This window comes from Pseudomonas sp. SAS7 (assembly GCF_052112345.1).
Lineage (GTDB): Bacteria > Pseudomonadota > Gammaproteobacteria > Pseudomonadales > Pseudomonadaceae > Aquipseudomonas > Aquipseudomonas putida_Q.
The window spans coordinates 114,076-171,481 of sequence record NZ_JBEGGO010000003.1 but is presented as its reverse complement, the minus strand read 5'-3'; the positions used below and the strand labels follow the sequence as shown (position 1 = coordinate 171,481).

General features: G+C 65.0%; 50 protein-coding genes and 1 riboswitch (2 of these 51 running past the window's edge). Of the genes, 40 read left to right on the top strand and 10 right to left on the bottom strand.

The genetic code is table 11. The features are described 5' to 3' along the window. The 3 genes from ABI582_RS06585 to ABI582_RS06575 all read right to left on the bottom strand — a co-directional run. Positions 1-638: the 5' portion of a branched-chain amino acid aminotransferase gene (locus ABI582_RS06585; RefSeq protein WP_016487380.1), read on the bottom strand. The gene continues 382 nt to the left of window position 1, outside the view; only the first 638 of its 1,020 coding nucleotides appear in the window; the start codon lies at positions 636-638; the stop codon falls past the left edge of the window. A 233-nt stretch (positions 639-871) separates the two neighbouring features. Next, a complete protein-coding gene (locus ABI582_RS06580; RefSeq protein WP_442118720.1) occupies positions 872-2,449 on the bottom strand; it encodes an ATP-binding cassette domain-containing protein in 1,578 nt (525 codons plus the stop codon). Between the two features lie 282 nt (positions 2,450-2,731). After that, positions 2,732-3,109: a glyoxalase superfamily protein gene (locus ABI582_RS06575; RefSeq protein WP_028613829.1), complete on the bottom strand. Its 378-nt coding sequence runs from the start codon at positions 3,107-3,109 to the stop codon at positions 2,732-2,734. Between the two features lie 101 nt (positions 3,110-3,210). Beyond that, a riboswitch (cobalamin riboswitch) is annotated at positions 3,211-3,427 on the top strand. 100 nt (positions 3,428-3,527) lie between these two features. Here ABI582_RS06575 and cobW point away from each other — a divergent pair. From cobW to ABI582_RS06555, 4 genes are all read left to right on the top strand, one after another. Further along, on the top strand, positions 3,528-4,595 hold the full coding sequence (gene cobW, locus ABI582_RS06570) for a cobalamin biosynthesis protein CobW (protein WP_442118719.1): 1,068 nt from the start codon (positions 3,528-3,530) through the stop codon (positions 4,593-4,595). A 3-nt stretch (positions 4,596-4,598) separates the two neighbouring features. Continuing rightward, positions 4,599-8,360 carry a cobaltochelatase subunit CobN gene (cobN, locus tag ABI582_RS06565; protein ID WP_442118718.1) on the top strand — a complete coding sequence of 1,254 codons (3,762 nt, stop codon included), beginning with the start codon at positions 4,599-4,601 and terminating at the stop codon, positions 8,358-8,360. A gap of 1 nt (position 8,361) precedes the next feature. Then, the gene (locus ABI582_RS06560) at positions 8,362-9,384 is read left to right on the top strand and encodes an ATP-binding protein (RefSeq protein ID WP_442118717.1); all 1,023 of its coding nucleotides are present in this window, start codon (positions 8,362-8,364) and stop codon (positions 9,382-9,384) included. A gap of 101 nt (positions 9,385-9,485) precedes the next feature. Then, positions 9,486-10,052 (top strand): vWA domain-containing protein, encoded by a 567-nt coding sequence (locus ABI582_RS06555; protein WP_442118716.1) that lies wholly within the window; start codon positions 9,486-9,488, stop codon positions 10,050-10,052. A 106-nt stretch (positions 10,053-10,158) separates the two neighbouring features. Here ABI582_RS06555 and ABI582_RS06550 read toward each other — a convergent pair whose 3' ends face one another. Next, positions 10,159-10,425 (bottom strand): hypothetical protein, encoded by a 267-nt coding sequence (locus tag ABI582_RS06550; RefSeq protein WP_016499413.1) that lies wholly within the window; start codon positions 10,423-10,425, stop codon positions 10,159-10,161. A 341-nt stretch (positions 10,426-10,766) separates the two neighbouring features. Here ABI582_RS06550 and ABI582_RS06545 point away from each other — a divergent pair, with 341 nt between their 5' ends. After that, a complete protein-coding gene (locus ABI582_RS06545) occupies positions 10,767-12,092 on the top strand; it encodes a sigma 54-interacting transcriptional regulator (protein WP_442118715.1) in 1,326 nt (441 codons plus the stop codon). Between the two features lie 16 nt (positions 12,093-12,108). On the opposite strand, the gene ABI582_RS06540 is transcribed toward ABI582_RS06545, so the two are convergent. Both ABI582_RS06540 and ABI582_RS06535 read right to left on the bottom strand, forming a co-directional pair. Beyond that, positions 12,109-14,109, bottom strand: a complete 2,001-nt coding sequence (locus ABI582_RS06540) for a peptidase U32 family protein (protein WP_132840502.1) — start codon at positions 14,107-14,109, stop codon at positions 12,109-12,111. A 251-nt stretch (positions 14,110-14,360) separates the two neighbouring features. Continuing rightward, complete coding sequence (locus tag ABI582_RS06535; protein ID WP_016499416.1) at positions 14,361-14,741, bottom strand: RidA family protein; 381 nt, start codon at positions 14,739-14,741, stop codon at positions 14,361-14,363. A gap of 137 nt (positions 14,742-14,878) precedes the next feature. Between ABI582_RS06535 and ABI582_RS06530 the strand changes: the two genes are divergently transcribed. Beyond that, complete coding sequence (locus ABI582_RS06530; protein ID WP_442118714.1) at positions 14,879-15,571, top strand: tRNA (adenine(22)-N(1))-methyltransferase; 693 nt, start codon at positions 14,879-14,881, stop codon at positions 15,569-15,571. 1 nt (position 15,572) lies between these two features. Here ABI582_RS06530 and ABI582_RS06525 read toward each other — a convergent pair whose 3' ends face one another. Next, positions 15,573-15,833, bottom strand: coding sequence for a DUF2790 domain-containing protein (locus ABI582_RS06525; RefSeq protein WP_016499435.1), 261 nt, complete (start codon positions 15,831-15,833; stop codon positions 15,573-15,575). A 126-nt stretch (positions 15,834-15,959) separates the two neighbouring features. Here ABI582_RS06525 and ABI582_RS06520 point away from each other — a divergent pair, with 126 nt between their 5' ends. After that, the gene (locus ABI582_RS06520) at positions 15,960-16,892 is read left to right on the top strand and encodes a LysR family transcriptional regulator (protein ID WP_442118713.1); all 933 of its coding nucleotides are present in this window, start codon (positions 15,960-15,962) and stop codon (positions 16,890-16,892) included. Between the two features lie 152 nt (positions 16,893-17,044). On the opposite strand, the gene ABI582_RS06515 is transcribed toward ABI582_RS06520, so the two are convergent. Together ABI582_RS06515 and ABI582_RS06510 are read right to left on the bottom strand one after the other, a co-directional pair. Further along, on the bottom strand, positions 17,045-18,196 hold the full coding sequence (locus tag ABI582_RS06515) for an acyl-CoA dehydrogenase family protein (RefSeq protein WP_028613838.1): 1,152 nt from the start codon (positions 18,194-18,196) through the stop codon (positions 17,045-17,047). 16 nt (positions 18,197-18,212) lie between these two features. Then, positions 18,213-19,283 (bottom strand): enoyl-CoA hydratase/isomerase family protein, encoded by a 1,071-nt coding sequence (locus ABI582_RS06510; RefSeq protein ID WP_442118712.1) that lies wholly within the window; start codon positions 19,281-19,283, stop codon positions 18,213-18,215. Positions 19,284-19,538: 255 nt separating this feature from the next. On the opposite strand from ABI582_RS06510, the gene mdcA reads away from it, so the two are divergent. From mdcA to qhpG, 33 genes are all read left to right on the top strand, one after another. Beyond that, complete coding sequence (gene mdcA / locus ABI582_RS06505) at positions 19,539-21,200, top strand: malonate decarboxylase subunit alpha (RefSeq protein WP_442118711.1); 1,662 nt, start codon at positions 19,539-19,541, stop codon at positions 21,198-21,200. Beyond that, on the top strand, positions 21,200-22,156 hold the full coding sequence (locus tag ABI582_RS06500; protein WP_442118710.1) for a triphosphoribosyl-dephospho-CoA synthase: 957 nt from the start codon (positions 21,200-21,202) through the stop codon (positions 22,154-22,156). Before mdcA ends, ABI582_RS06500 begins: the two co-directional genes overlap by 1 nt. Before the next feature lies 1 nt (position 22,157). After that, positions 22,158-22,457 (top strand): malonate decarboxylase subunit delta, encoded by a 300-nt coding sequence (locus ABI582_RS06495; RefSeq protein ID WP_338744153.1) that lies wholly within the window; start codon positions 22,158-22,160, stop codon positions 22,455-22,457. After that, the gene (locus tag ABI582_RS06490; protein ID WP_049275015.1) at positions 22,450-23,298 is read left to right on the top strand and encodes a biotin-independent malonate decarboxylase subunit beta; all 849 of its coding nucleotides are present in this window, start codon (positions 22,450-22,452) and stop codon (positions 23,296-23,298) included. Before ABI582_RS06495 ends, ABI582_RS06490 begins: the two co-directional genes overlap by 8 nt. After that, complete coding sequence (mdcE, locus tag ABI582_RS06485) at positions 23,295-24,086, top strand: biotin-independent malonate decarboxylase subunit gamma (RefSeq protein ID WP_442118709.1); 792 nt, start codon at positions 23,295-23,297, stop codon at positions 24,084-24,086. The genes ABI582_RS06490 and mdcE overlap by 4 nt, the downstream gene beginning before the upstream one ends. Before the next feature lies 1 nt (position 24,087). After that, positions 24,088-24,702, top strand: coding sequence for a malonate decarboxylase holo-ACP synthase (locus ABI582_RS06480; protein ID WP_442118708.1), 615 nt, complete (start codon positions 24,088-24,090; stop codon positions 24,700-24,702). Beyond that, positions 24,699-25,619, top strand: a complete 921-nt coding sequence (gene mdcH / locus ABI582_RS06475) for a malonate decarboxylase subunit epsilon (protein ID WP_442118707.1) — start codon at positions 24,699-24,701, stop codon at positions 25,617-25,619. Before ABI582_RS06480 ends, mdcH begins: the two co-directional genes overlap by 4 nt. Before the next feature lie 216 nt (positions 25,620-25,835). Next, positions 25,836-26,258 (top strand): malonate transporter subunit MadL, encoded by a 423-nt coding sequence (gene madL, locus ABI582_RS06470; protein WP_016499446.1) that lies wholly within the window; start codon positions 25,836-25,838, stop codon positions 26,256-26,258. 2 nt (positions 26,259-26,260) lie between these two features. Beyond that, positions 26,261-27,025 carry a malonate transporter subunit MadM gene (gene madM / locus ABI582_RS06465; protein WP_016499447.1) on the top strand — a complete coding sequence of 255 codons (765 nt, stop codon included), beginning with the start codon at positions 26,261-26,263 and terminating at the stop codon, positions 27,023-27,025. A 448-nt stretch (positions 27,026-27,473) separates the two neighbouring features. Beyond that, positions 27,474-33,335 carry a manganese-oxidizing multicopper oxidase MnxG gene (mnxG, locus tag ABI582_RS06460; RefSeq protein ID WP_442118706.1) on the top strand — a complete coding sequence of 1,954 codons (5,862 nt, stop codon included), beginning with the start codon at positions 27,474-27,476 and terminating at the stop codon, positions 33,333-33,335. A gap of 18 nt (positions 33,336-33,353) precedes the next feature. Then, positions 33,354-35,330 carry a cytochrome D1 domain-containing protein gene (locus ABI582_RS06455; protein ID WP_442118705.1) on the top strand — a complete coding sequence of 659 codons (1,977 nt, stop codon included), beginning with the start codon at positions 33,354-33,356 and terminating at the stop codon, positions 35,328-35,330. Continuing rightward, on the top strand, positions 35,327-35,983 hold the full coding sequence (locus ABI582_RS06450; RefSeq protein WP_063423795.1) for an SCO family protein: 657 nt from the start codon (positions 35,327-35,329) through the stop codon (positions 35,981-35,983). Before ABI582_RS06455 ends, ABI582_RS06450 begins: the two co-directional genes overlap by 4 nt. Further along, positions 35,980-36,645, top strand: coding sequence for an SCO family protein (locus tag ABI582_RS06445; RefSeq protein ID WP_442118704.1), 666 nt, complete (start codon positions 35,980-35,982; stop codon positions 36,643-36,645). The genes ABI582_RS06450 and ABI582_RS06445 overlap by 4 nt, the downstream gene beginning before the upstream one ends. Before the next feature lie 233 nt (positions 36,646-36,878). Beyond that, positions 36,879-38,363 (top strand): cytochrome c/ABC transporter substrate-binding protein, encoded by a 1,485-nt coding sequence (locus ABI582_RS06440; RefSeq protein ID WP_442118703.1) that lies wholly within the window; start codon positions 36,879-36,881, stop codon positions 38,361-38,363. Between the two features lie 12 nt (positions 38,364-38,375). Next, the gene (locus ABI582_RS06435; protein WP_442118702.1) at positions 38,376-39,017 is read left to right on the top strand and encodes a SurA N-terminal domain-containing protein; all 642 of its coding nucleotides are present in this window, start codon (positions 38,376-38,378) and stop codon (positions 39,015-39,017) included. 249 nt (positions 39,018-39,266) lie between these two features. Further along, positions 39,267-39,800, top strand: a complete 534-nt coding sequence (locus ABI582_RS06430) for a response regulator (RefSeq protein WP_442118701.1) — start codon at positions 39,267-39,269, stop codon at positions 39,798-39,800. Positions 39,801-39,861: 61 nt separating this feature from the next. Then, positions 39,862-41,535, top strand: coding sequence for a GspE/PulE family protein (locus ABI582_RS06425; RefSeq protein WP_442118700.1), 1,674 nt, complete (start codon positions 39,862-39,864; stop codon positions 41,533-41,535). After that, the gene (locus tag ABI582_RS06420) at positions 41,519-42,298 is read left to right on the top strand and encodes a hypothetical protein (protein ID WP_442118699.1); all 780 of its coding nucleotides are present in this window, start codon (positions 41,519-41,521) and stop codon (positions 42,296-42,298) included. Before ABI582_RS06425 ends, ABI582_RS06420 begins: the two co-directional genes overlap by 17 nt. Before the next feature lies 1 nt (position 42,299). Further along, a complete protein-coding gene (locus ABI582_RS06415) occupies positions 42,300-42,842 on the top strand; it encodes a pilus assembly protein (RefSeq protein ID WP_442118698.1) in 543 nt (180 codons plus the stop codon). Then, complete coding sequence (gene pilO, locus ABI582_RS06410) at positions 42,829-43,392, top strand: type 4a pilus biogenesis protein PilO (protein WP_442118697.1); 564 nt, start codon at positions 42,829-42,831, stop codon at positions 43,390-43,392. Before ABI582_RS06415 ends, pilO begins: the two co-directional genes overlap by 14 nt. Beyond that, positions 43,392-43,916: a hypothetical protein gene (locus ABI582_RS06405; RefSeq protein ID WP_442118696.1), complete on the top strand. Its 525-nt coding sequence runs from the start codon at positions 43,392-43,394 to the stop codon at positions 43,914-43,916. The genes pilO and ABI582_RS06405 overlap by 1 nt, the downstream gene beginning before the upstream one ends. Beyond that, positions 43,913-45,778: a secretin N-terminal domain-containing protein gene (locus ABI582_RS06400; protein ID WP_442118695.1), complete on the top strand. Its 1,866-nt coding sequence runs from the start codon at positions 43,913-43,915 to the stop codon at positions 45,776-45,778. Before ABI582_RS06405 ends, ABI582_RS06400 begins: the two co-directional genes overlap by 4 nt. Continuing rightward, positions 45,775-46,254, top strand: a complete 480-nt coding sequence (locus ABI582_RS06395; RefSeq protein ID WP_442118694.1) for a type II secretion system protein — start codon at positions 45,775-45,777, stop codon at positions 46,252-46,254. The genes ABI582_RS06400 and ABI582_RS06395 overlap by 4 nt, the downstream gene beginning before the upstream one ends. Before the next feature lie 5 nt (positions 46,255-46,259). Continuing rightward, complete coding sequence (locus ABI582_RS06390; protein WP_012272103.1) at positions 46,260-46,634, top strand: type II secretion system protein; 375 nt, start codon at positions 46,260-46,262, stop codon at positions 46,632-46,634. Then, positions 46,609-47,136: a type II secretion system protein gene (locus tag ABI582_RS06385; protein WP_442118693.1), complete on the top strand. Its 528-nt coding sequence runs from the start codon at positions 46,609-46,611 to the stop codon at positions 47,134-47,136. Before ABI582_RS06390 ends, ABI582_RS06385 begins: the two co-directional genes overlap by 26 nt. After that, the gene (gene csgE / locus ABI582_RS06380) at positions 47,133-47,534 is read left to right on the top strand and encodes a curli production assembly/transport protein CsgE (protein WP_442118692.1); all 402 of its coding nucleotides are present in this window, start codon (positions 47,133-47,135) and stop codon (positions 47,532-47,534) included. Before ABI582_RS06385 ends, csgE begins: the two co-directional genes overlap by 4 nt. Beyond that, entirely contained in the window at positions 47,531-47,944 is a 414-nt protein-coding gene (locus ABI582_RS06375) for a curli assembly protein CsgF (protein WP_016487339.1), read from the top strand. Before csgE ends, ABI582_RS06375 begins: the two co-directional genes overlap by 4 nt. 34 nt (positions 47,945-47,978) lie before the next feature. Then, positions 47,979-48,830, top strand: a complete 852-nt coding sequence (locus tag ABI582_RS06370) for a CsgG/HfaB family protein (protein ID WP_016499464.1) — start codon at positions 47,979-47,981, stop codon at positions 48,828-48,830. A 210-nt stretch (positions 48,831-49,040) separates the two neighbouring features. Next, positions 49,041-50,420, top strand: a complete 1,380-nt coding sequence (locus tag ABI582_RS06365; protein WP_442118691.1) for a hypothetical protein — start codon at positions 49,041-49,043, stop codon at positions 50,418-50,420. A 315-nt stretch (positions 50,421-50,735) separates the two neighbouring features. Then, positions 50,736-52,646, top strand: a complete 1,911-nt coding sequence (locus tag ABI582_RS06360) for a sigma-54-dependent Fis family transcriptional regulator (RefSeq protein ID WP_442118690.1) — start codon at positions 50,736-50,738, stop codon at positions 52,644-52,646. 2 nt (positions 52,647-52,648) lie between these two features. Then, the gene (locus tag ABI582_RS06355) at positions 52,649-54,382 is read left to right on the top strand and encodes an ABC transporter ATP-binding protein (protein ID WP_442118689.1); all 1,734 of its coding nucleotides are present in this window, start codon (positions 52,649-52,651) and stop codon (positions 54,380-54,382) included. Next, on the top strand, positions 54,372-55,049 hold the full coding sequence (gene qhpE / locus ABI582_RS06350) for a subtilisin-like serine protease QhpE (protein WP_442118688.1): 678 nt from the start codon (positions 54,372-54,374) through the stop codon (positions 55,047-55,049). Before ABI582_RS06355 ends, qhpE begins: the two co-directional genes overlap by 11 nt. Further along, positions 55,042-56,334 carry a flavin-dependent monooxygenase QhpG gene (gene qhpG / locus ABI582_RS06345; protein ID WP_442118687.1) on the top strand — a complete coding sequence of 431 codons (1,293 nt, stop codon included), beginning with the start codon at positions 55,042-55,044 and terminating at the stop codon, positions 56,332-56,334. Before qhpE ends, qhpG begins: the two co-directional genes overlap by 8 nt. Positions 56,335-56,443: 109 nt before the next feature. Here the strand turns inward: qhpG and ABI582_RS06340 are convergent, their stop codons facing one another. Beyond that, a protein-coding gene (locus tag ABI582_RS06340; protein ID WP_442118686.1) for a hypothetical protein crosses the window boundary here: on the bottom strand, positions 56,444-57,406 show its 3' portion. 351 nt of this gene lie beyond the right edge of the window; only the last 963 of its 1,314 coding nucleotides appear in the window; the start codon falls outside the window, past its right edge — the gene reads right to left on this strand; it ends in the stop codon at positions 56,444-56,446.

Here is a 57,406-nt window from a genome sequence, read left to right as displayed (position 1 = left end):
GTCAGCGGATCGAGGTAGATGGCGTCGGCGAAGTTGGCCTTCTTGGCTTCAGCGCCTGGCTGCAGGCTGGCAGCGTAGTTGCCACCGACCTTGGCTGCGCCGGTGCCTTGTGGGGCGGCGCGGTCGAAGCTGGAGATCTGGAAGTTGTGCGGCTTCATGCCGCCCTTGAAGTACGAGCCAACCGGGATGGCGAAGACCGAGAAGATGAACTCGGGGGCGGTGCGCACGCCAATGTTGTCACCGGTGCCGATCACGAACGGGCGCAGGTACAGGGCGCCTTTGCCGTGCGGTGGCACGAACTTTTCGTTGGCCTTGACCACTTGTTTGCACGCTTCGATGAACACATCGGTCGGCACATGCGGCATCAGCAGGCGCGCGCAGCTGCGCTGCATGCGGGCGGCGTTCTGGTCCGGGCGGAACAGGTTGATCGAGCCGTCCTTGCAACGGTAGGCCTTGAGGCCTTCGAAGCATTGCTGGCCGTAGTGCAGGGCCGTGGAGCCTTCACTGATGTGCAGCACGTTGTCGTCGGTCAGGGTGCCCTTGTCCCACTCGCCATTGCGCCATACGGACAGGTAGCGTTTGTCGGTTTTGATGTAGTCGAAACCCAGCTTGTCCCAGTTAATGCTTTCGTTGCTCATGACACCCTCATTGTCTTGCAAGTGCCCGATCGCTCGGGCTGCTGTTATATGCGCACCACGCCACCATAATACATCCGTCGCGGATCGGGAACGGCCAGTCACGAATTGATAGCCTGCGATGCATTATTCTCGGTCCGCGGTCGTTGTAGGAGCAGCCTTGTGCTGCGAAGAGGCCGGTCCATTGGATGCAATTGCGTCGCCAGTACCGGCCCTTTCGCAGCACAAGGCTGCTCCTACAAGTGCAGGTAGCCATGCAGGGCCAGGTTTTCCAGCAATACCGAATCATGGGACGCCACCATCAGCGCCCCGCGAAACTGCCCGAGCATGCGCTCCAGGGCTGCCAGTGACGGCAGGTCCAGGTGGTTGCCGGGCTCATCCAGCAGCAACAGGTCGAGGGGGCGCTCGCGGTACAGCACGGCGGCCAGCGCTGCCTTCATCCGCTCGCCGCCGCTGAGCAGGCTGCTGGGTAGCTCGATACGGGCCGCATCCAGGCCCACTTGTGCCAGGCGGCTGCGCAACTCGCCCTGGGCCAGCACCGGGTTGGCTTGGCGCAGGTGTTCAAGCACGCTGTTGTGGCCTGCCAGCGTGCTGCAGTGCTGGTCGAGCAGGGCGGTTTCGCCACTGCGGCGCAACGTGTCGGGCAACGCCGGTAATTCCCCGTTCAGCAGCCTTAGCAGCGTGGACTTGCCACTGCCATTGGCGCCGACCAGGCCCAGCCGCTGGCCAAGGCACAAGCGCAGGTCAAGCGGTTTGCGGGTGCCATGGGGCAAGCGAAGTGCCTGCAGGGCCAACACTTCGCGGCCGGCATGACGCTGGGGCGTGGGGGCATGCAAGGTAATCGCAGTGGCTTGCTCGACCTCGCGGGCGGCGTCATGCACTTTGCCCAGCAGTGCTTGCCGGGCATCGCGATGATCACGCCGCTGCTTGCCCGCCGTGGCCTGGCTGCGTTGCTGCTGGCGGTCGACCAGGATCTTGGCCTGGTTGGCATGCCTGGCTTGACGCCCGGCCCGGGCCTGATGGCGTTCCAGGTCTTCGCGCTGGCGCTGCAGTTCACGGGCCTGGCGTTGTTGCTCCTGCTTCAGCCGGGCGAGTTGCTGCTGGGCCTGCGCCACCTGGCTGGCTTTTTGTGCTGCATAGAAGCTGTAGTTGCCGCCATAGGCCTGCAACCCCAGGCTGGACAGTTCGACAATGCGCGCCATGTGCGCCAGCAGGCTGCGATCGTGGCTGATTACCAGCAAACCTCGGTCCCAGCCCTCGATCATGCTCAGCAGCTGGGCACGGGCGTCGCTGTCCAGGTGGTTGCTGGGTTCGTCGAGGATCAAGTAGTCGGCACCGCTGAGCCATGCGCCTGCCAGCGCCACGCGCATGGCCTGGCCGCCGCTCAGGCTGCGTGCGGGCTGGCGGCAGTCCAGGTGACCCAGGCCGTTGCGCTGCAGGTGCGACTGCAATTGCTCGCGGATATCCCAGCGCTCGCCGACGGTGTCGAAATCCTGGGGGTTGATGCTGCCTTGCTCGATGCGCTCGAGCGCCGCAACCACCGCCCCCACCTGCGCCAGGTCGGCAAGCGTGGTGCTGCGCTCGATTACCTGCTGGTTCAGCAGATGGACAGCCCCATGGCGCCTGCAATGGCCGCTGCTCGGTGCACGCTGGCCGGCAAGAACCTGCCCTAGCAGGCTCTTGCCCACGCCATTGCGCCCGACCAGGCCGGTACGCCGTTGGTCGAAGGTTTCGTTAAGGTCGGTAAACAGTAGCCGGCCATCAGGCAAGGCCAAGGAGACGCTGTCCAGCGTCAGGATCGACGTGTTCGTCATGCACAACTCCACAAATGCCGCGACATCTCCGGAGCAAACCGGAGGCTGAAGACTGGCCGTCGAATGGACGGCGGCATCAATGGCGCATTGGACGAACACCTCGTAATGGGGGAGTGCGTAGCCTAACGGAGCGTCGGGGGCGGGTAAAGTACCGCCCGCCGTGTGCGAGGCGTGGGATGTGGGTTCAAGGTGTTCGCCGCAGCGGTTTCAGTGCCTGTGAGATCGAGCGCCGCGCGGGCGGCGCTCGATCTCACAGGCGCAGCCAATCTTACGTCTTACGCTTCACAGGCTGGCCTCGTCATCGATCTGCTGGCAGAAGCGCAGGCGGTTGCCGAACGGGTCGCACACCTGCATCTGCAGGCCCCAGTCCAGGCGCTCGGCCTCGGGCCGGGCGTAACCGTACTGTTTGCCTTGCAGTTCATGCTCCAGCGCACGCAGGTCGTCGAGCCGGGCGAATACTGTAGAGCCGGGGCAGGCATCACCATGGTGTTCGGTAAGGTGCAGGATCAAGCCATCGCGATGAATCTGCATGTACAACGGCAGGTCCGGGCTGAAGCGGTGCTCCCAGTCCAGGCTGAAACCGAGGAAATCCATGTAGAACTCCCTGGCCTTGTCGACCGAGAAGATGCGCAGTACCGGGATGGCGGGGGCGAGGGGCATGGGGCGTCCTTGACAGTGGGCAAAGTCGCCACTGTACCGCAGTGCTGCCAAGAGTTGTCGGCAAGCCCCGCAGCAATGGTTGACCACCCGCCAGCCACTGCGTAGCCTTGCCACTTCGAGGTTCTTCGGCCAGGCCGAAGCTAAGACGGGAACGCGGTACAAGCCGCGGCTGCCCCCGCAACTGTAAGCACCGACAACGGATCGACACAGCCACTGCGCCAACGCGCGGGAAGGCGTCATCCCGCCAGCCCGCCGTTCAACTGAACAGCGAACTGGAACGGTGCAAGCCAGGAGACCTGCCTCGCAACGTTTTCGACTTTCAACCGGGCGGGGTGATCCGGTGGCGAACAAGCCCGGCCGGCCTGGCCCGCGGCTGTCGTCCTGCATGCCCGCGCCACTCTGCCAAGGGCAATGCGACATGAAAACACTGGCCAAGCTCCCCGTTACCATCGTCACCGGCTTCCTCGGCTCGGGCAAGACCACCTTGCTGCGCCACATGCTCGACAACGCCCAGGGCCGCCGCATTGCGGTCATCGTCAACGAATTCGGCGAACTGGGCATCGACGGTGAAATCCTCAAGCAGTGCAGCATCGGTTGCACCGAAGAAGAAGCCAGCGGCCGCGTCTATGAACTGGCCAACGGCTGCCTGTGCTGCACCGTGCAGGAAGAGTTCTTCCCGGTCATGCGCGAGCTGGTGGCACGCCGTGGCGACCTGGACCACATCCTGATCGAAACCAGCGGCCTGGCCCTGCCCAAACCGCTGGTGCAAGCCTTCCAGTGGCCAGAAATCCGCAACGCCTGCACCGTCGACGCGGTCATCACCGTGGTCGATAGCCCGGCCGTGGCGGCAGGCACCTTCGCCGCCTACCCCGACCAGGTGGATGCCCAGCGCAAGCTCGACCCTAACCTGGACCACGAATCGCCGCTGCACGAACTGTTCGCCGATCAGCTGGCCAGCGCCGACCTGGTGGTACTGAACAAGGCCGACCTGATCGACGCCGAAGGCTTGGCCAAGGTCCGCGCCGAAGTGGCCGAAGAACTGCCGCCGGCAGTCAAGGTGGTCGAGGCCAGCAGCGGCAAGCTGCCACTGGAGGTGCTGCTGGGCGTGGGCGCCGAGGCCGAGGCACACATCGATGGCCGCCGCACCCACCACGATTCGCACCACGACGGCGATGATCATGACGACCATGATCACGACGCCTTCGACTCCATTTCCATCGACCTGCCAGAGGCTGACGAAAGCCTGCTGCTCGACGCCCTGACCCAGCTGGTGGTGGAGTTCGGCATCCTGCGCGCCAAAGGCTTCGCTGCCATCCCGGGCAAGCCGATGCGCCTGCTGGTACAAGGCGTGGGTACGCGTTTCGACAAGCACTTCGACCGCGCCTGGCGTGCCGACGAGCCGCGCATCACCCGCCTGGTGCTGATCGGCCAGGACCTCGACGCTGCCCAGCTGGAAGCGCGCCTGCGCCAGGCCTTGGGCGCCTGACCCGTGCACCTGCTGCGGACCCAGCCCGGCGGCTTCGTGCCGGATGACAGTATTGCCGACCTCGGCCAGACACCCGCCGAGCTGGTGATTCTCTGCAGCGGCGATTCGCACCTGGCGTTGCTCGCCGATACCGCCGAGCAATTGCCTGAAGGCTTCCCCAGCCTGCGCCTGGCCAACCCGATGCAGGTGCAGAACCACGCTTCGGTCGACCTGTATGTCGACCAGGTGCTGCGCCATGCCAAGGTCATCCTTGTGTCGCTGCACGGCGGCGTCGGCTACTGGCGCTATGGTGTCGAGCAACTGGTCGAGCTGGCCGCCCGTGGCGTGCAGCTGATTCTGGTGCCGGGCGATGACCGCCTGGACCCGGAACTGACCCGCCTGGGCACCGTCACGGGCGACCAGGCCGAGCGCCTCTGGCACTACTTGCGCCAAGGCGGCAAGGCCAATGCCATCAACCTGTACAACTGCCTGGCCAACCAGTGGCTGGGCCGCGATTATGCCTGGGACGAGCCGCAACCCTTGCCGCGCACCGCTGTGTATCACCCGGCCAAGGGCAGTGTGGCACTGGACGACTGGTACCCGCACTGGCACCCGGATTACCCGGTCGCGCCGCTGCTGTTCTACCGCTCCCACTTGCAGGCGGCCAACACCGCGTTCATCGACGTGTTCTGCCAGCGCCTGCAGGCCGCTGGCCTGAACCCGTTGCCGATCGCCGTGGCCAGCCTCAAGGAAAGCGCCTGCCTGGAGCAGGTCGAAGCCTGGCTGGACGAGGTCGGTGCCGAAGTGCTGATCAATACCACCGGGTTTGCCCTGTCCAGTCCCGAACGGCCTAACCTGCGTCCGTTCCGCCGTGACATTCCGGTGCTGCAGGCCATCTGCGCGCAGGACAACCAGCCCGGCTGGGAGGCCAGCGAACAGGGGCTGGGTGCGCGCGACCTGGCCATGCACATCGCCTTGCCCGAACTGGACGGGCGCATTATTACCCGCCCGGTCAGTTTCAAGGACATGGCCTGGCGCAGCGAGCGCAGCCAGTCCGACGTGGTGTGCTACCGCGCCCACCCCGAGCGCATGGACTTTGTCGCCGAGCTGGCCCGCCGCTGGGTCGAACTGGCGCGCCTGCCCAACGCCCAGAAACGCGTGGCCCTGGTGCTGGCCAACTACCCAACCCGCGATGGCCGCATTGGCAACGGCGTCGGCCTGGACACGCCCGCTGCCGCATTGAACGTTCTCAAGGCGCTGCAGACCGAAGGCTATCCGCTGGCCGATTTGCCGGGCAGCGGCACGCAATTGATTCACCAACTGCTCGGCGGCGTGACCAACGACCTTGACCACCTCGACCAGCGCCCTTGCGCCCAGAGCCTGAGCCTGGCCGACTACCAGGCCGCCTTCGAGCGCTTGCCCGAGGCCAATCGCCAGGCAGTGCTGGAGCGCTGGGGGCCGCCCGAGCAGGACCCTATGTACCGCAGCGGCCGGCTGATGGTGGCCGGCTTGCGCTTTGGCCTGACCTTCGTCGGCATCCAGCCAGCCCGGGGCTACCAGGTAGACCCCAGCGCGGTGTATCACGACCCCGACCTGGTGCCGCCGCACGGCTACCTGGCGTTTCACTTCTGGCTGCGCCACGCATTCGCGGCCGATGCGGTGATCCATGTCGGCAAGCACGGCAACCTCGAATGGCTGCCCGGCAAGGGCGTCGGCTTGTCGGCGCAGTGCTGGCCGGACGCGTTGCTTGGCCCGCTGCCGAACATCTACCCGTTCATTGTCAACGACCCGGGCGAGGGTGCCCAGGCCAAGCGCCGCACCCAGGCGGTTATCATCGACCACCTGATGCCGCCGCTGACCCGTGCCGAAACCTACGGCCCGTTGCGCCACCTGGAGCAACTGGCCGACGAGTTCTACGAAGCGCAGCTACTCGACCCGCGGCGTGCCCGCGAGTTGCAGCGCGACATCCTCGAGCTGGTCAAGGCCAACCACATCGACCGTGAGCTGCAACTGGAAGGGCAGCTGGACGATGCCGCCGTCTGGCTGCCGCGCCTGGACACCTACCTGTGCGACCTGAAGGAATCGCAGATTCGCGATGGCCTGCACGTGTTTGGCCAATCGCCAGAAGGGCGGCTGCGCCTGGACACGCTGCTGGCGCTGTTGCGGGTCGAGCGTGGCGACGGTCGTGGCGGTAATGCCAGCCTGCTGCGGGCCTTGGCCAAGGCACTGGTGCCGGGCTTTGATCCGCTCGATTGCGAGCTTGGGCTGCCCTGGCAGGGCGCACGCCCCGTGCAGCTGCAGGCCATCAGCATTGAACCCTGGCGCACCTGCGGGGATACCCGCGAGCGCCTGGAGCTATTGGCGCAGCAGGTGATCGAGCAAGCGCTGGGCGGCACCCTGCAGCTGCCTGAATCGAGCGAATGGCAGCCGGTGCGTGACGTGGTGCAGGCCTTGCGCGAAGCGGTGGCGCCCAGCCTGGATGCCTGCGGGGCTGCTGAAATGAATGGCCTGCTGGCGGCGCTGGCCGGGCGATTCGTGCCTGCCGGCCCCAGCGGTGCGCCCAGCCGTGGCCGCCTCGACGTGCTGCCCACCGGCCGCAACTTCTATACCGTGGACGTGCGCAACCTGCCCACCACCACGGCTTGGCGCCTGGGCTTCGCCTCGGCCAGCCTGATCCTCGAGCGCCACCTGCAGGACCATGGCGACCACCTGCGCCAGCTTGGCTTGTCGGTGTGGGGCACGGCGACCATGCGTACTGGCGGCGACGACATCGCCCAGGCCATGGCGCTGATGGGCGTGCGGCCGGTGTGGGCAACCGGCAGCCAGCGCGTTGACGACTTTGAAATACTGCCGCTGAGCCTGCTAGACCGCCCGCGGGTGGATGTGACCTTGCGCGTTTCGGGCTTTTTCCGCGATGCCTTCGGCAACCTAATCCGCCTGTTCGATGCGGCCGTGCAGGCGGTGGCCGCGCTGGACGAGCCCGACGATCTCAACCCTTTGGCCGCCCGTGTACGCAGCGAGCGTGCCACGCTGCAAGCGCAAGGCGTAGACGCCGAGCAGGCCGCGCGCCAGGCAGGCTGGCGGGTGTTCGGCGCCAAACCCGGTGCGTATGGCGCCGGGGTGCAGAACGCTATCGACGGGCGCCTGTGGCACAGCCGCGACGATCTGGCCGAGGTCTACCTCAACCACGGCGGCTACGCCTACGGCGCCAGCGACGACGGCACCCCGGCCCGCGCCCAGTTCGCGCAGCGCCTGGCCAAGGTGCAGGCGGTGCTGCAGAACCAGGACAACCACGAACACGACCTGCTCGATTCGAACGATTACTACCAGTTCCAGGGTGGCATGCTGGCGGCGTCAGAAACCTTGTCCGGGGCGCCGGTGGCCAGCTACCACGGCGACCACAGCCAGGCAGACCGACCCCGCATCCGTACCCTCAAGGAAGAGCTGAACCGGGTGATCCGCGCCCGCGCGCTCAACCCCAAGTGGATCGACGGGGTCAAGCGCCACGGCTACAAGGGCGCCTTCGAGATGGCGGCGACGGTCGACAACCTGTTCGCCTTCGATGCCACCACGCACCTGATCGACGACCATCATTACCAGGGGCTGGCCGATGCCTACGTGCTCGACCCGGCTACCCGCGATTTCATGCGCGAGCACAACCCCGAGGCCCTGCGTGACCTTACCGAGCGCCTGCTGGAGGCCCAGCAGCGCGGGCTGTGGCAGGCACCGGGCGACTACCGCGAAGCCCTTGAGGAACAACTGCTCGACGGCGAGGAACAGGCTTGAAATGAGTGAACCCGTGCAATTTCCGCTGGCCGCTGTGGTCGGTGCCGACGACCTGAAGCTGGCACTGTGCCTGACCGCCATCGACCCGAAAATCGGCGGCGTGCTGATCGAAGGGCCGCGTGGCATGGCCAAGAGCACCCTGGCCCGTGGCCTGGCGGACCTGCTTGGCGAAGGCCCGTTTGTCACCCTGCCACTGGGCGCCAGTGAAGAACGGCTGGTCGGCACCCTCGACCTGGATGCCGCGCTGGGTCAGGGCAAGGCGCAGTTTTCTCCGGGCGTGCTGGCCCAGGCTGACGGTGGCGTACTGTATGTCGATGAGGTCAACCTGCTGCCCGACACGCTTGTCGACCTGTTGCTCGACGTGGCTGCCAGTGGCACCAACCGCATCGAGCGCGACGGCATCTCGCACCGGCACAGCGCCCGCTTCGTGCTGATTGGCACCATGAACCCGGAAGAGGGCGAGCTGCGCCCGCAGTTGCTCGACCGTTTTGGCCTGAACGTGGCCCTTGAGGGGCTGCCTGAGCCTGAGGCCCGTCAGCAGATCATTCGCCGGCGCCTGGCCTTCGACAGTGACCCGCAGGCTTTCTGCACGCAATGGGCTGCGGCCCAGGCGCAGTTGCGCGAGCGCTGCCAGGCAGCGCGGCATGCCCTGGCCGGTATTGCCCTGGATGACCAGGCGCTGGCCTGGATTACCGAGCGTTGCTACGCCGCCGGCGTCGACGGGTTGCGCGCCGACCTGGTGTGGTTGCGTGCGGCACGCGCCCACTGCGCCTGGCGTGGCGGTGCGGCCATCGAAGAAGTGGATGTCGAAGCGGTGGCCGAGTTCGCCTTGCGCCATCGCCGCCGCGTTGCGCCCCAGGCCAACCCGCCGTCGGCGCCGCAGCCGCCTGACCAGCAGCCCGGCCAGCAAAGCGCAGGCAACGCGGGTGAACAGGGCGGGCAGGGCGACTGGGGGGCATTGCCGGCGCAACCCGTGGCCAGCGGCGCACGCCGCGAGGTACCGAACTGGGCAAAAAAGCCCTGAGCATCCCCCAGTCACCTGCAAAAGGGGCGGATGCCAAAGCGGGCGCAGGCAAGCAGATCGGTGCCAGCCGTGGTCGCGCGCGCAGTGCGGCAAGCGGCCGCGTGGCCTGGCTGCCGACCTTGCTAAAAGGGCGGCCACGGCTACGCCAGGACCTGTGCTGGCAACAACGCCAGGCCCAACCGGCAGAGTTGTGGCTGGTGATCGTCGATGCGTCGGCTTCGACCCGGCGCCATCAGGCGCTGACCCAAACCAAAGGGCTGCTGGCGGCACTGTTCGACCAGGCCTACCGCCAGCGCGCCCGCCTGGCCTTGCTGACCGCCAGCGGGCGCACACCGCAGTGGCAGCGCCATGGCCTGAAGGCTTCGGCGGCCTTGCAGCCGTGGCTGCAGGCGTTGGGCGCCGGTGGCGGTACGCCGCTGATCGCGGCACTGGAACAGGCGCGGAATTGGCTACAGGCGCGCCAGCGCGCCCATCCGGATGAAGCGGTACGCTGCCTGGTGTTTACCGATGGTCGCCTTCAGCACTGGAACGCCTTACAACCCATGCCCTGTACAACATTGGTGGTGGATATGGAGTTGGCGCCGGTGCGTATTGGGCGCGCGCAACGCCTGGCCGAACAACTGAAGGCCGATTACCAGCACTTGCAGCAGTTCAAAGCGGTGGACTGAACAGCGTGGATGCGACACTGTGTCGCTATAGTGGAAGTTGCCAGAACAGCAACTTTGCATTTGAACAAGTGCGTGGCATTGCACGCACTTGGTTTGCAAGGCGATATTACTTTGGCATCGACCACGGTTGCAGGTCGTAACCTTTTTCGCACAGTTCGGCGCGCACTTCTTCGATCAGGCTGGCCCACTGGGCAGGGTCGGAGTAGGTGCTCGAAGACACTCGCTTGCTGCCGATGCGGGTGTTGGTCCGGTCGATCACTGCCAGGCTCAGCTCACCAGTACCGTTGGGTGCATCCCAGGCTACGCACTGGAAAGGTTCGAAGGCGTGGTCGGCAATCAGCAGTGCTTCGTTGACACGGAGCGGGGCATTCATGGTTCGGTCTCTCTATGGTCCCAAACATCGAAGTGATTCCGCGTTGCTTTAAAGTCGCCTCAATGGTCGCGAAGTGCAGCGCGGGGTTATGTGTACTGATGCTCGTTGTCCGTCGGCAAGTCACACATTAGGTGTAAAATTTTTTGTCAGGCTTGAATCCGTTCTTCCCTGCGCCGCCATGTGATGTCGATAAAGTGCGAAAATTCCCGTGGCACTTTGTAAAAAAATGCGTCAGCAGACAGACGGTAGTGGGCACCGTCAACTTCGTTGCTACTGTTAAACGGGCGCCACAACTTGCTGTTTTACTTCACAAAACCAAAAACTGGCGCCAAGGAACGGTCATGCTGCAGCCTGCCGCCCAACGTCGTTTGCTCATCGTCGACCCCTGCGACGACTGCCACCAATTGTTGCCAGGCCTGAGTAGCGCAGGCTGGGATGTGGACAGCTGCGTGCTCGGTGCCGCGCTCGATCACCCTTGTGATGTCGGCTTGTTGCGCTTGCAGGCTTCGCACCTCAGGCACCCGGACGCGGTCAAGGACATGATCAAGCGCAGTAACACCGAATGGATCGCGGTATTAAGCGCCGAACAGTTGCGCATGCCGGCCGTCGGCGATTTTGTCTGCGAATGGTTCTTCGACTTCCACACCCTGCCATTCGATGTCTCCCGCGTGCAGGTCACCCTTGGCCGGGCGTTCGGCATGGCTCGCCTGCGTGGCAAAGGGGCCGCCAAGGTGGATGAAGCGACCCACGAACTGCTCGGCGAAAGCCGGCCGATCCGCGAGTTGCGCAAGTTGCTGGGCAAGTTGGCGCCCACCGAGTCGCCGGTGCTGATCCGTGGTGAAAGCGGCACGGGCAAGGAGCTGGTGGCCCGCACCCTGCATCGGCAGTCGCAACGCAGCGACCAGCCGTTCGTCGCCATCAACTGCGGGGCAATCCCCGAGCACTTGATCCAGTCCGAACTGTTCGGCCATGAGAAGGGCGCTTTCACCGGTGCCCATCAGCGCAAGACCGGGCGCATTGAAGCCGCCCATGGTGGCACGTTGTTCCTGGATGAAATTGGTGACTTGCCGCTGGAATTGCAGGCCAATCTGCTGCGTTTTCTACAAGAAAAGCACATCGAGCGGGTGGGCGGCAGCCAGCCGATTCCGGTGGATGCGCGGGTTTTGGCCGCCACCCACGTGGACCTGGAAAGAGCCATCGAGCAGGGGCGTTTCCGTGAAGACCTGTATTACCGCTTGAACGTGTTGCAGGTGGTGACCGCGCCACTGCGCGACCGACATGGTGACTTGTCGATGCTGGCCAGCCATTTTGCCCATTTCTACAGCCTGGAAACCGGTCGCCGGCCGCGCTCGTTCAGCGACCATGCCCTGGCGGCCATGGGCCGGCATGACTGGCCGGGGAATGTACGCGAGCTGGCCAACCGGGTGCGCCGCGGCCTGGTACTGGCCGAAGGCCGGCAGATCGAGGCGCAGGACCTGGGCCTGCAGACGTTGGATCAAGGGCAGCCGCCGCTGGGCACGCTAGAGGAATACAAGCAGCGCGCCGAGCGCCAGGCCTTGTGCGATGTGCTTAACCGGCACAGCGATAACATGAGCGTAGCGGCGAAGGTGCTGGGGATCTCCCGGCCCACCTTCTACCGCTTGCTGCACAAGCATCAGATACGCTGACTGATCTGTCCGAGGGTCAGTGTGGCGCGCGCACGATGGTCTTCAGCAGGTCTTCCGGGCTGATGTGTCCCACCACCTGGGCCACCGCGCTGCCTGGGGTTGGCAGGTCGATGATGTGGCTTTTCATCTTGCCGACCACATGCATTTCGCACGGTTTGCAGTCGAACTTAAGGGTCAGCACTTCATCACCCTGAATCAGCTGCATCGGTGCCACCTTGGTGCGCACGCCGGTCACGCCCTTGGCCTGCTTGGGACACAGGTTGAAGGAGAAGCGCAGGCAGTGCTTGGTGATCATCACCGGCACTTCACCGTGTTCTTCATGGGCCTCGTAGGCCGCGTCTATCAGCTGCACGCCGTGGCGGTGGTAGAAGTCGCGGGCCTTCTGGTTGTACACGTTGGCCAGGAAGGAAAGGTGCGACTCGGGGTACACCGGCGGCGGCGTGGTTTCGGCCTTGCGCCCGCCACGCGGGTGCGCCTTGATACGCGCCTCGGTCAGCGCCTCGATGGCTTCACGGCGCAGGGCCTTGAGCTGCGAGTTGGGGATGAAGTACGCCTGCGGCGCGTCCAGCTCGATGCTGCTGGCGTGGTACATCGTGGTACCCAGCTGGCCGAGCAGGTCATGCAACTGGTCCAGGGCCTGCTGCGGCTTGTTGGCCTCGCCGAACGGGCCGTCCAGGGCCACCTGCACGCTGACGCCTTCCTCACTGCTGAGGGTAAGCATCAAGCGCTGCTCACGCAGCACAGCATGCCATTCCACACCAACCCGGCGCTCGGAAGAGGTGCGTTGCAGGGCCTGCTGCCAGTTATGGTCGAGGTTGCGCGACAGCGGGTGGTTGGGCCGCAGCTTGTGCAGGCCTTCGGGCATTTCGTTGGGCTCGACGCGGTAGCGGTAGCGCTTCTGGCCGTCTTCCTCGAACTCGCCACGTGGTTCGGCGATGTTGGCGCGGAAACCCACCACTTCACGTTTGACCAGCACATTCAGGCCGTCGCCGTTGGTCAGTGGCACCTCGGTCACCACCTGCATGTCACGCTTGCCGACCTTTTCCACCACACCCACCGGCAGGCCGGTGAAGGTTGGCGAGTCGAAGGCACCGATGTCGACCTTGCGGTCGGTCACGAAATAGTCGGTGCTGCCGCGGTGGAAGGTCTTGTCCGGGTCGGGCAAGAAGAAGTGCTCGGTGCGGCCGCTGGACGCACGGGCATATTCCGGGCGGCCTTCGAGGATGGCGTCGAGCTCTTTGCGGTAGTGGGCGGTGATGTTCTTCACATAGCCCATGTCCTTGTAGCGGCCCTCGATCTTGAACGAGCGCACGCCAGCATCGACCAGGTCGGCCAGGTTGGCGGTCTGGTTGTTGTCCTTCATCGACAGCAGGTGCTTCTCGAACGCTACCACGCGACCCTGGTCATCTTTCAGGGTGTAGGGCAGGCGGCAGGCTTGCGAACAGTCGCCACGGTTGGCGCTTCGGCCAGTCTGCGCGTGGGAGATGTTGCACTGGCCGGAGAAGGCCACGCACAGCGCACCGTGGATGAAGAACTCGATGGCGGCGTCGGTTTCGGCGGCGATGGCGCGGATTTGCTGCAGGTTCAGCTCACGGGCCAGTACCAGCTGGGAGAAACCGGCCTGGTCGAGGAACTTGGCCCGTTCCAGGGTGCGGATGTCGGTCTGGGTGCTGGCGTGCAGCTCGATCGGCGGGATGTCCAGCTCCATCACCCCCAGGTCTTGCACGATCAGCGCGTCGACACCGGCATCGTACAGCTGATGGATCAGCTTGCGTGCCGGTTCCAGCTCGTTGTCGTGGAGGATGGTGTTGATGGTGGTGAACACGCGCGCATGGTAGCGGCGGGCGAACTCGACCAGTTCGGCGATCTCGCTGACCTCGTTGCAGGCGTTATGGCGTGCGCCAAAGCTTGGGCCGCCGATGTAGATGGCGTCAGCGCCGTGCAGGATCGCTTCGCGAGCGATGGCCACGTCACGGGCAGGGCTGAGCAGTTCCAGGTGATTCTTTGGAAGGGACATGTCGTTATATTTTCGGGCTGCCACGGTTTAGGCGGGCATTGTAGCGGCGAAACGGGCTGGCGGCACCATCGGGGTGCCGGGAGGTGCGGGACTGGCTGCCAGGTCCCGCTTATTGTAGGAGCGGCCTTGTGTCGCGATGGGCCGCAAAGCGGCCCCAGGGATATCTGCGGCGAAGCTGAGAATCTGGGGGTGCTGCGCACCCCTTTCGCGACACAAGGCCGCTCCTACAGGGATCGTGTATTGCGCGAAGATCAGCGCTTGGCAGCCATCGCCGTGACTTCTACGCGCATGCCTTCAAATGCCAGCGAAGCCACACCCACCGCCGCACGTACCGGCCATGGCTTGCTGAAGAAACGCTGGTACACCTCGTTGAACGCCGCGCGGTCGGCCATGTCGGTCAGGTAGATGGTCAGGTGCAGCACGCGGTCCATGCCGCTGCCGGCCTTTTCCAGCGCCACTTTCAGCGCCTGCAGGGTGCATTCGCTTTGCTCGACGATGCCGCCCAGCTCCAGGCTGCCATCGGCGTGGGTCGGAATCTGGGTGGTGACCAGCACGCCGTTGAACTCGGCGACGTCGGACGAAATCGACTCGGCGTCCGGGTCCGGGGTGTAGATGATGTCTGCATGTGCCATGGTGTGTTTTGCCTTGCTACGGAAGGAAAGCGGCAAGCCTACGCGAGCAGGCGGGCCCGGTCGAGGGCGCCCAGGTGTTTGAAATGCGCGGCGTTCGCCGTCAGAATCGCGGCCCATTGCAAAGCCAGGGGCACATTTTGAACGAACAGACTTTGTCCAGGCGCCTGGAGCGCGTGGCTGCACATGTGCCGCAGGGCGCCCGCTTGGCCGACATCGGCTCGGACCATGGTTATCTGCCTGTAGCGTTGATGCTGCGGGGTGTGATCGAGGCGGGGGTGGCGGGCGAGGTGGCGCAGACGCCGTTTGCCTCGGCCCAGCGCAACGTGCGCAGAAACGGCCTGCAAGACCGGTTAACCGTGCGCTTGGCCGATGGCCTGGCAGCGGTGGAGCCGCAAGACCGCATCTCGGTGGTCAGCATCTGCGGAATGGGCGGCGACACCATGTGCGAGATCCTCGAGGCCGGCAAGCAGTGCCTTGGCGGCGTCACGCGTTTGGTACTGCAGCCCAATGGCGGTGAGCGCGAGCTGCGCCAATGGCTGGCGGGCAATGGGTACCAGATCGTCAGCGAAGAGCTGCTGCGGGAAAACCGCTTCGACTACGAAATCATCGTCGCCGAGCCGGGCAGCGTGGTGTATAGCGCTGAACAGCTGTACTTCGGCCCGGTGTTGATGCAGGAGAAAAGCGAGGCATTTCTGGTCAAGTGGCGGCGCATGCTGCGCCAGAAGCAGCAGACTCTGGCCAATTTCCAACGGGCCCGCGATGCGGTGCCTCAGGCGAAAATCGACGATTTCAATCAGCAGGTGGGCTGGATCACCCAGGTACTGGCCTGACTCACTGCTGCGAGCAGTTGCCCATTTCGCGGTAGTCTATTTCGCGTTTCTGGCCCTGGTGATCGACGTACACCATGTGCGCAGTGCCAACCTGGCAGTCGGCAGCGTTGCTGGCCGGGGTGATGGAGATCACTTTGGCCACGTCCAGCGGCATGCCGTATTCATAATTGCTACTGGTTGGCTGCGTACTGCCCGCATCGGCAAAGGCACCGAACGAGGCGAGGGTGGCGGCAACAGCAAGGACAGCGATCGAACGTTTCATGACAGGCTCCTTTTCTTGAATGTATGACTAATGATGTATTCATTGGTCATACACAATAAATGGGCCAGTCCGTGATAGATTCCTGCCTGTAACGCAAGAATAAGACTGAACAAGGAGCACACCCTCATGGACATGCTGCATGCCATGCGTACCTTCGCCCGTGTGGTGGAATGTGGCAGCTTCGCTGCGGCCGCCAATGCGTTGGATATTTCCGCGGCCCAGGTTTCGCGCATCGTTGCCGAGCTAGAGAACCAGCTGCAGACCCGCCTGCTACACCGCACCACTCGCCGCCTGCGCATGAGCGAGGCGGGTGAGCGGTTTCTGGAGCGGGCGCGGCAGATCATGCTGCTGACCGAAGAAGCGGTGGGTGAAGCCCGCGGTGCGCACCTCACGCCTCGCGGCCATCTGCGCTTGCATTGCCCGCACGGCCTGGGCCTGTTGCTGATGCCGCTGGTGGCCGGCTACAACGCGCTGTGCCCGGAAGTGGTGATCGAGTTGACGCTGTCCCAGCGCAATCCTGACCCGCTGGCCGAAGGGCACGACGTGGTGATCACCGTGGACGGTGCGCTGCCGGACTCCCAGCTGATTGCCGTCCCGCTTGGCAATATCTTCAGTATCCCCTGCGCAGCGCCCAGCTATCTGGAGCGGCATGGCGTGCCTGAGCGCCCCGAGGACCTGCATGGGCACCGCTGCCTGCGCATGGCGTATCCCATGTATGAAGGCGACTGGGTATTCCCCCAGGGGGTGGACCAGTGCGTGATCGCACCCAGTGACAACTTCTCCACCAACGTTGCCGACGCCATGCTGGTGGCCAGTGAATTGGGCATGGGCATCGGCCTGCTACCGTTCTATACGGCCAGCCAGTCGATCGAGCAAGGGCGTTTGTGCAGGCTGCTGGCGCCGTACCGGCTGCGCGAAAGTGCGCTGTATGCGATGTACCCGTCGCGGCATTACCTGGATGCCAAGGTGCGTACCTGGATCGATTACCTCAAGGAGCAGTTGCCAGCGGTGTTCGAGGGGCATGCGCAGGTGGTGGATGATTCGCGGTACTGGCGATAGATGGGTTAACGCTGGCCCCTGTAGGAGCGGCCTTGTGTCGCGAAAGGGCTGCATAGCAGCCCCCGGATTGCAGGGCCAATGCAAGAATTGCTGGGGCCGCTTTGCGGCCCTTTCGCGACACAAGGCCGCTCCTACAGGTATTGCACGACGCTTTAAAGGGGGTAGTGCTTCAGCTCGCGTGCAATCAGCATGCGCTGGATTTCGCTCGACCCTTCATAGATCTGGGTAATCCGCGCATCGCGGTAATAGCGCTCCACCGGGTAATCTTCCAGGTAGCCATACCCGCCATGCACCTGGATCGCCATCGAGCACACCCGCTCGGCCATTTCCGAAGCGAATAATTTGGCCTGCGAGGCCTCCGACAGGCACGGCTTGCCGGCACTGCGCAGGCGGGCGGCATGCAGGATCAGCAAACGTGCGGCGTTTACCTGTACCTGCATGTCGGCCAGCAGGTTGGCGATGCTCTGGTGCTCGTTGATCGGCTTGCCGAACTGCACCCTGTCGCGCGAGTAGACCAGCGCCGCCTCGAACGCTGCGCGGGCAATGCCCAACGCCTGGGCGGCAATACCGATACGGCCGCCTTCAAGGTTGGACAGGGCGATGGCCAGGCCCTTGCCACGCTCGCCAAGGATGTTGGCAGCGGGGATGCGGCAATTGTCGAAGGTGACCGCACAGGTGTCGGAGGCGCGGATCCCCATCTTGTGTTCGCTGCGGTCCACCTTGAAGCCCGGGTTGTCGGTGGGCACCAGAAACGCCGAGAGGCCCTTCTTGCCCAGCTCTGGGTCGGTCACCGCGAATACGATGGCCAGGCCGGCGCGGCGCGCGTTGCTGACGAATTGTTTGGCACCATTGATTACCCACTCGCCGTTGACCAGCTCGGCGCGGGTGCGCAGGTTGTGTGCCTCGGAGCCGGCCTGCGGCTCGGTCAGGCAGAAGCAGCCGATGACCTCGCCGCTGGCCAGGCGCGGTAGCCATTGCTGCTGCTGTTCGGCGGTACCGTAGGCCAGTAGCGGGCCGCAACCTACCGAGTTGTGAATGCTCATCATCGCCCCGGTGGCGCCGCATCCAGCGGCGATCTCTTCCACGGCCAGGGCGTAGGCGACGTAGTCGGTGTAGCTGCCGCCGAAGTCCTCCGGCACCACCATGCCCAGCAGGCCGAGTTCGCCCATCTTGCGCACCACGCCGTCATCGATCCAGCCGGCCTTTTCCCAGGCCTGGGCGTGCGGGGCGATCTCGCCACGGGCAAAGTCCCGGGCCATGTCGCGGATCATGATCTGCTCTTCGCTCAGTTCCAGGTCTTGCATCTGTGTACTCCCGGGCTCACAGGCCTTCGAAGAATTGGTCAACCCGCTGCGGTTGCAGCGCGGCCAGGGTCGGCGGGTTCCAGCGAGGCTGTTTGTCCTTGTCGATGATCAGGGCGCGCACGCCTTCTATGATGTCGCCGTGCCGGAACCACTGGCGGTCCAGGTGCAGCTCCATGGCAAAGCAGTCTTCCAGCCCAAGGTGGCGACCGCGGCGCAACATCTCCAGGGTAACCGCCATGGCCAGCGGTGAGCGGCTTTCCAGCTGGTCGGCGGCGGCCACGGCCCAGGCATGGCTGTCACCGATACTGACCGCACGCAATTGCTCGACGATGGCTTGCAGGTTGGGCAGGGCGAAGAAGTGGTCGATGACCGGGCGCAGTTTTTCCAGTGGGGCATCTGCCAGTGCCTGGGTACCGAGCGTGGCCAGCAGGTTCTGCAGGTCCTTCAGCGGGTTGTCGCCAAAGTTCAGTTTGTTCAGGCCCTGGTCAAGGGCGGCGAGTTGCTCACTGGCCAGGTACCAGTCGGCCAGGCCGCAGTACAAGGCGTCGGCCGCCTGGATCTGGGTGCCGCTGACGCCCAGGTAGATGCCCAGTTCGCCGGGGATACGTGACAGGAAGTAGCTACCGCCCACATCGGGGAAGTAGCCAATACCGACTTCGGGCATGCCCAGGCGGCTGCGCTCTGTGACCACACGCAGGTCGCAACCCTGGGCCAGGCCCATGCCGCCGCCAAGGGTGAAGCCGTCCATCAGCACCAGCACGGGTTTGCGGTAGCGGTGGATGACCAGGTCTAGGGCGTATTCCTCGACGAAGAAGGTTTCATGCAGCGTGTCGCCAGCTTTGAAACTGTCGTGCAGCGAGCGGATATCGCCCCCGGCACAAAAGCCCTTGGGGCCTTCGCCGCGCAGCACCACAGCGCGCACTTGCGGGTCGTCGGCCCACTGGTCCAGGCGCTGGCGCAGGCTGCGGACCATGTCCAGGGTCAGGGCGTTGAGGCCGGCGGGGCGGTTCAGGGTCAGGTGGCCAACCTGATTGCGGACCTCGGCCAGTACATGATCGGTTGCCGAGGTATTAGCTTGCGCAGTCATTGCGTTCTCCCTGCTTTGTTATTGATTTTCCAAGTGAAGTCTGGAGTTCGCTGGAGGATCGCAGGATCCTGTCATGCGAATTTGCCTTGCACAATCGACAATTATGCAGGGGCATCGTGCATTTTTGCTTTAGGCCACTGATCCAACTAGGCAATTCATTAACCTGACCGTAATGAAAGCGCCGGCAGCTTGATTGATCCGCCAGGCAACGCGGCCCTAAGGTGACCTCCACGACAGCGAACCTGTGGAGCCACCATGACAATAACTCAGAATCCACCGCCGCAATGGTCGCGGCGGCGCGCCGAAAAGCAGCGCCGCCTTGATCGGGTACGTCACCTCGCCGACGGCGTGGTGCTGCCCACCGAGCGTATCGTCGAAGCCCTCGAACTGCTGCTGGCCCCGGGCGACCGGGTGGTGCTGGAGGGCAACAACCAGAAGCAGGCCGACTTCCTTTCACGCTCGCTGGCCAAGGTCGACCCCGAACGCCTGCATGACTTGCACATGATCATGCCCAGCGTCAGCCGCGCCGAGCACCTGGACCTGTTCGAGCGTGGCATCGCGCGCAAGCTCGACTTCTCCTTCGCCGGCCCGCAGAGCCTGCGCATCAGCCAGTTGCTGGAAGATGGCCTGCTCGAAGTCGGTGCCATCCACACCTATATCGAACTGTACTCGCGGCTGCTGGTCGACCTGATCCCCAACGTCACGCTGGTGGCCGGCTTCATGGCTGACCGTGACGGTAACCTGTACACCGGCCCCAGCACCGAGGACACCCCGGCACTGGTGGAGCCCGCCGCGTTCAGCGACGGTATCGTCATCGCCCAGGTCAACCAACTGGTGGACCGCGTGGATGACCTGCCACGGGTCGATATCCCGGCGTCCTGGGTCGATTTCGTGGTGGTCGCCGACCAGCCTTTCTATATAGAGCCGCTGTTCACCCGGGACCCTCGCCACATCAAACCGGTGCATGTGCTGATGGCGATGATGGCCATTCGCGGCATCTACGAAAAACACCAGGTGCAGTCGCTGAACCATGGTATCGGCTTCAATACCGCCGCCATCGAGCTGATCTTGCCCACCTACGGCGAGTCGTTGGGCCTGAAGGGCAAGATCTGCCGCAACTGGACGCTCAACCCGCACCCGACCCTGATCCCGGCCATCGAGACCGGCTGGGTGCAAAGCGTGCATTGCTTCGGCACCGAGCTGGGCATGGAGGACTATATCGCCCAGCGCCCCGACGTGTTCTTCACCGGCCGCGATGGCTCGCTGCGCTCCAACCGCATGATGTGCCAACTGGCGGGGCAATACGCCGTCGACCTGTTTATCGGCGCCACCTTGCAAGTGGATGGCGATGGCCATTCCTCGACCGTGACCCGCGGCCGCCTGGCCGGCTTTGGCGGTGCGCCGAACATGGGCCACGACCCGCGTGGCCGGCGCCACGCTACCCCGGCCTGGCTCGACATGACCGTGCCGGAAACCCTGCTGGAGCGCGGGCGCAAGCTGGTGGTGCAAATGGTCGAGACCTACCAGGAAGGCGGCAAGCCCACCTTCGTGGAAACCCTCGATGCCGTGGAAGTGGCCAGGAAGGCCGGCATGCCGCTGGCGCCGGTAATGATTTACGGCGATGACGTCACCCACCTGCTGACCGAGGAGGGCATTGCCTACCTGTACAAGGCCCGCAGCCTGGAAGAACGCCAGCAGATGATCGCCGCCGTGGCCGGGGTTACCGCCATCGGCCTGCGCCACGACCCGAAAGACACCCAGCGCATGCGCCAGCAAGGCCTGATCGCCTTGCCCGAAGACCTTGGCATCCGCCGCACCGACGCCAGCCGCGAGCTGCTGGCCGCACGCAGCATTGCCGACCTGGTCGAGTGGTCCGGCGGCCTCTACAACCCGCCTGCACGGTTCAGGAGCTGGTGATGAAAGCACTCGACTTGCAACCGCATGTGCAGCTTCGCGAGCATGCTCGCTCCCACAGGCTTACCGCCGTCCTTGAACCTTGTGCAGTCCCTGTGGGAGCGGGCAAGCCCGCGAATAGGCCCGCCCAGGCAACCGAAATCCCACTGGCTGAGCACCTGGCCGACCTTGCAGTAGAGGCCCTGATCGACGAAGCCGATCTGTCTCCCAAACCCGGCCTTGTCGACCGCCGCAGCAACGGCGCCCACCCCGACATGACCCTGGCCCTGATGCACGCCTCGGCCCTGGCCCTGTGGCCGTGCCTGCGCAACATGGCCGAAGCCGCCCAGTCCTGCGGCCAGATTGGCCAACCCCTGCGCGCCACACTGGGCCAACTCGGCCGCGAAGGCGAGGCCGCGATGCTTGCCACCACCCACGGGGTAAACACTCACCGCGGCGCCATCTGGGCGCTGGGCCTGCTGGTAGCGTCCACGGCCCTCGATACCCAGGCAGACGCCTGCACCCTGGCCGCCCGCGCCGGGCGCATCGCGCTGTTCGACGATCCGGCCATGCCGCACCAGCACAGCCACGGCTTGCAGGTCCGCCACCGCTACGGCACTGGCGGCGCCCGCGAACAGGCACAACAAGGCTTCCCCGCCGTCATCGGCCACGGCCTGCCACAGCTGCAGCGCAGCCGCGCCGCCGGTGCCAGCGAGCAGCACGCCCGGCTCGACGCGTTACTGGCGATCATGAGCGTGCTCAGCGACACCTGCGTGCTCTGGCGCAGCGGCCCGGCCGGGCTGGCTGCCGTGCAGCAAGGTGCCCACGCCGTACTTGCCGAAGGCGGCAGCGCCACACTGGCGGGGCGCCGCCAACTGCGCCAGCTGGACCGGCAACTGCTGCACCTGAACGCCTCACCGGGCGGCGCCGCCGACTTGCTGGCCGCCTGCCTGTTCCTCGACAAAGCCGGGAGCCTGTGACATGGAAACCCTGAATTTTCAATTCCCCGCCGCCGAACCGGGCCGCGGCCGCACGCTGGTGGGCTGCGTCAGCTCCGGCGACCTCGAAGTGCTGATGGAGCCCGGCACCGCCGGCAGCCTGCATATCCAGGTGGTGACTTCGGTCAACGGCAGCGGCGCCCGTTGGGCGCAACTGTTCCAGCGCCTGTTCGAAGGCCGTGTGTGGCCGGCCGTGAACATAGACATCCATGATTTCGGCGCCACCCCGGGCGTGGTGCGCCTGCGCCTTGAGCAAGGCTTCGAGGAGATTGCCCATGACTGACACCGAACGCTTGCTGCGCAGCCGCAGCTTTGTCGAACTGGGCGCCCGCCAGCGCGCCCGCGCCGTGCTAGACCCAGGTAGCTTCCGGGAGTTGCTGGGCCCGTTCGACCGGCTGATGTCGCCGTGGCTGCCGCGCCAGGGCATCGTGCCTCAGGCCGATGATGGTGTGGTTATCGCCAAGGGCCGGCTGAACGGGCGCCATGCCGTGGTCGCCGCCATCGAAGGCGGCTTCCAGGGGGGCAGCATGGGCGAGGTGGGTGGGGCCAAAATCGCCGGTGCCCTGGAACTGGCCATCGAAGATAACCGCAATGGCATCCCCACATGCGCCGTGTTGCTGCTGGAAACCGGCGGTGTGCGCCTGCAGGAAGCCAACCTGGGCCTGGCGGCGATTGCCGAAATCCAGGCGGCCATTGTCGAGCTGCGGGCCTTGCAGCCGGTGATCGGCCTGATCGCAGGTTCGGTGGGATGCTTTGGCGGCATGTCCATTGCTGCGGGCCTGTGCAGCCACCTGCTGGTTACCCGCGAAGCGCGCCTGGGCCTGAACGGCCCGCAGGTGATCGAACAGGAAGCCGGCATCGGCGAATACGACGCCAAGGACCGCCCCTTCATCTGGAGCCTGACCGGTGGCGAACAACGCCACGCCAGCGGGTTGGTGGACGGCTACGTGGCCGATGACATCGATGCGCTGCGCGAACGCTTGCTGCAACTGCTGGACGCACCCTCCAAAGACCGCGCCAGCCAGCACGCCTGGTTCCTCGACCGCCTGGCCCGGCTGGGCGATGACTGCCCGCAACTGGATGCCGCCGCCGTGCGCGCCCTTTACCAAGGAGAAGCCCAATGAACCGTGCCTTGAACTGGCTGCCGGGCCTGGCCGGCGGGCCAGCCTTGCCAGGTTACCCCGCATCGCTGCGGGTGATCGACGGCGAACTGGACAACCGCCTGGCGCGCTTCATCGCCGTGGTGCCCGATGCCGACAACCCATTCCCCCGTGCCCGCTCGGGCGAGGTCGGCCTGCTGGAAGGCTGGGGCCTGGCCAAGGCGGTGAGCGAGGCGGTGGAGGCTGACCGCAACGGCCAGAAGCGCGCCATTGTCGCAGTGATCGATGTGCCCAGCCAGGCCTATGGCCGCCGTGAGGAAGCGTTGGGTATTCACCAGGCATTGGCCGGTGCCGTGCAGGCCTACGCCGAGGCGCGGTTGGCCGGGCACCCGGTGATCGGTCTGCTGGTTGGCAAAGCCATGTCCGGCGCCTTCCTGGCCCACGGCTACCAGGCCCAGCGCCTGATCGCCCTGGACGACACCGGGGTCATGGTGCACGCCATGGGCAAGGCAGCTGCGGCGCGGATTACCCTGCGCAGCGTCGAGCAGCTTGAGGCCCTGGCCGCCGAAGTGCCGCCCATGGCCTACGACCTGGCCAGCTACGCCTCGCTGGGCCTGCTGTGGCGCCGGCTGACAGTGGATAACGCCGTGGCACCGAGCGCCGCCGACATTGCCCAGGTGCGTGCCTGCCTGGCAGAAGCGGTGCGCGATATTGGTAGCTCCACCGACCTGTCGTCGCGGCTGGCGGGAGAAAACCGCAGTGCCTCGCGCCAGGTACGCGAACAGCTGCGCCGCCAGTGGCAGGGCGCTTGAGATGAACGCGCCAAGGCCGCACGACCTGCTGTGGGGGATGCCCGTGGCGGGCTTGCCCGCAGACGCGCCGCAGTGGGCCCAGGACGTGCTGGCAAGCGGCCGGCCAGTGGTGGTGCGCCGTGCCTCCTGTGAGGATGGCTGGGTAGCGGTTGGGGTACGTGGTCAGGGCCGGGCGCAGCGCTTGGGTGGGTTGATGCGCCTGGCCGATATCCAGCGTCAGCAAGGCCCCGAAGCGCTGCGGGTGCATGTACAAAGCCCATGGCCTGCACTACAGGCACTGGCCTCGGTCACCCCGGTATTGCAGGCCAGCGGCCTGGCCTGGGGGCCGACGGGCGGGGTGGGGTACCAGATAGCGACCGGCATTGAAGTGGTACATGCCGACAGTGACCTGGACCTGCTGCTGCGCACACCACAACCGCTGGCCCGTGCTCAGGCGCGGGAGCTGCTGGATATCCTCGACTGCGCGCCGTGCCGTATCGATGTGCAGCTTGAAACCCCGGCGGGTGCCATTGCCTTGCGTGAATGGGCGGGCTTTGCCCGCCGCGTGCTGCTCAAGTCGCCTCATGGCCCGCGCCTGGTCTCCGACCCTTGGGCCGTGATGGAGCGTGCCGCATGAGCAGCCTGTTCGCCTTCCCCGGCCAGGGCGCCCAGCAGGTGGGCATGCTACAGCGCTTGCCTGAGGGCGCCGGGCAGCTGCTGGAGGAGGCCAGCGATACCCTCGGCCAAGCTGCGCTGGCGCTGGACAGCCGGGAGGCACTGCAGTCTACTCGCGCGGTTCAGCTGTGCCTGCTGCTGAGCGGTGTGGCCTGGGCTCGCTGGCTGATGCAGCGCAGCCCAGCGCCGGATTACGTGGCGGGGTTGTCGATTGGCGCCTATCCAGCGGCGGTTACGGCGGGCGCCCTGGGGTTTGCCGATGCCTTGCGCCTGATCGCCCTGCGTGGCGAGCTGATGCAGTGCGCCTACCCGCAAGGCTACGGCATGACTGCACTCAGCGGCCTGGACCTGACCAGTGTCGAGTGTTTGCTGAGCGAGGTGGGGGGCGAGGTGCATGTCGCCAACCTCAACAGTGAAAACCAGATCGTCATCGCCGGTAGCGATACGGCGATGGCTGCGGTCGCCGCCAGGGCTCGCCGCCAAGGCCAGGGCGTGGCCCGACGGCTGGCAGTCAGCGTGCCGTCGCATTGCCCGTTGCTGGCTGGGCCGGCAGCGGAACTGGCCAGCGCCTTCGCCACGGTCGAGTTGCAGCGCCCACGCATTACCTACCTCAGCGCCAGCAGCGCGCGCCCGGTGTTCGACCCACAGCGCCTGCGCGACGACCTGGCGGGCAACATGGCAAGGGTGGTCGACTGGCGCGCTACGTTGCGCAACGCCTTTGAACGTGGCGTGCGCCTGCACCTGGAAATACCACCCGGCAGCGTGCTCAGCGGGCTGGCCCGGGCAGTGTTTGAACAGGGCAGGGTGGTGGCCGTGGAGGGCACCCGTTGGGACACCCTGGATGCGCTGCTGCGCCAGGAGGTGGCCCAGAACCGATGATGGCAGGCTAACGCAATTCCTGTAGGACCGGCCTTGTGTCGCGATAGGGCCGCAGAGCGGCCCCGGCAATTCTGAAGTGAAGCGAAGATCCTTGGGGGCGCTGCGCACCCCTATCGCGACACAAGGCCGCTCCCACAAAGACCGCGAACGCCGCATAAGTGTGTGTTTACGAAGAACAACAACAAGCAACTTAGACACTACCTGAGGACAACAACAATGATCATCTATGGTGTGGCACTGCTGGCGGTCTGCACGCTTGCCGGCGTTATTGTCGGCGACTTCCTGGGCGTGTTGCTGGGCGTCAAATCCAATGTGGGCGGGGTCGGCATCGCCATGATCCTGCTGATCTGCGCGCGGCTGTACATGCACCGCAACGGTGGCATGAGCAAGGAGTGCGAGTTTGGCGTGGGTTTCTGGGGGGCCATGTATATCCCGGTGGTGGTGGCCATGGCGGCCCAGCAGAACGTGGTCACCGCCCTGCACGGCGGGCCGGTGGCGCTGCTGGCGGCAGTGGGCGCGGTGCTGGTGTGCGGCGCGACCATCGCCCTGATCAGCCGCAGCCACCGTGGCGAGCCTTTGCCTGCCCTTGAACCCACCCCCGAAGCCCGCGCGCAGGTTGCCCCTGCAGGAGGTCGTTGAACATGTGGCCGATCATTGAAAATGCCCTGGAGCACAACGGCCTGATCACTGCCTTTGCAGTGGTAGGCGCAATCATGTGGTTGTCGGTTGTGATGTCGAAGTACCTCACCTTCGGCCGGGTGCACGGCTCGGCCATCGCCATCGTCATCGGCCTGGTGCTGGCCTGGGTAGGTGGCACCGTGACGGGTGGGCAGAAAGGCCTGGCCGACATGGCGCTGTTCTCCGGTATCGGCCTGATGGGCGGGGCCATGCTGCGGGACTTCGCCATTGTGGCCACGGCCTTCGAGGTGCAGGCCACCGAAGCGCGCAAGGCCGGGATGATTGGCTTGGTGGCGCTGTTGCTGGGCACGGTGCTGCCATTTATTGTCGGTGCGGCAGTGGCCTATGCCTTCGGCTACCGCGATGCGGTGAGCATGACCACCATCGGCGCGGGGGCGGTGACCTATATCGTCGGGCCGGTGACCGGGGCGGCGCTGGGTGCGAGTTCGGACGTGATGGCCCTGTCGATTGCCACCGGGCTGATCAAGGCGATCCTGGTGATGGTGTTCACCCCAGTTTCTGCGCGCCTGCTGGCCCTGGACAACCCGCGCTCGGCAATGGTGTTCGGCGGGTTGGCAGGGACGGTGTCGGGGGTGACGGCCGGGCTAGCCGCGACGGATCGGCGGCTGGTGCCGTATGGGGCGCTGACAGCTACTTTTCACACTGGCCTGGGCTGCTTGATGGGGCCCTCGATCCTGTATTTCTGTGTGCGGGGGTTGGTTGGGTGATGGCCACCGGGTGTTTGTCGCAGCATTTTTAGCGCCTGGGAGATCGAGCGCCGCCCGCGCGGCGCTTCGCAGCACAAGGCTGCTCCTACATTTGTTTCGGGCCAGTAATGCCTGTAGCAGAGCGCGCGACCGCCTTGTTGATCCGGCGCGATATTAAGGTGGACGCCAAGGGACCGCGCGCTAATGGCACGGGAATAATTGGCCCGAAACAAATGTAGGAGCAGCCTTGTGCTGCGAAGCGCCGCGCGGGCGGCGCCCGGTCTGACAGACGCAACAAATGTTAAGGCGGGCACCTGCAAGCCGCCCCCCAAATCGGGGAAAACCGCCGGGTAATCCTCCCCAATCCGATTTGGTTACCTACGCAACCATTTGAAAATATTAGGTATCTTCTCCTGGCACACACCTTGCTCCACACCTCCGCAGAGTTCCTGTGTTCTGGAGGTGCAGCATGTCTACGCCACGCAAAGGCCCCCTTCTGTCATCACTCGTTCTGGCCCTGTTAGGCTGGGAATCGACCAGCGAGGCGGCCGTGCAGTGCCAGCGCACCTTGGTCGCCAATGTGGTGGCACTGGACCAGCCACTCATGTTCAACCGCCTTGGCGCGCAAAACGCCAATGGCATGATGTTCGCGCTTCGTGAAGATGTGGTGGACGACAAGCAAGTCCCCCTCAGCAAGGGCGGGGCTGCGGTACCGGGCAAGGTCACCCTGCGCCCGGACAAGCGCCCACGGCCGATTGTGCTGCGGGTAGCCGCCGGTGACTGCCTCACGGTCAACCTGACCAACCTGCTGGCCTACCAGGCCAACCCCAAAAAGCACGGCATCGATCCTGAAGAAAACGAAGCCGAAGGCGAAGAGGAAGGCCCGGAGAACGAAGTCGAGAACGAAGGCGGTGAGGATTTCGTCGCTGATGAGCAGGTAAATGACCGGCATGTCGGCTTCCAGGTGAACGGCATGCAGGCGGTCAACAGCATTGGTGATATCGCCGCCAACACCGGCCGCAATGGCAACTTCCTGGTATCGCCCGGCAACACCCGCAGCTACACCCTGTACGCCGAGCGCGAGGGGGCCTTTGCTGCCACCAGTCAGGGCGCTACTTTTGGCGGCCAGGGTGGGGCAGGTAACGTTGCCAATGGCCTGTTTGGCCAGGTGGTGGTCGTCCCCAAAGGTGGGCGAACCTTCCGCAACACCTTGACCGAAGAAGAAATGCGCCTGGCCACCACCGGCCGTACCGCCACCGGCCAACCGGTCATCGATTACCAGGCCCGTTACCCGCAGACTCAACCGTGGATCAGCGAGGGCAAGGCCGGCAAGCCGATCATTGCCATGGTCGACGGCAATGAAATTCTCAACAGCGAGACCGACGCCATTGTCATGGGGCCGAACCCGGACGGCAGCTTCCCGCGCTCGACCTACCCGCTGGAAAGCGTCAACAAGCGCAACCCCGCATTGCCCAACCGCCTGGAAGCGTTCCGCGATTTCGCCTCGCAGTTTGCCGATGAAGTGGCCGCCACCCAGGCCTTCCCCGGCTACTGGGCGGACCCGGTGATGGGCCATGTGCTGGAGCCAACGCGCGATTCGTTCATGATCAACTACGGCTCCGGCGGCATGGGCGCTGAAGTGGTCGCCAACCGCCTGGGTGTGGGGCCGATGCATGACTGCCTGTCGTGCGCCTACGAGGAGTTCTTCCTCAGCGCACACACAGTGGGCGATATCGGCACCCTGGTGGACGTACCGGCCAACGTCGGCCTGGAGAACATTCGCCCAGGCCAGACGCCGCCGGCCAGCGCCGTGGGGGTCAAGGCCAGCATGGCGCTTTACCCGGCCGAGCCAGCCAACGTGCACCACAGTTACATTGGCGATTTCACCAAGTTCCGCAACACCCACAATGGCCATGAGCAGCACATCTTCCACCTGCATGGCCACCAGTGGCTGTTCAACCCCAACGACGACAACTCCGACTACATCGACGCCCAGGGCATCGGCCCGGGTATCGGCTACACCTACGAGATTGCCAACGGCGGTTCGGGCAACCGCAACCGCGTGGCGGGCGATGCCATCTACCACTGCCACTTCTACCCGCACTTTGCCCAAGGCATGTGGGCCATGTGGCGGGTGCACGATGTGTTCGAAGAAGGCACCCGGCTGGAAGTGAGCGGGCAGGGCGAGAATGGTTTCCACAGCACCCCGTTTGCCCTGCGCAGCGGCAAGCCGGCTGCTGGCGCCCGGGCATTGCCGGATGGCGAAATCGTTGCCGGTACGCCTATCCCGGCTATCGTGCCGCTGCCTGGCAAAGCCATGGCGCCAATGCCTGGCAAGGTGGTGGTGGTACCCAAACTGTCTGAGCAACTGGTCGCCGCCAACGACGATGATGGCGAAAACGAGGACGAAGGCGATGACGACCACGCCAACCAGGCGCCGGTGCGCAAAGCCGTCGGCTCACTGGCGCTGGTCGACCGCACTGATGCCAACCGCAACGCTGATGGCACCCTGAAAAACCCAGGCTACCCGTTCTGGATCGGTGGCATGGAAAGCAGCGTCGGCAATCGCCCGCCAACCCCGCCGCTGGACATGCTCGACCCGGCCCTGGCCCGGCAGCTGAAAGACAGCGGCAAGGCCCTGTGGGCCAACCTCGACGCCAACCAGGTAGACGGCTGGGATGGCGGCCTGGGCCGTCATGCGCTGGACGGTGTATCCGCCGGTGGCGAGGCTGTGACCACCACCACCAAGCTGGACTTTTCCAAGGTGGTGCACAAAGCCAAGCCCATCTACTTGCCTGAAGAGGGTACCGATGTCGAGCAGGCCGCCATGCAGTTCCACGCCAAGGCCGAGCACCCCAGCTTCGCCCTGATCCCTGGCAGCCAGCCGGTGGCCAAGGCCTTCCGCACCAACGGTGCCTTGCCCACTGCCGGCGCGCCGTTCTATGAGCCTTGCATGGATGACCGCGGCAAGCGCCTGACCCAAACCTCGGGGGTAGGCGAGTTTGCGAGCGGTGAGAGCCTGACTGGCATGAGCTTCCGTGGTTCGTCCACCTTTACCGCCGACCGCCCGCGCATCTACAAAGGTGCCAACATCCAGTTCGACGCGGTGTACAACAAGGTCGGCTACCACTTCCCGCAGGCGCGTATTCTGGCGCTGTGGGAAGACGCCTGGCCGGTGATCACCAAGCAGCGCCCGCCAGAGCCGCTGGTGATGCGCATGAACACCTTTGACTGCACCATGTACACCCACACCAACCTGATCCCGTCGTACTACGAAATGGACGACTACCAGGTGCGTACCCCGACCGACGTGATCGGCCAGCACATCCACCTGCCCAAGTGGGACCTGACTGCCGCCGACGGCTCGGCCAACGGCTGGAACTATGAAGACGGGGTGCTCTCGCCCGGGAGCGTGGTCGAGCGTGTGCATGCCATCCGCGCCTATAACGGCTGCACCGAGGGCGACAGCCGCGATGGCACCGCCGCGTGCCCGAGAGCCAAGCAGCACCCGTACTTCGGCCGCTTTGGCCGGGCCGACTGGCTGGGTGCGCGCACGGCCATGCAACGCTGGTTTGCCGACCCGCTGGTGAACGTGAACAACGTCGACCGTGGCTTGGGCACCATCTTTACCCACGACCACCTCGGCCCATCCACCCACCAGCAGCTGGGGCTGTATGCAACCGTGCTGGCCGAACCGGCCGGCTCTACCTGGTACCACGCCGAAACCGGCGAGCAACTGTACAACCCGGCCACACGCCAGGATGGCGGGCCGACCTCGTGGCAAGCGGTGATCAAGACGGGCGACCACGATGGCGATGGCAAGAACGACAGCTACCGCGAGTTCTTCCTTGAATACAGCGACTTCCAGCATGCCTATGAAGCGGGTGTGTATGTGGGCGCAGGGCCGGACGGCATCCCCAGTGGCCAGGCCTACCCGGCTACGGCCGACAGTTTCCGCTATGCCATCAACCCGCCGGTAAGGCAGAAGGCATCCAACCTGCTTGAATCGGTGGTCGAGTCGCGCGGTGGCCTGGCCCCCGGCTGCCCAAGCCGGCCTTGCCCGCAGGCAATTTCGGTCGATGACCCGGGCATGTTCGTCGTCAACTACCGCAACGAGCCGCTGGCCCTGCGGGTATTCGACCCGAACAAGGTCGGCCCCGATGGCAAGCGCGGCATGCAGGCAGACGGCCTGGCCGGCGACCTGAGCTATGCCTTGCAGAGCCGTACCGACCGTGCGATCCCGGCCATGAACCTGGCGCCTTCGGCGATCACCTCGGCGGTTGGCCCTACCGGCGGCACCACACTGTTCCCACCCCACATCAACAAGGCCGGCAGCGAGCCGGGGGACCCGTTCACGCCCATGTTGCGCACCTACTCCGGCGACAACGTACGGCTGCGCCTGCACGCCGGTGGCCACGAGGAGGAGCACAACGTGACCTTGCACGGCGTGAAGTGGCTGCAAAACGGTTCGGGCTTCGGTAACAGCTCCAACTCGGGTTGGAAGGCCTCGCAGATGATCGGTATTTCCGAACAGATGGGCTTCATGGCACCGGTGTCGATGATTTCCAGTTCTGCTGCCACCAACGGCGATTACCTGTACGCCATGGACGCAGCCCTGGAAGGCTACTGGAACGGCATCTGGGGCGTGATGCGCAACTACACCGCACAACGCGCTGACTTGTTCCCGCTGCCCAACAACACGCAACCCGTGGCCATGCGCAATACCGTGAACTTTGACGGCATCTGCCCGAAAACCACGGCCAACCCCAACGGCATCGGTACCCGCACCACCGTCAAGCGCAGCTACGAGATTGTCGCGGCGCTGGCCAACGACATCCTCGAGAACCGCGTTGGCGTCAGCATCAACGACCCGGCCGGTGTGGGCCAGCATGTCGGCGGCCCGCTGAAGGCCAATGGCGGCACCCTGGTGTTCAACAGCCGCAAGACCAGCATCCCGCAGGTGACGGTTGTCGACGAGGAGGACGGCACCACCTTTACCGTGGGTGGCCACAGTGCGCCGCTGCATGACCCGACCGCCGTGCTGTATGTGCGCAAGGCCGACCTGGACGCCACCACCGGCAAGCTCAAGGCCGGCGTACCGGTGGAGCCGCTGGTGCTGCGTGCCAACGCCGGGGACTGCATCAGCATCACCCTGGAAAACCGCCTGCCACAGGTCATGCCAGACCTGCCAAGCACGGCCGTGATGCAGAACGTGGTCAAGCGTGACCGCTTCGACAGCGAAGGCTCCACCGCCTTCAACAACAACCTGATGCGGCCGTCCAGCCATGTGGGCCTGCATGCCCAGTTGCTGGCCTACGACATCACCAAGTCCGACGGCGCCAACGTGGGTGCCAACCCGGTGCAGACCGTGCCACCCCGGGTGGGCAACAGCGGTGCCTACCCAAGCCGGGTGTACCAGTACTACGCCGGCCACCTGGAGCGCGAAGGCAAACCGGTGCTGCAACTGGGCCGCACGGTGGACAACATCAACACCACGGCAATCGAGTTTGGTGGCCTGAACCTGATGCCGTCGGATTTCATCAAGCAGCCACAAAAAGGCCTGGTGGGTGGCATGAGCATCTTGCCGCAGACCGCAACCTGGACCGAGGACACCGCCAGCCGGGCCCAGGCCACGGTCAAGGTCACTGGCCAAACCGATTACCGCGACCTGGTAACGGTGTGGCAGCGCTCGATGAACATGCGCTGGGCTGACGGCCGCCCGGTCGAAGGCATCGCCACCGAAGGCAATGGCGTGCCGGGGGACCCGAAAGACAACGGCAACATGGCCATGAACTACAAGACCGAACCGCTGTGGCTGCGCTTTGGCCTGGCGCCGGATGCACCGTTCGGCCATGCCGACGGCTTCGGCTTTGCCGATGTGCCCAACGCGCACATGGCCTACAGCAACGCCCTGGTTGGCGGTGACCCGCAAACCCCGGTGCTGTACGCCAAGCCTGGGCAACCGGTGCGCAGCCATGTGCTGATGCCCAGCGGTGGCAGCCGTGGCATCACCTACCAGCTGGACGGGCACCTGTGGCCATTGCACAACTACCAGGCCGAGAGAAATGACGCGGACGGCTACCCGATGGGCCTGCCTGGCATCGGTTCGGTGCGCTTCGGCTACAACCCGATGGCCATGTACATCGGTGCTCAGGAGAGCGTACTGCCAGCGGCGCACTTCAGCTTCATGCTGCCGAGTGCCGGCGGTGCCAACGCGGTGGCGGGTGACTACCTGTTCCGCGACTACGCCGCCTACGGCAACCTCTCTGGGCTGTGGGGGATTTTGCGGGTGACCAACGAAGCGCCGCCGGCAACGGCCCCGGCGCAGTGACGGAAGGGGAGCGCGAGCATGAATAACAAGACTCGCCCTGCTTGCTTGGGGGTGTTGCTGGGGGTAGCGCTGATCGGCCTGGGCGTGGCGTATGAAAAGCTCTGGTGCGATCCCCGCGAGCTGTTGCAGGAACCTGCCGACCCGCAGGCCCTGCACCGGCTCAGCCGGGACGGCGTGACCGTGGATTTCGAGGCCCGGCCGCTGGCCGGGGGCGAGTTGAAGGAAGGCGCCTTCGCCAATATCCGCTTCAAGGTCAGCGACCAGACCAGTGGCCAGCCGCTGTCGGGCATGGCCCCGGGGGCGTGGATCGACCCGGCGCAGTCGGCGCCGATAGGCGACCGCAACCAGAGCTGCAAGGCGCGGGTTGCGCTGTTTCTCAAGAGCAGCATCGGCGCCCGGCCGCTGCTCGACCTGAACAGCTACTTCCTGTTGATGCTGAACAACGACGCCAGCCTGACGGTGATCGACCCGACCGTTTCGGTGGGCGGCGTGACCAGCACCATGGCCCGCATCGACCTGCCCGGGCGGCCCATGGACTGGGTGGCTACCGGCGACGACAAGCAGGTGTTCGTGTCGATCCCTGAGCGCGGCAAGGTGGCGGTAATCGATACCGAAACCTTCACCCGCATAGCCGACCTGGACGCCGGCGACCAGCCGCTGCGCGTTGCCTTGCAGCCGGACCAGCACCGGTTGTGGGTGGGCAACAACAGCAGTGACCCGGCCAAGGGTGGGGTGACGGTGATCGACGTGCCAGGGCGTACTACCCTGAAAAGCTTCAACACCGGCACCGGGCACCACGAAATCGCCTTCAGCGCCGACTCGCGTTTTGCCTACGTCAGCAACCGCGACAGCGGCACCCTCAGCGTCATTGATATCCCGGAAATGCGCCTGGCCAAAACCATCAAGGTTGGCCCGCACCCGCTGTCGGTCAGCTACTCGGCGCTGTCCCAGGCCGTTTACGTGGTCGATGGCGAGGAAGGCAGCGTGCGGGTGTTCGATGCCCGCAGCCACGAGCTGCGCCATATGGTCAAGGCCGAGCAGGGCCTGGGGCCGATGCGCTTCAGTAGCGATGGCCGCTACGGCGTGGTGCTCAACACCCTTGAGAACCAGGCCCTGGTGATCGATGCCAGTACCGACAAGCTGATTCACCACATCCCGGTGGCGGCCGAGCCCTATCAACTGACCTTTACCAAGGGCTATGCCTATGTGCGCGGCCTGGCTTCCCCGAAAGTGACCATGATCAACCTGTCCAGCCTGGGCGAAGGGCGCTCGCCGATCATCCAGGGCTTCGAGGCCGGCCCGGCAGCGCCGCGCCAGGCCGGTGACCTGCCACTGGCCCAGGGGTTGTCGGTGTCGCGTGATGACAACTCGGTGTTCGTGGTCAACCCGGTGGACAACACCACCTACTTCTACGCCGAGGGCATGAACGCGCCGATGTCCGGCTACAACAACCGTGGCCACCAGGCCCGCGCTGCCCTGGTCGTTGACCGCAGCCTGCGCGAGGTGGCGCCCGGGGTGTACGGCTCGACGGTGAAACTGCCCGCTGCCGGCAAGTTCGACGTGGCCTTCCTGCTCAACCAGCCGCAGATCATCCACTGCTTCAGCGCCGATGTCGCCGAAGCGCCCAATGCCGGCAAGCGCAAGGCCGCGCATGCCGAGTTCATCGGCCTGGACCAACCAATGCCGCAGCACAGCGCCATTACCGCACGGGTGCGTATCGTCGGTGACGACGGCCAGCCACGGCTGGGCCTGAACGACCTGAGCCTGCGCTACTTCCTGGCGCCGTCGTCGATGCCGCGCAACCTGCAGTTGCAGGAAGTGGGTGAGGGCGTCTATCAGGCAGCCCTGATACTGCCCGAAGCCGGCGCCTGGTACCTGCATGTGCAGTCGCCATCGCTGGGGCGCAAGTTTGCCGAAGAAAACTACACCAGCCTGCGCATCCTGCCGGCCACAGCAACCAACGCTTCCCAGACTGAAATGAGGAGTGTGCGATGAACGCCAAGCATTCTTTCCAACTGCTGGCCCTGAGCCTGGCACTTGCCAGCAACCTGGCCCTAGCCCACGCCGGCCACGATCACAAGGGCCACGCCGAACAGCCACCGGCGGCTCGCCAGGAAAAGACCAGTGTACGTTTTGCCGACGTTTCCCTGCTGAACCAGGACGGCATGCCGGTGCGCCTGGAGAAGGACCTGGTCGGTGACCACCTGGTGGTCATGGGCTTCATCTACACCAGCTGCACCACGGTGTGCCCGGTGGTGTCGTCGATCATGGGCAAGGTCCAGCAACAGCTGGGTGGCCGGGTAGGCGAAGAAATCCACATGGTGTCGATCAGCGTCGACCCGCAGCGTGACGACGCCAAGCGCCTGCAAGACTACGCCAAGGCCTTCCAGAAGGGGCCAGGCTGGAGCTGGCTGACCGGCACCCCGTACGCTGTCACCGAAACCCTCAAGGGCCTGGGCAGCTTCAGCGCCGACCTCCGTCAGCACCCGCCGCTGATTCTGGTGGGTGACGGGCGAAGCGGGCACTGGACGCGGTATTACGGCTTCACCGACCCCTCCGTACTGATCGAAGAAATCAACCGTCTCAGCGCCCGCCGGGTGCATGCCAAGAGCACGGCCATTGCCGACCACCATGAGGTGCAACCATGAGCTCTGTAACCTCCCGCCGCGGCGGCATGCGCGCTTTCGACTGGCTGGTGCTGGGCGGCTGCCTGTGGATTCTCGCTTCTGTGGCGTTCGCCCATGAAGGCCACCTGGAGCAGGCGCCCGAGCCGCAGCCCGCACCTCAGGCAATGGCCAGTGGTGGCGGTACCCGCGATGCCCAGACCTGGTTTACCGATACCGTACTGAAGGACCAGAACGGCCGCGAACTGCGTTTCTACAGTGATGTGCTCAAGGACAAGGTGGTGGTGCTGAACGTGATCTTCACCCACTGCACCGACGCCTGCCCGCTGATCACCCGCAAGCTGCGCGAAGTGCGCGAGGCCATGGGCCAGCAACTGGCCAGCCAGGTGACCTTCGTGTCGATCAGCAGCGACCCGCTCAACGATACCCCGCAAGCACTCAAGGCGTTTGCCGAGAAGCAGGGGGTTGATGGGCCGAACTGGCTGTTCCTGACCGGTGACAAGGCCAATGTCGACCTGGTGCTTGGCCGTATTGGCCAGTTCCTGCCCAGCCCCGAGCAGCACTCCACGCAGCTGATTGCAGGCGATGTGGCGGGCAAACGCTGGAGCAAGATCCGCCCGGATGCACCGCCGGCGGCCATAGCCCAGCGCATGCAACTGCTGACCCAGCCTTTGGCAGGCCGGTGAGCATCATGCCCAATACTTCACCACTGCCGACGCGAACCCTTGTAGGAGCGGCCTTGTGTCGCGATCGGGCGCGCAGCGGCCGCAGGACCTGCAAATGTATTTCATCAGGCCCTGCGGGTGTGCCTGTTTTGCGGCCGCTGCGCGCCCGATCGCGACACAAGGCCGCTCCTACAGGGATTCGTGCCGGCATTGAGGGAGTATTGCGCTATCTGGCATTCGCATTAGGTATTGCCATGTCTAGCGGTGCATTGGCCGTGGACCTGACCCACCACGAACAAGCCGGCAAGCGCCTCTACCGCGAGGGGGTCTCCAGCAGCGATGCGCAATTGCAGGCCCGGGTCGGCGCCAGCGACATCCGCGTGCCCGCCAGCGTGCTGCCCTGCGCCAGCTGCCACGGCAATGACGGCAGTGGTCGCGCCGAAGGCGGAGTACGCCCACCCAACCTGGACTGGCAACGCCTGGCACAAGGCCAGGACGCACGCGAAGCCAATGGCCGCAGCTACCCGGCGTATACCGAGCGCAGCCTGGCCCGGGCCATCCAGCATGGCGTAGACCCGGCGGGCAATCGGCTGGACCCGGCCATGCCACGCTTCGAACTGACCATGGCCGACCAGCGCAACCTTACCGCCTACCTGAAACGCCTGGCCGAGGAACGCGACCCCGGCATAGAGGAGGGCGTACTGCGCCTGGGCACCTTGCTGCCGACGTCCGGCCCGCTGGCCGACGCCGGGCAGGTGGTACGTGCGGTGCTGGAAGACGGGGTGGCGCAACTCAACCAGCAAGGCGGCATTCATGGGCGGCACCTGGAGCTGGTTGTGCTGGACCCTGGGTTCGACCCGGCCAGCGCCGAGCAGGCCTTGCAGCAGTTGCTGGAGCAAGAGCGCGTGTTCGCGCTGATTTCGCCTTTGGCACCGATGCTCGACCCGCGGCTGACAACCTTGCTGGCGCCACAGAATGTACCCCTGATTGGCCGTACCCCGCGCAGCGGCGGCAGCGCACAGATCTTCGACCCGCTGCCCGGCTTACCTACGCAATTGCTGAGCCTGGCGGGCCACGCCCGTGCAGGGTTGGGCCTGGCTCCGGGCGACTTGCGCGTGGTGTACGCCGGCAACGACCAGGCAGAGGCGGCCGAGCAGGTACGTGAACGCCTGTTGCAGGAGGGCTGGGCGCCGCCCGCCATCGAGGCCTTCGACGGCCAGGCAGTGGACGGGCAGGGCATCGTCTTCCTTGGCCGCGCCCAGGCATTTGTCGAGCTGGCGACGGCGCTGCAAGCCGCGGGCCGCCAGCCCTACCTGTTCGCCGCGTCCAGCCAGGTGGCCGGCGCCGTGGCGCGGTTGCCCGAGCAATGGTCGCAACGGGTGTTTCTGGCTTACCCCTATGTCCCCGAAGACTGGACCGAGCAGGGCCTGGCCACCCTCGCCGGGGTACAGCAGCGCCAGGGCCTGGACCCTCGCCAGGCGTCGTTGCAGGTCAATACCTTGTGCGCCCTGCGCCTGCTGAGCGAAGCGCTGAAACAGATTGGCCGTGATGCCAGCCGTGAACAACTGATTGGCGCACTGGAAGGCTTGCACGATGTGTCTACCGGCCTGACCCCGGCGCTGGGCTTTGGCCCCGGTCGCCGCCAGGGCATGGCCGGTGCCCATGTGGTGGCAGTGGCCCTGCCCGGGCCGCGTTTCACCGCAGTTACCCCTTACCGGCCGGTGCCGGACAGCCTTTGAGTGGAGGTTGCCATGCGTATTGTGTTGCTGTGCCTGTTGCTGGTAATGGCCAAGGCGAGCTGGGCCGATGTACCTGCTGCGCGGGTCAATGGCGTGGAGATCGGGTTGACGCGCCTGGAGCGCTATTTCAGCGAATACCTGGCCGCCCAGGGCCGCGCGGTAACCAGCATCCGCAACCCGGGGCTGTACAAGCGCCTGCGCGATCAGGCGCTGAATGAGCTGATCGACAAGGAGCTGCTGTGGCAGGAGGCGCGGCGACAAGGCATCGCCATCAGCGACGCGCAGGTGTCGGCGCATGTCGGCGAGGTAGAAGCTGCGTTCGGCAGCCCGGCAATTTTCGAACGGCGTCTGGCAGAGGCGGGCTTTGACAGGGCACAGTACACTGAGTACACCCGGCAAGACATGGCGGCCCAGCAGGTGTATGCCCAGCTCAGCGCAGTCGACGCGCCGAGCCCGGCCGAAGTGCAAGCATTCTATGATGCCAACCGAGAAACACTGCAGGGAGCGCAGAACCAAAGTGATAACCCTTCGGTCATACACGAACAGGGCCTGGTCTTGGCCAGGGCCGCGCTCATCGGTGAGCGCGAGGCGCAAGCGCGCACGTCCGTGCGCCAACGTTTGCGCAATTCCGCTAAAGTGGAGATCGCTGACTGAAGCCCCTGATGGCGTTTCCCCCAATGCTGGGGAATTAGGGTTTGGCAATGTGCCATCAGTTTCCCCGGTTGTGGGGAAGCGGGCGGGTGTGCCTGCCCGCCGTGTTTTGGGTGCTGGCCGGCACCTTTTGCGAATCAATGACTTACAGCGGTGCAACATGACTATTCACGCCTGGCACGAAGCCTGCTCAAGCCTGTACAAGGGCGCACTTCGCAGACCGGGTAACCGGGCAGTTCTTGGGAGTCGACCTTGGTGAACAGAGTATTGGTAGTCGATGACGAACAGACCCTTGCGCAGAACCTGCAAGCGTACCTGCAGGCGCAAGGCCTGGAAGTTCATGTTGCCCACGACGGTGCTAGTGGTATCGAACAGGCTGAGCGCCTGGCGCCACAAGTGATCGTGCTGGATTACCGCTTGCCCGACATGGAAGGGTTTCAGGTTCTGGAGGCCGTACGCAAGAACAGGCAATGCCACTTCATGCTGATCACCGCCCACCCCACCGTCGAGGTGCGTGAGCGGGCCGCCGAGCTGGGTGTGAGCCATGTCCTGTTCAAGCCGTTCCCATTGGTGGAACTGGCCCGTGCGATCTTCGACCTGATGGGCATCGAGCGCCGGCGCAGGGCCACGGACAACCCGGCAGAAGGGTTCGTCGAACGACGCCAGAACAGGAACGAATCGTTCCCCCTGCAGTTGTACGATGGAAGCTGGGTGTTGGCTGAGCGCCGCCGTAATGGCGCCATGCCGCCAGGGCCCGACGACGATCAACTGCTCACAGGGGAATAGCGGCGCCCGCACCCCTGGCTGAGCCAGCCTGCGACGCGCCCCCTGAGCGGAGTCGCAGGCCATGCCAGCAGCATTCGATGCACCAGTCTCTGCCTACCCCCGCGACCTGCTGGCCCAGGCCCGTCTGCAAGCCAGCGACGAGCGCCTGCTCAACTGCCTCGAACGCCTTGCTTGCGACAACCCCGACACCTTCACCCGTCGCCTGGGCCTGACCCTGCATTACCCGGTGCTGGACAGCCACACCCTGCTGGCCAGCAGCCCACGCTTTGACAAGGTAAGCCTCGCCGCGTGCCTGAAGCGCGAATTCGTGCTGATCGAGCAGGGCGGCCAGCTGTTGGGCGTGTTCGCCGACCCCTTCGACCCCGCCCGCCTGGCCTGGATCGACGATGTGCTGCAAGGCGCGCCGCTGTACCTGGCCCACGCCGCCGAACTGGCCACCTTCCTGGCCCGCCACGAAGAAAGCTTCCACGCCGTCGATGCCCTTGACCACGACGCCGAGGCCAGCAGCGAAGGCGACCCGCTGCAACGCCTGTCGCTGGCCAGCATCAGCGAAGACCAGAGCCGCGTGGTCAAGCTGGTCAACTCCACCCTGTACGACGCCCTCAAGCTGCACGCCAGCGACATACACCTGGGCATGACCGGCCAGGGCCTGACCATCAAGTACCGCATCGATGGTGTGCTCAACGGTGCCGGCAAGGCCAGTGGCAGTGCCTTTGCCGACCAGGTGATCTCGCGCATCAAGGTCATGGCCGAGCTCGACATCGGCGAAAAACGCGTGCCCCAGGACGGCCGCTTCAAGGTTGCCGTGGGCGATCGGCAAATCGATTTCCGGGTATCGATCATGCCCAGCATCTTTGGCGAAGACGCCGTGCTGCGGGTGCTCGACAAGCAGGACTTGTCCGACCGGGTCAGCGGCGTGCAACTGCAGGCCCTGGGCTTTGCCGACGAAACCCTGCGCGCGCTGCGCCGGCTGGCTGCCGAACCCTACGGCATGATCCTGGTCACCGGCCCCACCGGCAGCGGCAAGACCACCACCCTGTACGCCATGATCAGCGAAATCAACCATGGCGTAGACAAGATCATCACCATCGAAGACCCGGTCGAGTACCAACTGCCCGGCGTGTTGCAGATCCCGGTCAACGAGAAGAAGGGCCTGACCTTCGCCCGCGGCCTGCGCTCCATCTTGCGCCACGACCCGGACAAGATCCTGGTGGGCGAAATCCGCGACCCGGACACCGCGCAAATTGCCGTGCAGTCGGCGCTCACCGGCCACCTGGTGTTCACCACCATCCACGCCAACAACGTGTTCGACGTGATCGGCCGCTTCAGCCAGATGCAGGTCGACCCCTACAGCTTCGTTTCTGCACTGAACGCGGTGCTGGCCCAGCGCCTGATCCGCCTGGCCTGCACGCATTGCTCCAGCCCCTGCGAAGTGGATGACGACACCCTGTATGGCTCGGGCCTGAGCCGTGAAGGCGTGGCCGGCTGGAAGTTCGTGCGCGTGCAGGGCTGCGGCCAGTGCCGTGGCAGTGGCTTTCGCGGGCGCATCGCAATCGCGGAACTGCTGCACCTGGACGACGACCTGCGGCAGATGATCGTCGAGCGCCGCCCCCTGTCGCAAATCAAGACACTCGCCTGCCAGCGCGGCCTGCGCCTGCTGCGGGCTTCGGCGCTGGACCTGGTCCGCGATGGCCGCACCACACTTGAGGAGATCAACCGTGTCACATTCATCTGATCGTTTCTGTGCCGTGGTCGGCGCCGAGGGTGTCGGCTTGGGTTGCTGGCATAAACACCAGCACCAGTGGCTGGGCAGCCGCGAGTTCAGTTGCGACGCCGCCCAGCCAGCCTGGGAAGCCGCCGTCGACGCGCTGGCCGGGCTGCTAGCCGAGCATGCTGTACGTGGCGCCCAGTTGCGGGTGCTGTTGTCGGCCCGCTACAGCCGCTTCTGCCTGGTGCCCTGGAGTGATGCCATCGGCCACCCGCGCGAGCTGGACGCCTATGCCCGGGCCTGCTTCGAAAACCTTTACGGGCAGCCGCTGGACGACTGGCGCATCGTGCTGTCGCCCGAGCCTGCCGGTGCCGCCCGCATCGCCACGGCGCTGCCCGAAGCCCTGCTGCAACGGTTGCAGGGGTTGGGCCGGGAAAGCCGCCTGAGCCTGCGCTCGGTGCAGCCTTACCTGATGGCTGCCTATAACCGCTGCTCGCCGCAGCTGGAGCAGGGCGACTTCCTGTTCGTGCTGGCCGAGCCGCGCCGCAGCGTGCTGCTACTGGCCGCCGGTGGCGCCTGGCAGCAAGTGCTGGCGCAAGGCTGCGCCGACAGCGACCAGGCCCTGCAAGCGTTGATCGAGCGCACCTGCGAGCTGTATGGCGAGCACCTGCCACGGGTGTACCTGCACGCCCCGGGCCGGGGCGACGTGCCGCAACTGGCGGCGGTGCAGCTGTGCCAGCCGGCCAGCGAAGCCGACCCCCTGTGCGCCATGTGGCGGGCGGTGGCCTGACATGCGCCGCCTCGAACTGGAATTCCAACCCCGGCGCAGCGGCCCACTGGCCTGGTCGCTGCTGGCCCTGGGCAGCGCCATGGTCGCCGGCCTGGTACTGCTGCAACAAGATTTGCAGACCGAACAGGTAGACCTTGAGGCCAGCGTGCACAGCCTGGAGCTGCAACTGGGCCGCCGCCCGGCCACGGTGGCCCCGCAAAGCACTGCTGCCAGCCGTGAGCAGGCCGAGCGGCTGGCCCAGATGCGCAGCGTGTCGCAACAACTGCAACGCCCCTGGCAGCAGCTGTTCGCCATGCTCGAAGCCTTGCCGCAGGACGATGTCGCGCTGCTCGGCCTGACCCCGGACGCGCGCAAAGGCCAGGTCCGTATCGCCGCGGAGGCACGCAACCTGGAAGCGATGCTGCAGTATCACCAGCGCCTGGAGGCCAGCGATGAGCTCAGCGATGTATCGCTGCTAAACCATGAGGTGTTGGCCGCGCAGCCCGAGCACCCGGTGCGCTTCACCCTCACCGCCACCTGGGAGACTGGCCATGCGCGCCCTTGAATCGCTGAACAGCCTGATCCTCCAGGAACGCCTGCGCCGCGTCGGCCCGGTCGGCCTGGCCGCTGTCGCCGTGGGCTTGCTGGCGCTGGGCGTGGTGTGCGCCGGGGTGCTGCCGCAGTGGCAGAGCGTGCGTGAACTGCGCGCCACCGAAGCGGACGCCAGCGTACAGGTTGGGCGGGTCAAGCGTGGCGAGGTGAAGATCGCCGTCAAGCCCGAGCAGCAGGCCCTCGACAGCCTGCGCCAGCAACTGCCGGGGCAGCCCCAGGCCAGCGAGCTGATCGAGCGCCTGTACCACCTGGCCAGTGCCGAGCACATCAGCCTGGCGCGCGGTGAGTACGCCTTGGGCGTCGATCCCAAGACCCAGCTGGCGCGCTACCAGATCGTACTGCCGGTGCGCGGCAGCTACCCGCAGATTCGCGCCTTTATCAAAGGCCTGCTCAAGCAGCTGCCGACCTTGGTGCTGGAAGACCTCGAGCTGCAACGCAAACGCATTGGCGACAGCGAGCTCAATGCCCGCCTGCGCATGACCCTTTACCTGTCGAGGTCATGATGAACACTCAACGTGCAGTCATCTGGGCCGGTTTCCTCGGCGTGAGCGCAGTCCTCGCCTGGGCACCAGGGCACTGGTTCGGCCAGGAAGACAGCGTCGCAGCCTTCGCGGGCAAGTCGGATCGCCGCACCGCCGCTCCCACAGGAGTTGTGCGCAACGCCGAACCTGTGGGAGCGGCTTTAGCCGCGAAAGGGCCGGAACAGGCCTCCAGAGATCTGTTCCCAACCCAGCAATGGACCAAACCCCAAGCCCTGGCCACCGTCACCGAACAACCCGTGGCTGTCGCGCCCATCGTGGCCGCAGCGCCGACCGCCCCGGAGCTGCCGTTCCAGTTCATCGGCCGCATGGGCAACGACGACGACCTGCAGATCTTCCTGCAGAGCGGCGAAAAACTCTACGTCGTGCGCCAGGGCGACGTCATCGAAGACACGTATCGCCTCGATCGGGTATCGGCCAGCGAGCTGAGCCTGGTCTACCTGCCTTTGCACCAGTCGCAGACCTTGTCTGTCGGGAGCGCACCATGAAGTCGTCAAAGCTGTGCAAGCCTGCTCCGTTCCTGCTTGTGGCGTTGTGCGTGGCCATTGCCGGCTGCGGCTCCAGCGCGGTACGCAAGGACAGCGACCAGCTGATGAAGGAGGGCCAGTACGAAGCCGGTATCGCCCGGCTGGAAGAAGCCCTGCGCGATGACCCGCGTGATACCGAGCTGAATATCGCCCTGGCCCACAGCCGCCAGGCCGCCGTGGAGGCACTGCTGACCCAGGCCGACGCCGACCGCATTCGCCACGACTTTGCCAACGCTCGCATGGGCTATGGCCGGGTGCTGACCTTGGAGCCGAACAACCGCCGCGCCCAGGAAGGTACGCGCCAGCTGGAACTGATCCGTACCCTCGACGAGCGCGTGGCCCTGGGCCAGGCAGCGTTGCGCCAGGGCGACCTGTTCGGCGCCGAGCGTTACATGCGCGAAGTGCTGCGCCTGGACCCGCAAAACCAGAAGGGCATGGCCCTGCGCAGCGACATCGAGAATGTTCAGGCGCGCACCGCGCAACCCTTCCCGCAGCTGCGCAGCAAGCTGGACCGGCCGGTCACCCTGGAGTTTCGCGATGCCAACCTGAAGACCATTTTCGAGGTGCTGTCCCAGGTCGCCGGTATCAATTTCATCTTCGACAAAGACATGCGCCCGGACATGAAAGCCACCATCTTCGTGCGTGAAGTGCGCATAGAGGACGCCGTGGCGCTGCTACTGGAGCAGAACCAGCTGCGCCAGAAGATCGTCAACGACAACACCCTGATGGTGTACCCCGACTCGCCGCAGAAGACCAAGGACTACCAGGAACTGGTCATGCGCACCTTCTACCTGACCAGCATCGACGCCAACACCGCGCTGAACATGGTCAAGACCATGCTCAAGACCCGCGACGTGTTCGTCGACGAGCGCCTCAACACCCTGACCATGCGCGACACCCCCGATGCCGTGCGCATGGCCGAGAAGCTGCTGCAGTCGCAAGACCAGTCCAACCCCGAGGTGGTACTGGAGGTGGAGGTGATGGAGGTGGCTACTTCGCGCATCCTCGACCTTGGCCTGCAATGGCCCAACACCTTTGGCGTGCTGACGTCCGACGGCAAGTCGGTGAGCGTGCTCGACCAATTGCGTGGCATCGATTCCAGCCGCATCAGCATCTCGCCGGCCCCGCAGGCGAAGATCAATGCCCAGGACAAGGACATCAATACCCTGGCCAGCCCGGTGATCCGCGTCAGCAACCGTGAGCAGGCGCGCATTCACATCGGCCAGCGAGTGCCGATCATCAGCGCCACTTCGGTGCCGTCCACCCAGGGCCCGGTAATCACTGAAAGCGTTACCTACCTGGACGTGGGTCTCAAGCTTGAAGTGCAACCCACCGTGCACCTGAACAACGAAGTGGCGATCAAGGTGGCCCTGGAAGTCAGCAACGCCACCCCGCTGGAGGCTACGCGCCAGGGCACCATCCCGGTCCAGGTCGACACCCGCAATGCCCAGACCACCCTGCGCCTGCACGATGGTGAAACCCAGGTACTGGCCGGCCTGGTGCGCAACGACCACAACGCCAGCGGCAACAAAATCCCGGGGCTGGGTGATATCCCTGGCCTGGGCCGGCTGTTCGGCAGCAACAAGGACGACATGAGCAAGTCCGAGCTGGTGCTGGCGATTACCCCGCGCATCGTGCGCAACCTGCCGTACCAGAGCCCGTCGGACATGGAGTTCTCCACCGGCACCGAGTCGGCCATGCAGGTGCGCCAGATGGCACCACTGCCGCCAATGGACGTGCCCGGCAACGCGCCGGCTACCGACGCACCGGTCGTGGACAGCCAGATGGCAGTGGCCCCGGTCAACGGGAGCTCACGGCCATGAAAGCCCGGCGCCGCATGCAGGGCTTCAGCCTGATCGAAGTGGTGCTGACCCTGGCACTGCTCGGGCTGCTGGCCAGCATGGCCGCGCCACTGACCGAAACCGTGGTGCGCCGCGGCAAGGAACAGCAACTGCGCGAGGCGCTGTACCAGATTCGTGATGCCATCGACGCCTACAAGCGGGCCTTCGACGCGGGCTACATCGAGAAGCGCCTGGACGCCAGCGGCTATCCGCCGAACCTGCCGGTGCTGGTGGACGGCGTGCGCGATGTGCGCAGTGCCAAGGGCGCCAAGTTCTACTTCCTGCGGCGCATCCCGCATGACCCGCTGGTGGCGGCCAAGGATGAAGACGAAGGCGGCTGGGGCCTGCGCGCCTATGACAGCAGCCCCGACAACCCGCGCGAAGGCGAAGACGTGTTCGACGTGTATTCCAGGGCCCGTGGCAAAGGCCTCAACAGCATCCCTTACGGGCAATGGTGACAGCCATGAAACGCAGCAAAGGCTTCACCCTGATCGAACTGCTGGTGGTCATGGCGATCATCGCCACGCTGATGACCATCGCCATGCCGCGCTACTTCAACAGCCTGGAAAGCTCCCGCGAAGCCACCCTGCGCCAAAGCCTGGCGGTGCTGCGCGAGTCGCTGGACCACTACTACGGCGACACCGGTCACTACCCGGACTCGCTGGAGCAGTTGGTTGAGCAACGTTACCTGCGCAACACCCCGGTTGACCCGATTACCGAGCGCAGCGATGCCTGGCAGCTGGTGCCACCGCCCGAGGGCGTGGCCGGCGGCGTGGCGGATATCAAGAGCGGTGCCACAGGGAGGGCGCGTGATGGCAGCCTCTTCGCTGAATGGTAAGGCCGAGCGCGGCTTCACCTACCTGGGCGTGCTGCTGCTGATTGCGGTCAGCAGTGTGGCCCTGGCCGCCACCGGCACGATCTGGGCCAGCGCCGCCCAGCGCGACCGCGAGCGCCAGCTTATGTGGGTGGGCAGCCAGTACGCCCAAGCCTTGCGCAGCTACTACCGTGCCTCGCCGGGCCTGGCCCAGTACCCGCAGGAGCTGGCCGACCTGCTGCAGGACAACCGCTTTCCAAAGGCCAAGCGGCACATTCGCAGGCTGTACCCCGACCCCCTCACCAACAGCGACGAGTGGGGCCTCCTGCGCTCGATCGACGGCCGCATCACCGGCGTGCACAGCCGCTCGGACGACACCCCGTTCAAGCGCAGTGGCTTCAGCGCCGAATGGAGCGGTTTCGAAGGGCTGGAACACTACAGCGACTGGCAGTTCGTTGCCGAGCAAGCGTTTACCGAAAGTGCAGGCGCCGTGCAGACGCATGCAGGCCCGGGAGATACGCCATGAGCCGCCTGGTTGCGTTGTACCTGTGCCTGCTGCTGATGGCAGGAGCGACCACCTCGGCCAAGGCGGGTGTTGAGGACGAGATGCAGGGTTTTATCGTCGATAACACGATTTCGCACATCGGCCACGACTTTTACTACTACTTCGCCGACCGCCTGCGCGCCACCAGCCGCCTGGACTTCAACCTGGTGGTACGCGAACGCCCGGATGCCCGCTGGGGCAGCCTGGTCACCGTGGAGTTCGAGCGTGAGGTGATGTACCGCCGCTTCCTGCCACCAAACACCACCGAGCTCAAAGACGAGGCCGTGGCAGCCGCCGACCTGGTCAAGCAGCAAATCATTCAACGCAAGCTGCAACGCCTGCTACAGGACACCACCGACTTGGAGAGGGACGAGCTATGAACCACCGCATTCCACGTTGCATTGCCGCCTGCCTGCTGGCCAGCGCTTGTGCTGCCCAGGCCACCGAGCTGGTGTACACCCCGGTCAACCCGGCCTTTGGCGGCAACCCGTTGAACGGCACCTGGCTGTTGAACAATGCCCAGGCGCAGAACGACTACGACGACCCCGACCTCAAGGACCGTGCCTCGGCCTTTACCGGCACCACGGCCCTGGAGCGCTTCAGCAACCAGCTGGAGTCGCGGATGTTGTCGCAGTTGCTGGACAACATCAGCAACGGCAGCACCGGCAGCATGGCGACCGATGCGTTTCTCATCGACGTCATCGACGATTCCGGGGCCTTGAGCATCAAGGTCACCGATCGTGCCACAGGAGAGATTTCGATCATTGAGGTCAGCGGCCTGAACCCCTGAGAGGGAAAGGCTTTTATGTTGGGGAGAGAACACCATGAAACGTCTGCTGAGCACGCTGCTGATCCTCACCGCCCTTGGCCTGCAAACTGGTTGCAGCCTGCGCGAACCCATGTCGGCCGAACAGGACTCGGAAACCCCGACCCTGACACCCCGGGCCTCGACCTACTACGACCTGATCAACATGCCACGGCCCAAAGGTCGGCTGATGGCCGTGGTGTACGGCTTCCGCGACCAGACCGGGCAGTACAAACCCACCCCGGCCAGCTCGTTCTCCACCAGCGTCACCCAGGGCGCGGCCAGCATGCTGATGGACGCCCTGAGTGCCAGCGGCTGGTTCGTGGTGCTGGAGCGTGAAGGCCTGCAGAACCTGCTGACCGAGCGCAAGATCATCCGTGCTTCGCAGAAAAAGCCGGACGTAGCCGAAAACATCATGGGCGAACTGCCACCGCTGCAGGCCGCCAACCTGATGCTGGAGGGCGGCATCATCGCCTACGACACCAACGTGCGCAGCGGCGGCGAGGGTGCCCGCTACCTGGGCATCGACATCTCCCGCGAGTACCGGGTGGATCAGGTCACCGTCAACCTGCGCGCCGTGGACGTGCGCACCGGGCAGGTGCTGGCCAACGTGATGACCAGCAAGACCATTTACTCGGTCGGCCGCAGCGCCGGGGTGTTCAAGTTCATCGAATTCAAGAAGCTGCTCGAAGCCGAGGTGGGCTATACCACCAACGAACCGGCACAGCTGTGTGTGCTGTCCGCGATTGAATCGGCGGTAGGGCACTTGCTGGCGCAGGGGATTGAACGGCGGCTGTGGCAGGTGGCGGGGGATGCGGGGGAGGGCAAGGCTACGGTGGACAAGTACCTCAGCCAGAATCAGCAGCCGTGATCGACCTTGGGGGCCTTTTTGCGGGTTTAGCCGCAAAGAGGCCGGTGCAGGTGCCATCTTGCATATTCATCATCGCCGCATCGTTAACGACATGCCATGACCTGATAGAACTGCCAGTAGCCGTCATTTTTTTACTGTGAGCAAATAGCATCAATGCCCCGTACATATCTCAATGTGCGGGCGGAGATGACATGGAAAAGGTGCTCGGTAATGATGACTCGGATAGGGATGCTATTTTTAATCATTGGTAGTTTGGTCGGTTGCGGAGCGCATACGCCCTCTGTGCAGGCTCCCCGCCCAGTCGCACAGACCCAGTTATTGATAAGTGAAACAGCCAAATCACAGCAGTTGACCGCGCTGAACAAGCGCGGGGAGCAGGCAATCGCGCAACTCAAGGTTTGGTATGATTCCGTCACCGAAGACTGCGGCGGGCCTGATAAACCGAGTTACCTGTGCAGCGGTATCGAAATGCGTGCCACGGGCCTCAGCCCAGGCTTTCTACCTTGGGACCCGAGCCAGAAGCACTTGGACAAAGGCGCCATCGCGTTTTCCTGGGTGCGCCGCGATACCAACTTCGGCAGGGCGGCGGAACGCTTCAATGGTTTTTTGTTTCCGCCCCTCCAGGCCATCCCGTATAACAAGATTCGCGATCTTGAAGTGTTGTGCACGTTCCCAATAGATGGCGGAACGGACAACCGCGATACGGCAAACGGATGCGGACCGCATGACGGGTTTGAAGCCACCACCGATGCGTGCCAGAAAGTCGGTGTGAGGGATGCCGATGCGTGGCTGGCTACGTACAGTGACGATGACATCGCGAAATCCAGAGTCTGCGGTTGGGACCTGCGCGAAGCCCCCGCTAACATGAAGGCGCAGTGGTTCGAGATGCCGACAAAAGTCAGGGCGGGGTTGAGCGCAGAAGCGTGGTTTGGCTACAACGAGATTTTGCTCCCTGTCTGGAAAGTCGGCGTGGGCGCAGACTTGCCTTTGTATGCATTTTTCTATGTGGAAGGTCAAACGCAAGCGGGCTTGCTGGCCCAATTTGACCAGGTCCGTTATCACGCTGCTTATGGCCAGGCGGTTCCTGTCATCCGAATCAAGCTTCCCACGGCAAAGGACCAGGTCATGCAGTTTACCTACGATGAGGAAGACCAAGCAGTGGGGCGCCCCGTCGTCACCTCGCACATTGATTTTGAATCCGAGGAAGTCGGTGACCGCAAGGAATTCAAAGTGGACCGGTTAGCATTCATTCTCCATGGGGCGGGTGGAATCAGTGACGACACGCACGAGGGCGGCGGAAGTTCCATTAGCGGGAAACATCTAAAGTTCGTAGATTCAACCGAGATTTTACTCCCTGGCAACGGGCGTCGCCGCGTAAGTTACGACTGGGGCTGCAGTGATATATGCACAAGGGATCTCTCGTTTACCGAAAACCACAGGCTGCTGAATGACCGTGAAGGTATGCATTATGGATCGGATGAACTTACGGTCGACGGCCCTGAAATCCTGAACCTTTACATGGTTGACGATGGCAAGAACCCGAGAATGGTCATAGACAACCTGAAAGTCACGCAGGCGCAAGAGCGATAACAGCCTTTATGTTGGTCGCACCGTGGGAAAAACCGCGAAGCAGCCGGTGCGGCCAACATAAGTGTTACTACCCATGCCCTCAGCTTGAAACCCTTCCCTGAACGCGGTCTCTGTAGGAGCGGCCTTGCGTCGCGATGCGCCGCGCGGGCGGCGCTCGATTCATGCGCCCACACAAAACCTCAGCCGAACACCCGGCGATCCATGACACCCCCCTCAACCCATCAACCAGATGACGCCCAGCCATTTCTCCCGCACACTGCGGAAAATTCCCAAGCCCGTACCCCGCCACCTTGCAGGGCACAGCCGGAGTAGAAAATGGCGCGACAACTCATAACAAACGCCCACGACCCGCTGCATGAATCCCGCCAGGCCCGCCTGAAGCTGGCCAGCGAAGGCGAGCTGCCGCTGGGCATGCTGCGCGACGAGATCGACGCGTCCTGGCGCCGCAGCCTGGGCCATGGCCTGGATTGCCTGCAGGGCGAGCAGGTCGGCCTGGGCCTTGAGCAGGGCCACGACCTGCGCATGCTGCTGGAGCGCAATCGCCTGTTGGTCGACGCCGTCACCCCGGAACTGGACTACCTGGTCGCACGTCAGGGCAAGGCCGGTATCGTCATCCTCGGCGACGCCCAGGCCAACGTGCTGGCCATCGAGGGCCAGACCCACGTGCTCAGCCGCGAGGGCCTGCGCGACCTGCACCCGGGCAGTTGCTGGAGCGAGTCGCTGCGCGGCACCAATGCCATCGGCACCGCCGTGGTGGAAGGCCGGCCGACGCTGATCAACTGCGGCGAACATTACCTTGACCGCCTCAGCCCGTTTTCCTGCACCTCGGTACCCCTGCGTGACCCGCGTGGCGAGGTGATCGGCGTGCTCGATATCACCCGTGAAGGGGTGATGGCGCAACCGCAGGACAGCCTGTCGACACTGATGCTGGCCGCCGGCAACATCGAAAGCCGTATGTTTGGCCTGTGCCACCCAGAGCAACTGGTGCTGGCGTTCCACAGCCGCCCGCAATACCTGAACAGTGCCTGGCATGGCCTACTGGCACTGAGCCTGGACGGTGAAGTGCTGGCAGCCAACGACAGTGCCTGCCAGTTGTTGCAGGTGCCGCGCCACGAGCTGATTGGTCGGCGCAGCACTGACCTGCTCGGCGAGCGCTCACCTGCGTTTATCGCACGCCTGTGGCAGGGTGGGGTGAGCAGTGTGCAGACGGCCAAGGGCGAGTTCTACTTCCGTGCCCTGCAGCTGCCGCGCCATGGCCAGCTCCATGGCAGCTGGCCGGCAAGCAAGCCCGCGCTGGGCAAGCAGTCGCCGGCACTCGACGCCCTGGCCGGTGCTGACCCACGGTTGGCGCGCAACCTGCGCATGGCGCGCCAGGGGCTGGGCAATGGCCTGCCGGTGCTGCTGCTGGGCGAGACCGGTACCGGCAAGGAAGTGGTCGCCCGGGCCCTGCACCAGGCCAGCCCGCGCGCTGACAAACCGTTTGTAGCCGTGAACTGCGCAGCCATCCCCGAAGGCTTGATCGAGTCCGAGCTGTTCGGCTACCGCGAGGGCGCGTTCACAGGATCGCGCCGGGGCGGCATGGTCGGGCGGTTGATGCAGGCCCATGGTGGCACGCTGTTCCTCGATGAAATAGGTGACATGCCGCTGGCCCTGCAAGCGCGCCTGTTGCGGGTATTGCAGGAACGCCGGGTGGCACCGCTGGGTGCCGGCGACGAGCAGGACATTGATGTGGCGCTGATCTGCGCCACCCACCGCGACCTCAAACGCCTGGTACAGGAACAGCATTTTCGCGAAGACCTGTACTACCGGGTCAATGGCGTATCACTGCGCTTGCCGGCGCTGCGCGAGCGTGATGACCTGGCGGAGATCATCCAGGGCCTGCTGGACAAGGCCGGTGCCCGCGGTATAACCCTGGACCCGGCTCTGGCCACATTGCTCGAAGGCTTCGACTGGCCGGGCAACATTCGCCAGCTGGAAATGGTAGTGCGCACAGCGCTGGCCATGCGCGAGGACGGCGAGCAGGTGCTGACCCTGGACCACCTCACCGACTGCCTGCTGGATGAACTGGCCAGCGGCACGGCGCCTTCCGGCAGCCTCAAGGACAACGAGCTGGAATTGATTCGCGGTGCCCTGGCGCGCCACCAGGGTAACGTTTCCGCCGCGGCCGAGGCACTGGGGATCAGCCGGGCGACGCTGTACCGCAAGCTCAAACAGTTGCGCGGCTAACCATGGGCCCATTGTTCGCAAGGCTGGTGGACTCCAGCGACCCTGCACTCATGCGCCAGGCGTTGGCCTGGCTGTATGGTTTCGTACGCCCGCATCGGCGCGCCATCGGCCTGTTGCTCGGCTTGTCGCTGGGCGCCTCGCTGCTGGCGTTGGCGCAGCCCTGGCTGGTCAAGACCCTGATTGACGAGGGGCTGTTGGCCAAGGACTACCAGACCCTCTGGCACATGGCGGCGATCATGATCGGCGCGGGCCTGTTGGGTACGGTGCTGGCAGGGGTCAACCGCTACCTGCACACGCGGCTGTCGGGGCGTATCCTGTTTGCCCTGCGTGATGACCTGTACCGTCACCTGCAGCAGCTGTCGCCGACGTTCTATGGGCGGCGGCGCATGGGCGACATTCTTTCGCGGCTGGATGGCGATGTGGCGGAGATCCAGCGCTTTGCCGTGGATTCGTTGTTCTCGGCTGTGTCTGCCGTCATTGGCCTGGTGGGCGCGGTGGCGTTGATGCTGATGCTGTCATGGCAGCTGTCGCTGTTGCTGGCGCTGCTGGTGCCGATCGAGGTGCTGTGGCTGCGCTGGATGCGGCGCAAGGTGGAGCGCGAAGTGCGCAGCCTGCGCGAGCGTTCGGCGGACGTGTCGTCGTTCCTGGTCGAGACCTTGCCGGCGATGAAGTTCATTCAGGCGGCCGGCCAGCAAGGCCGCGAAGCAGGTAGGCTGGATCAGCTTGGCCAGGGTTACATGCGCCAGTTGCTGAAGGTACAGGTGACCGAGTTCTTCACCCAGGCCATCCCCGGCACGCTCACTTCCTGGTGCCGCGCTTGCGCGTTTCTGGTGGGCGGCTGGTGGGTGATCCAGGGAACGTGGCAGTTGGGTGCGCTGATCGCCTTTTCCACCTACATGGGCATGGCAGTAGGCCCGGTTCAGAGCCTGCTGGGCCTATATGTGGCGGTACAGCGCATGGCGGTGAGCCTGGGGCGGGTGATGGAGCTGAAGCGCGAGGCCGTGGCCGTGCGCCCGGCAGCCAACCCGCTGCCCATGCCCGACGGGCCGGGCGAATTGCGCCTCGAGGCGCTGAGCTTCGCCCATGAAGGGCGGCAGGGCGCGGTGCTGAACAACGTGCAGGTGTGCGTGCCGGGTGGCCTGAAGGTGGCCATCAGCGGTGCCTCGGGGATGGGCAAGTCGACCCTGATCGACCTGCTGCAACGTTTTTATGACCCGGACGCCGGGCGCATTCTGCTGGACGGCACCGACCTGCGCGACCTGGATCTGGCCGCGCTGCGCCGACGCATCGCGGTGGTCAGCCAGGACATCGTGCTGTTCCGTGGCACCTTGGCGCAAAACCTCGCCTACGGCGTGCCGGATGCCAGCCGCGCGGAGCTGGAGCGAGTGGTGCGCCTGGCGCGGCTGGACAGCCTGGTCGAAAGCCTGCCGTTGGGCCTGGACGGCTTGCTGGGCGAGCGTGGCCAGCAGTTGTCCGGCGGGCAGAAGCAACGCATCGCCATCGCCCGCGCAGTGCTGCAGGCCCCGGCGATTCTGGTGCTGGACGAGGCCACCTCGGCAGTGGACGAAGCCACTGAACGGGAAGTGATCGCGGCCATCGACCAGCTATTCGCCGGCCGCACGCGCATCCTGATCAGCCACCGGGCTTCGACCCTGGCCGATGCCGACCTGCACTTGCAACTGCATGATGGCCAGTTGCAGGTGCTGGCGCAGGAGGTGATGAAGCATGGGCACTGACGTGTGCGTTGGCATCATCGACAGCGGCTGCTCGCCGGAGCAGGCCAGCGGTTTGCTTGGCGCGCGGCGTTTCTGGCTGGAAGGCGGCCAATTGCGCGAAGGAGAAATGCTGCCCGACCAGCTAGGGCATGGCAGTACGGTACTCGCCGGCCTGCAACGCGAGGCCGGTCCCGTACGGACGCTGGTGGCCCAGGTATTCGGCGACCAGGCCAGCACCAGTGCGTTACAGGTCTCTGCCGCGCTGTTGTGGCTGGTGGAGTCAGGGGCAACGCTGGTCAATCTCAGCCTTGGCTTGCAGCAGGACCGGCCTGTACTGCACCAGGCTTGCGCTGAAGCCTTGGCTGCGGGTGTGCTGTTGTGTGCATCCAGCCCTGCACAGGGTGGGCCGGTGTACCCGGCCAGCTACCCCGGGGTGCTCCGGGTTACCGGTGATGCGCGTTGCGCGCCTGGCCAGTGGTCCTGGCTGGGCACCCGGCAGGCGGACTTCGGCGGTTATGTGGGGGAGGGCGGCAGAGCGGGCGCGAGCTTGGGCTGTGCGGCTTTGAGCGGAAGGATTGCGGCGTTGCTGCGTGACGAGCCGGGTATGGACCGCCAGCAGATCCATGACTGGTTGCGTGCTCACGCGTCGTTCATCGGCCCTGAGCGGCGAGGGGCCAGCCATGGCTGATGCGCGCATTGTGGTGCTGGGCGCCGGCCCTGCAGGTGCTGCCACGGCCATCGGCTTGCGGCGGCTTGGCTACACCGTGACGGTGGTGTCGGAATGGCGCCGTTTCGCGGCAGTGGAAGGGGTTTCGCAGCGAGTACTGGAGGGCTTGCGGCATGCGGGCCTTGGCGGGGCCTTGGGCCAGGCGACCATGTTGGCTACCCGGCAGGTGCACTGGAACGGCCAGCACCTGCAAATGAACCAGGAATTTCTGCTGGGTCGACAACGGTTTGACCGGGCGCTGCGCGACGACCTTCAGCGGGCCGGCGTGAGTGTGGTCGAGGGGCGGGTGCGCGAGGTCGTGCACGAGGGCGGTCATCGTGTTCGTCTGGACGATGGGCAGGTACTGATCGCTGATTTTCTCGTTGAGGCCCGAGGCCGTCAGGCACCGCTGGCTGCAGACCGCTTGCGCGGGCCCGAAACAGTCAGCCTGCTCAATGTCTGGCAGGGTAGCCCCGGGGCGCCTGCGTCGGCAGTGGAAAGCCTGGAGGATGGCTGGGCGTGGATGGCGCGCCTGGAAGATGGCCGCTGCTACTGGCAAGCCACCCTGGACGCTGCAGGGCTGCCGGGCAAGGCCGGACTGGCGGAGTTCTGCGCGGCGCGGCGTGCCAGCAGTGCGCTGGTGGCCGAGCTGTTCGATGAGAGCGCGCTGGTGCCAGCACAGGTGCATGCGCGCAGCAGTACGGCGATTTTGGCGGGCGAATGTGTCGGGCAGGACTGGATACGGGTGGGTGATGCCGCGATGGCCGTTGATCCGCTGTCGGGCAACGGGATCTTCCAGTCGCTATCTTCGGCGCTACAGGCACCGGTGGTAATCAATACGTTGCTGCGCAGGCCTGAACGAGCCGAGTTGGCGCGTCAGTTTCACCAGCAGCGGGTCGAGCAGCTGTTCTTGCGCTTTGCCCGTATCGGGCGGGATTTCTACGGGCAGGAGCAGGGGCGGGCGGGGCAGCCGTTCTGGGCCAGGCGCCAGGGCTGGCCGGATGCGCAGCCACTGCATCAGGCGGCTGATTGGCAAGCAGCACGGGTTGAGCGGCGGCCGGTGCTGCGTGATGGGCTGGTGGATGCGGCCGAGGTGGTGGTAACGGCGGATCAGCCGTTGGGGGTGTGGCATTTGCAGGGGGTGGAGTTGGCGCCGGTGGTGCGGAGAATACGTAGTGGCTCGCCTGTCGAGGCTGTGTTGTCAGGGCTTGCGGGTGAACAGCAGAGGATGGTGCGGCGGTGGTTGGCGGAGCAGGGGTTGGTTTGAGATTGCCGGGGCCGCTTTGCGGCCCTTCGCGACGCAAGGCCGCTCCTACAGGGACCACTGAGGCGCGTTGTGTCGCGAAGGGCTGCGGGGCCGCCGCAAAATTTTCAATTCAGAAGAACGTTCCGATGATCAACTGCATATAGGTGCCGGTGTCACGGCTACCCAGCTGCGTACCGCCATTGGCCGCACTGCGCTCAGGCTTGTAGAACCCCACCAGCGGGCTGATCAGCAGGTGGTCGTTGACCATCCACTCCACATACAGGTCCAGCTCCCGCCCACCGAGGTTGCCCTGGTCGGTGTCCAGCGTGTCGAAGTCGAAGTACAGCGCGCCGACGGTGAGGTTGTCCTGCGGCTTGCCTTTCAGCGCCACGTGGTGCACCTGGCTGTTCTTGTTGAACGGCCCGGCATAGTTGGCTGCCACTTCACCCTGGAACCAGGTGCCGTAGCCTCGGCTCAGCCCATAGAACAGTGGGTCGAAATCTTCGGAAAAGCGGCTGTAGCGGTAGGTGGCGGTGGGTGACCAGGGGAGCTCGGAGAAGGTCCAGTTGCCCTCCAGGTACCAGGCATTCTCGCGCCCGCCGGTCTTGTCCTGGGTCACGTACTCGGCAGCCAGCTCGAGGTCTTTCACGCCCAGGTTGCCGCGCCCGCGCAGGCTGGCGGTGTTCATGCCGTCGCGGTGCTCCAGGCCCATGATCTGCGCGTAGCGCTGGTCCACGTCCAGGCCGCGGATCCAGCTGAGGCCAAGGGTACCGGCGTCGGCGACGTGTTCCAGGTTGGCCACCGCCAGCGAGGTGTCGGCCTGGTAGTGGTTGTCGGACTTCAACCACATCAGGTCGCCGCGCCAGCCCTGTTTGCCGCCCAGGCGCAGCACGGCGGTGCGGTCGAAGGCCTTGCGAGCAGCCAGGTAGTAGGCACCGCCACGGTCGAAGTTGGCGCCCAGGTCGACCTTGCCCAGGTTCACCGGGTCGCCCTGGATCAGGAAGCCGTCACCCAGCGTCACCACCTGGCGGCCGCCAGAAATGTCCACGCCGTCTTCGCCCAGGGCCGGGAACAGGTTGGCCGAGCGCCAGCC

What these genes read in the sequence shown, in the direction of transcription:
- cobW (WP_442118719.1), top strand. Translation starts at nt 3,528, where the DNA reads ATGAAAACACTGGCCAAGCTCCCCGTTACCATCGTCACCGGCTTCCTC.
- ABI582_RS06545 (WP_442118715.1), top strand. Translation starts at nt 10,767, where the DNA reads ATGCTGCAGCCTGCCGCCCAACGTCGTTTGCTCATCGTCGACCCCTGC.
- ABI582_RS06445 (WP_442118704.1), top strand. Translation starts at nt 35,980, where the DNA reads ATGAGCTCTGTAACCTCCCGCCGCGGCGGCATGCGCGCTTTCGACTGG.
- madL (WP_016499446.1), top strand. Translation starts at nt 25,836, where the DNA reads ATGATCATCTATGGTGTGGCACTGCTGGCGGTCTGCACGCTTGCCGGC.
- ABI582_RS06365 (WP_442118691.1), top strand. Translation starts at nt 49,041, where the DNA reads ATGATGACTCGGATAGGGATGCTATTTTTAATCATTGGTAGTTTGGTC.
- ABI582_RS06370 (WP_016499464.1), top strand. Translation starts at nt 47,979, where the DNA reads ATGAAACGTCTGCTGAGCACGCTGCTGATCCTCACCGCCCTTGGCCTG.
- ABI582_RS06480 (WP_442118708.1), top strand. Translation starts at nt 24,088, where the DNA reads ATGAACGCGCCAAGGCCGCACGACCTGCTGTGGGGGATGCCCGTGGCG.
- ABI582_RS06540 (WP_132840502.1), bottom strand. Translation starts at nt 14,109, where the DNA reads ATGTCCCTTCCAAAGAATCACCTGGAACTGCTCAGCCCTGCCCGTGAC.
- csgE (WP_442118692.1), top strand. Translation starts at nt 47,133, where the DNA reads ATGAGCCGCCTGGTTGCGTTGTACCTGTGCCTGCTGCTGATGGCAGGA.
- ABI582_RS06415 (WP_442118698.1), top strand. Translation starts at nt 42,300, where the DNA reads ATGCGCCGCCTCGAACTGGAATTCCAACCCCGGCGCAGCGGCCCACTG.
- madM (WP_016499447.1), top strand. Translation starts at nt 26,261, where the DNA reads ATGTGGCCGATCATTGAAAATGCCCTGGAGCACAACGGCCTGATCACT.
- mdcA (WP_442118711.1), top strand. Translation starts at nt 19,539, where the DNA reads ATGACAATAACTCAGAATCCACCGCCGCAATGGTCGCGGCGGCGCGCC.
- ABI582_RS06395 (WP_442118694.1), top strand. Translation starts at nt 45,775, where the DNA reads ATGAAAGCCCGGCGCCGCATGCAGGGCTTCAGCCTGATCGAAGTGGTG.
- ABI582_RS06435 (WP_442118702.1), top strand. Translation starts at nt 38,376, where the DNA reads ATGCGTATTGTGTTGCTGTGCCTGTTGCTGGTAATGGCCAAGGCGAGC.
- ABI582_RS06425 (WP_442118700.1), top strand. Translation starts at nt 39,862, where the DNA reads ATGCCAGCAGCATTCGATGCACCAGTCTCTGCCTACCCCCGCGACCTG.
- ABI582_RS06390 (WP_012272103.1), top strand. Translation starts at nt 46,260, where the DNA reads ATGAAACGCAGCAAAGGCTTCACCCTGATCGAACTGCTGGTGGTCATG.
- qhpE (WP_442118688.1), top strand. Translation starts at nt 54,372, where the DNA reads ATGGGCACTGACGTGTGCGTTGGCATCATCGACAGCGGCTGCTCGCCG.
- ABI582_RS06355 (WP_442118689.1), top strand. Translation starts at nt 52,649, where the DNA reads ATGGGCCCATTGTTCGCAAGGCTGGTGGACTCCAGCGACCCTGCACTC.
- ABI582_RS06520 (WP_442118713.1), top strand. Translation starts at nt 15,960, where the DNA reads ATGGACATGCTGCATGCCATGCGTACCTTCGCCCGTGTGGTGGAATGT.
- ABI582_RS06400 (WP_442118695.1), top strand. Translation starts at nt 43,913, where the DNA reads ATGAAGTCGTCAAAGCTGTGCAAGCCTGCTCCGTTCCTGCTTGTGGCG.
- ABI582_RS06455 (WP_442118705.1), top strand. Translation starts at nt 33,354, where the DNA reads ATGAATAACAAGACTCGCCCTGCTTGCTTGGGGGTGTTGCTGGGGGTA.
- mdcE (WP_442118709.1), top strand. Translation starts at nt 23,295, where the DNA reads ATGAACCGTGCCTTGAACTGGCTGCCGGGCCTGGCCGGCGGGCCAGCC.
- mdcH (WP_442118707.1), top strand. Translation starts at nt 24,699, where the DNA reads ATGAGCAGCCTGTTCGCCTTCCCCGGCCAGGGCGCCCAGCAGGTGGGC.
- ABI582_RS06580 (WP_442118720.1), bottom strand. Translation starts at nt 2,449, where the DNA reads ATGACGAACACGTCGATCCTGACGCTGGACAGCGTCTCCTTGGCCTTG.
- ABI582_RS06510 (WP_442118712.1), bottom strand. Translation starts at nt 19,283, where the DNA reads ATGACTGCGCAAGCTAATACCTCGGCAACCGATCATGTACTGGCCGAG.
- pilO (WP_442118697.1), top strand. Translation starts at nt 42,829, where the DNA reads ATGCGCGCCCTTGAATCGCTGAACAGCCTGATCCTCCAGGAACGCCTG.
- qhpG (WP_442118687.1), top strand. Translation starts at nt 55,042, where the DNA reads ATGGCTGATGCGCGCATTGTGGTGCTGGGCGCCGGCCCTGCAGGTGCT.
- ABI582_RS06375 (WP_016487339.1), top strand. Translation starts at nt 47,531, where the DNA reads ATGAACCACCGCATTCCACGTTGCATTGCCGCCTGCCTGCTGGCCAGC.
- ABI582_RS06535 (WP_016499416.1), bottom strand. Translation starts at nt 14,741, where the DNA reads ATGGCACATGCAGACATCATCTACACCCCGGACCCGGACGCCGAGTCG.
- ABI582_RS06405 (WP_442118696.1), top strand. Translation starts at nt 43,392, where the DNA reads ATGAACACTCAACGTGCAGTCATCTGGGCCGGTTTCCTCGGCGTGAGC.
- ABI582_RS06500 (WP_442118710.1), top strand. Translation starts at nt 21,200, where the DNA reads ATGAAAGCACTCGACTTGCAACCGCATGTGCAGCTTCGCGAGCATGCT.
- ABI582_RS06575 (WP_028613829.1), bottom strand. Translation starts at nt 3,109, where the DNA reads ATGCCCCTCGCCCCCGCCATCCCGGTACTGCGCATCTTCTCGGTCGAC.
- ABI582_RS06495 (WP_338744153.1), top strand. Translation starts at nt 22,158, where the DNA reads ATGGAAACCCTGAATTTTCAATTCCCCGCCGCCGAACCGGGCCGCGGC.
- ABI582_RS06550 (WP_016499413.1), bottom strand. Translation starts at nt 10,425, where the DNA reads ATGAATGCCCCGCTCCGTGTCAACGAAGCACTGCTGATTGCCGACCAC.
- ABI582_RS06490 (WP_049275015.1), top strand. Translation starts at nt 22,450, where the DNA reads ATGACTGACACCGAACGCTTGCTGCGCAGCCGCAGCTTTGTCGAACTG.
- mnxG (WP_442118706.1), top strand. Translation starts at nt 27,474, where the DNA reads ATGTCTACGCCACGCAAAGGCCCCCTTCTGTCATCACTCGTTCTGGCC.
- ABI582_RS06515 (WP_028613838.1), bottom strand. Translation starts at nt 18,196, where the DNA reads ATGCAAGACCTGGAACTGAGCGAAGAGCAGATCATGATCCGCGACATG.
- ABI582_RS06560 (WP_442118717.1), top strand. Translation starts at nt 8,362, where the DNA reads ATGAGTGAACCCGTGCAATTTCCGCTGGCCGCTGTGGTCGGTGCCGAC.
- ABI582_RS06360 (WP_442118690.1), top strand. Translation starts at nt 50,736, where the DNA reads ATGGCGCGACAACTCATAACAAACGCCCACGACCCGCTGCATGAATCC.
- ABI582_RS06525 (WP_016499435.1), bottom strand. Translation starts at nt 15,833, where the DNA reads ATGAAACGTTCGATCGCTGTCCTTGCTGTTGCCGCCACCCTCGCCTCG.
- ABI582_RS06385 (WP_442118693.1), top strand. Translation starts at nt 46,609, where the DNA reads ATGGCAGCCTCTTCGCTGAATGGTAAGGCCGAGCGCGGCTTCACCTAC.
- ABI582_RS06450 (WP_063423795.1), top strand. Translation starts at nt 35,327, where the DNA reads ATGAACGCCAAGCATTCTTTCCAACTGCTGGCCCTGAGCCTGGCACTT.
- ABI582_RS06440 (WP_442118703.1), top strand. Translation starts at nt 36,879, where the DNA reads ATGTCTAGCGGTGCATTGGCCGTGGACCTGACCCACCACGAACAAGCC.